This is a genomic window from Actinomadura sediminis, assembly GCF_042675525.1.
GTDB classification, from domain to species: domain Bacteria; phylum Actinomycetota; class Actinomycetes; order Streptosporangiales; family Streptosporangiaceae; genus Spirillospora; species Spirillospora sediminis.
The window spans coordinates 1-55,061 of the sequence record NZ_JBHTJA010000028.1 but is presented as its reverse complement, the minus strand read 5'-3'; the positions used below and the strand labels follow the sequence as shown (position 1 = coordinate 55,061).

The 55,061-nt window shown below is 74.0% G+C and carries 56 protein-coding genes (1 of these 56 running past the window's edge); 17 read left to right on the top strand and 39 right to left on the bottom strand.

The genetic code is table 11. The features are described from left to right. Nucleotides 1–344: the 3' end of an acyl-CoA thioesterase gene (locus ACFQ11_RS16390; RefSeq protein WP_378299312.1), read on the top strand. It extends 517 nt beyond the left edge of the window; 344 of the gene's 861 nt are visible here — the last part of the coding sequence; the start codon falls outside the window, past its left edge; the stop codon is at nt 342–344. Nucleotides 345–395: 51 nt separating this feature from the next. Here the strand turns inward: ACFQ11_RS16390 and meaB are convergent, their stop codons facing one another. From meaB to ACFQ11_RS16375, 3 genes are read right to left on the bottom strand one after another with little or no spacing between them, the layout of a single operon-like run. Beyond that, nucleotides 396–1,352: a methylmalonyl Co-A mutase-associated GTPase MeaB gene (gene meaB, locus ACFQ11_RS16385; protein WP_378299310.1), complete on the bottom strand. Its 957-nt coding sequence runs from the start codon at nt 1,350–1,352 to the stop codon at nt 396–398. Nucleotides 1,353–1,363: 11 nt separating this feature from the next. After that, nucleotides 1,364–2,527 carry a thiolase family protein gene (locus ACFQ11_RS16380; RefSeq protein ID WP_378299308.1) on the bottom strand — a complete coding sequence of 388 codons (1,164 nt, stop codon included), beginning with the start codon at nt 2,525–2,527 and terminating at the stop codon, nt 1,364–1,366. Continuing rightward, nucleotides 2,520–3,968, bottom strand: a complete 1,449-nt coding sequence (locus tag ACFQ11_RS16375; RefSeq protein WP_378299306.1) for a class I adenylate-forming enzyme family protein — start codon at nt 3,966–3,968, stop codon at nt 2,520–2,522. Before ACFQ11_RS16375 ends, ACFQ11_RS16380 begins: the two co-directional genes overlap by 8 nt. 53 nt (nt 3,969–4,021) lie before the next feature. Between ACFQ11_RS16375 and ACFQ11_RS16370 the strand changes: the two genes are divergently transcribed. Then, the gene (locus ACFQ11_RS16370; protein WP_378299304.1) at nt 4,022–4,783 is read left to right on the top strand and encodes an SDR family NAD(P)-dependent oxidoreductase; all 762 of its coding nucleotides are present in this window, start codon (nt 4,022–4,024) and stop codon (nt 4,781–4,783) included. A 56-nt stretch (nt 4,784–4,839) separates the two neighbouring features. On the opposite strand, the gene ACFQ11_RS16365 is transcribed toward ACFQ11_RS16370, so the two are convergent. The 11 genes from ACFQ11_RS16365 to ACFQ11_RS16315 all read right to left on the bottom strand — a co-directional run bounded on the left by ACFQ11_RS16365 (nt 4,840) and on the right by ACFQ11_RS16315 (nt 17,562). Then, nucleotides 4,840–5,598 carry an enoyl-CoA hydratase/isomerase family protein gene (locus tag ACFQ11_RS16365; protein WP_378299345.1) on the bottom strand — a complete coding sequence of 253 codons (759 nt, stop codon included), beginning with the start codon at nt 5,596–5,598 and terminating at the stop codon, nt 4,840–4,842. 26 nt (nt 5,599–5,624) lie between these two features. Continuing rightward, nucleotides 5,625–6,770, bottom strand: a complete 1,146-nt coding sequence (locus ACFQ11_RS16360) for an acyl-CoA dehydrogenase family protein (protein ID WP_378299302.1) — start codon at nt 6,768–6,770, stop codon at nt 5,625–5,627. Next, nucleotides 6,757–7,683: an acyl-CoA dehydrogenase family protein gene (locus ACFQ11_RS16355; RefSeq protein ID WP_378299300.1), complete on the bottom strand. Its 927-nt coding sequence runs from the start codon at nt 7,681–7,683 to the stop codon at nt 6,757–6,759. Before ACFQ11_RS16355 ends, ACFQ11_RS16360 begins: the two co-directional genes overlap by 14 nt. Then, the gene (locus tag ACFQ11_RS16350) at nt 7,661–9,127 is read right to left on the bottom strand and encodes a class I adenylate-forming enzyme family protein (protein WP_378299298.1); all 1,467 of its coding nucleotides are present in this window, start codon (nt 9,125–9,127) and stop codon (nt 7,661–7,663) included. The genes ACFQ11_RS16355 and ACFQ11_RS16350 overlap by 23 nt, the downstream gene beginning before the upstream one ends. Before the next feature lie 44 nt (nt 9,128–9,171). Continuing rightward, entirely contained in the window at nt 9,172–10,233 is a 1,062-nt protein-coding gene (locus ACFQ11_RS16345; RefSeq protein ID WP_378299296.1) for a CaiB/BaiF CoA transferase family protein, read from the bottom strand. After that, nucleotides 10,230–11,186: an LLM class F420-dependent oxidoreductase gene (locus tag ACFQ11_RS16340; protein ID WP_378299294.1), complete on the bottom strand. Its 957-nt coding sequence runs from the start codon at nt 11,184–11,186 to the stop codon at nt 10,230–10,232. The genes ACFQ11_RS16345 and ACFQ11_RS16340 overlap by 4 nt, the downstream gene beginning before the upstream one ends. Before the next feature lie 43 nt (nt 11,187–11,229). Continuing rightward, a complete protein-coding gene (locus ACFQ11_RS16335; RefSeq protein ID WP_378299292.1) occupies nt 11,230–11,625 on the bottom strand; it encodes a cobalamin B12-binding domain-containing protein in 396 nt (131 codons plus the stop codon). Next, on the bottom strand, nt 11,625–13,202 hold the full coding sequence (locus ACFQ11_RS16330; protein WP_378299290.1) for a methylmalonyl-CoA mutase family protein: 1,578 nt from the start codon (nt 13,200–13,202) through the stop codon (nt 11,625–11,627). The genes ACFQ11_RS16335 and ACFQ11_RS16330 overlap by 1 nt, the downstream gene beginning before the upstream one ends. Before the next feature lie 124 nt (nt 13,203–13,326). Beyond that, on the bottom strand, nt 13,327–14,754 hold the full coding sequence (locus ACFQ11_RS16325; RefSeq protein WP_378299288.1) for a FadD3 family acyl-CoA ligase: 1,428 nt from the start codon (nt 14,752–14,754) through the stop codon (nt 13,327–13,329). A 2-nt stretch (nt 14,755–14,756) separates the two neighbouring features. After that, complete coding sequence (locus tag ACFQ11_RS16320) at nt 14,757–15,941, bottom strand: amidohydrolase family protein (protein WP_378299285.1); 1,185 nt, start codon at nt 15,939–15,941, stop codon at nt 14,757–14,759. Nucleotides 15,942–15,981: 40 nt separating this feature from the next. Beyond that, nucleotides 15,982–17,562 (bottom strand): AMP-binding protein, encoded by a 1,581-nt coding sequence (locus tag ACFQ11_RS16315; RefSeq protein ID WP_378299283.1) that lies wholly within the window; start codon nt 17,560–17,562, stop codon nt 15,982–15,984. A 66-nt stretch (nt 17,563–17,628) separates the two neighbouring features. On the opposite strand from ACFQ11_RS16315, the gene ACFQ11_RS16310 reads away from it, so the two are divergent. The 3 genes from ACFQ11_RS16310 to ACFQ11_RS16300 are packed head-to-tail and all read left to right on the top strand — an operon-like array spanning nt 17,629 to nt 20,245. Further along, the gene (locus ACFQ11_RS16310) at nt 17,629–18,666 is read left to right on the top strand and encodes a 2Fe-2S iron-sulfur cluster-binding protein (protein WP_378299281.1); all 1,038 of its coding nucleotides are present in this window, start codon (nt 17,629–17,631) and stop codon (nt 18,664–18,666) included. 30 nt (nt 18,667–18,696) lie between these two features. After that, entirely contained in the window at nt 18,697–19,413 is a 717-nt protein-coding gene (locus tag ACFQ11_RS16305) for an enoyl-CoA hydratase/isomerase family protein (protein WP_378299279.1), read from the top strand. Beyond that, nucleotides 19,403–20,245, top strand: a complete 843-nt coding sequence (locus tag ACFQ11_RS16300; RefSeq protein WP_378299277.1) for an alpha/beta hydrolase fold domain-containing protein — start codon at nt 19,403–19,405, stop codon at nt 20,243–20,245. Before ACFQ11_RS16305 ends, ACFQ11_RS16300 begins: the two co-directional genes overlap by 11 nt. Here ACFQ11_RS16300 and ACFQ11_RS16295 read toward each other — a convergent pair. From ACFQ11_RS16295 to ACFQ11_RS16250, 10 genes are all read right to left on the bottom strand, one after another. Beyond that, nucleotides 20,154–21,035 carry an SDR family NAD(P)-dependent oxidoreductase gene (locus ACFQ11_RS16295; RefSeq protein ID WP_378299275.1) on the bottom strand — a complete coding sequence of 294 codons (882 nt, stop codon included), beginning with the start codon at nt 21,033–21,035 and terminating at the stop codon, nt 20,154–20,156. The two genes, ACFQ11_RS16300 and ACFQ11_RS16295, sit on opposite strands and share 92 nt — an antisense overlap. A gap of 5 nt (nt 21,036–21,040) precedes the next feature. Then, nucleotides 21,041–21,952: an LLM class F420-dependent oxidoreductase gene (locus ACFQ11_RS16290; protein WP_378299273.1), complete on the bottom strand. Its 912-nt coding sequence runs from the start codon at nt 21,950–21,952 to the stop codon at nt 21,041–21,043. A 118-nt stretch (nt 21,953–22,070) separates the two neighbouring features. Continuing rightward, the gene (locus ACFQ11_RS16285) at nt 22,071–23,372 is read right to left on the bottom strand and encodes an amidohydrolase family protein (RefSeq protein WP_378299271.1); all 1,302 of its coding nucleotides are present in this window, start codon (nt 23,370–23,372) and stop codon (nt 22,071–22,073) included. A 13-nt stretch (nt 23,373–23,385) separates the two neighbouring features. Further along, the gene (locus ACFQ11_RS16280; protein WP_378299269.1) at nt 23,386–23,829 is read right to left on the bottom strand and encodes a hypothetical protein; all 444 of its coding nucleotides are present in this window, start codon (nt 23,827–23,829) and stop codon (nt 23,386–23,388) included. Beyond that, on the bottom strand, nt 23,826–24,563 hold the full coding sequence (locus ACFQ11_RS16275) for an ABC transporter ATP-binding protein (RefSeq protein WP_378299267.1): 738 nt from the start codon (nt 24,561–24,563) through the stop codon (nt 23,826–23,828). Before ACFQ11_RS16275 ends, ACFQ11_RS16280 begins: the two co-directional genes overlap by 4 nt. After that, nucleotides 24,560–25,261 carry an ABC transporter ATP-binding protein gene (locus tag ACFQ11_RS16270; RefSeq protein ID WP_378299265.1) on the bottom strand — a complete coding sequence of 234 codons (702 nt, stop codon included), beginning with the start codon at nt 25,259–25,261 and terminating at the stop codon, nt 24,560–24,562. The genes ACFQ11_RS16275 and ACFQ11_RS16270 overlap by 4 nt, the downstream gene beginning before the upstream one ends. Continuing rightward, entirely contained in the window at nt 25,242–27,305 is a 2,064-nt protein-coding gene (locus tag ACFQ11_RS16265; protein ID WP_378299263.1) for a branched-chain amino acid ABC transporter permease, read from the bottom strand. The genes ACFQ11_RS16270 and ACFQ11_RS16265 overlap by 20 nt, the downstream gene beginning before the upstream one ends. Before the next feature lie 15 nt (nt 27,306–27,320). After that, nucleotides 27,321–28,700, bottom strand: coding sequence for an ABC transporter substrate-binding protein (locus ACFQ11_RS16260; RefSeq protein WP_378299261.1), 1,380 nt, complete (start codon nt 28,698–28,700; stop codon nt 27,321–27,323). Nucleotides 28,701–28,734: 34 nt separating this feature from the next. Then, nucleotides 28,735–29,943 carry a CaiB/BaiF CoA transferase family protein gene (locus ACFQ11_RS16255; protein ID WP_378299259.1) on the bottom strand — a complete coding sequence of 403 codons (1,209 nt, stop codon included), beginning with the start codon at nt 29,941–29,943 and terminating at the stop codon, nt 28,735–28,737. After that, nucleotides 29,940–31,376: an aldehyde dehydrogenase family protein gene (locus ACFQ11_RS16250; protein WP_378299257.1), complete on the bottom strand. Its 1,437-nt coding sequence runs from the start codon at nt 31,374–31,376 to the stop codon at nt 29,940–29,942. The genes ACFQ11_RS16255 and ACFQ11_RS16250 overlap by 4 nt, the downstream gene beginning before the upstream one ends. Nucleotides 31,377–31,602: 226 nt before the next feature. Between ACFQ11_RS16250 and ACFQ11_RS16245 the strand changes: the two genes are divergently transcribed. Genes ACFQ11_RS16245 through ACFQ11_RS16235 form a run of 3 tightly spaced genes read left to right on the top strand, consistent with a single transcriptional unit; the run spans nt 31,603 to nt 33,679 of the window. Continuing rightward, complete coding sequence (locus ACFQ11_RS16245; RefSeq protein ID WP_378299255.1) at nt 31,603–32,409, top strand: TauD/TfdA dioxygenase family protein; 807 nt, start codon at nt 31,603–31,605, stop codon at nt 32,407–32,409. Continuing rightward, nucleotides 32,406–33,134 (top strand): SDR family NAD(P)-dependent oxidoreductase, encoded by a 729-nt coding sequence (locus ACFQ11_RS16240; protein WP_378299253.1) that lies wholly within the window; start codon nt 32,406–32,408, stop codon nt 33,132–33,134. The genes ACFQ11_RS16245 and ACFQ11_RS16240 overlap by 4 nt, the downstream gene beginning before the upstream one ends. After that, the gene (locus ACFQ11_RS16235) at nt 33,131–33,679 is read left to right on the top strand and encodes a carboxymuconolactone decarboxylase family protein (RefSeq protein ID WP_378299251.1); all 549 of its coding nucleotides are present in this window, start codon (nt 33,131–33,133) and stop codon (nt 33,677–33,679) included. The genes ACFQ11_RS16240 and ACFQ11_RS16235 overlap by 4 nt, the downstream gene beginning before the upstream one ends. 69 nt (nt 33,680–33,748) lie before the next feature. On the opposite strand, the gene ACFQ11_RS16230 is transcribed toward ACFQ11_RS16235, so the two are convergent. Genes ACFQ11_RS16230 through ACFQ11_RS16220 form a run of 3 tightly spaced genes read right to left on the bottom strand, consistent with a single transcriptional unit; the run spans nt 33,749 to nt 36,558 of the window. Next, a complete protein-coding gene (locus tag ACFQ11_RS16230) occupies nt 33,749–34,540 on the bottom strand; it encodes an enoyl-CoA hydratase (RefSeq protein ID WP_378299249.1) in 792 nt (263 codons plus the stop codon). A gap of 9 nt (nt 34,541–34,549) precedes the next feature. Next, nucleotides 34,550–35,698 (bottom strand): acyl-CoA dehydrogenase family protein, encoded by a 1,149-nt coding sequence (locus ACFQ11_RS16225; RefSeq protein ID WP_378299247.1) that lies wholly within the window; start codon nt 35,696–35,698, stop codon nt 34,550–34,552. Then, nucleotides 35,695–36,558: an acyl-CoA dehydrogenase family protein gene (locus ACFQ11_RS16220; RefSeq protein ID WP_378299245.1), complete on the bottom strand. Its 864-nt coding sequence runs from the start codon at nt 36,556–36,558 to the stop codon at nt 35,695–35,697. Before ACFQ11_RS16220 ends, ACFQ11_RS16225 begins: the two co-directional genes overlap by 4 nt. A 75-nt stretch (nt 36,559–36,633) precedes the next feature. On the opposite strand from ACFQ11_RS16220, the gene ACFQ11_RS16215 reads away from it, so the two are divergent. Further along, nucleotides 36,634–37,287, top strand: coding sequence for a TetR/AcrR family transcriptional regulator (locus ACFQ11_RS16215; RefSeq protein ID WP_378299243.1), 654 nt, complete (start codon nt 36,634–36,636; stop codon nt 37,285–37,287). 40 nt (nt 37,288–37,327) lie between these two features. Here the strand turns inward: ACFQ11_RS16215 and ACFQ11_RS16210 are convergent, their stop codons facing one another. Genes ACFQ11_RS16210 through ACFQ11_RS16200 form a run of 3 tightly spaced genes read right to left on the bottom strand, consistent with a single transcriptional unit; the run spans nt 37,328 to nt 39,817 of the window. Beyond that, nucleotides 37,328–37,855, bottom strand: a complete 528-nt coding sequence (locus tag ACFQ11_RS16210) for a DoxX family protein (RefSeq protein ID WP_378299241.1) — start codon at nt 37,853–37,855, stop codon at nt 37,328–37,330. Nucleotide 37,856: 1 nt separating this feature from the next. Then, complete coding sequence (locus ACFQ11_RS16205; RefSeq protein ID WP_378299239.1) at nt 37,857–38,120, bottom strand: hypothetical protein; 264 nt, start codon at nt 38,118–38,120, stop codon at nt 37,857–37,859. Then, complete coding sequence (locus ACFQ11_RS16200) at nt 38,117–39,817, bottom strand: thiolase C-terminal domain-containing protein (protein WP_378299237.1); 1,701 nt, start codon at nt 39,815–39,817, stop codon at nt 38,117–38,119. Before ACFQ11_RS16200 ends, ACFQ11_RS16205 begins: the two co-directional genes overlap by 4 nt. Before the next feature lie 128 nt (nt 39,818–39,945). Between ACFQ11_RS16200 and ACFQ11_RS16195 the strand changes: the two genes are divergently transcribed. Then, entirely contained in the window at nt 39,946–41,121 is a 1,176-nt protein-coding gene (locus ACFQ11_RS16195) for an NAD(P)/FAD-dependent oxidoreductase (protein WP_378299235.1), read from the top strand. Between the two features lie 31 nt (nt 41,122–41,152). On the opposite strand, the gene ACFQ11_RS16190 is transcribed toward ACFQ11_RS16195, so the two are convergent. Continuing rightward, on the bottom strand, nt 41,153–42,613 hold the full coding sequence (locus tag ACFQ11_RS16190) for an MFS transporter (protein ID WP_378299233.1): 1,461 nt from the start codon (nt 42,611–42,613) through the stop codon (nt 41,153–41,155). Between the two features lie 160 nt (nt 42,614–42,773). Here ACFQ11_RS16190 and ACFQ11_RS16185 point away from each other — a divergent pair, with 160 nt between their 5' ends. Then, complete coding sequence (locus tag ACFQ11_RS16185; protein WP_378299231.1) at nt 42,774–43,229, top strand: MarR family winged helix-turn-helix transcriptional regulator; 456 nt, start codon at nt 42,774–42,776, stop codon at nt 43,227–43,229. 198 nt (nt 43,230–43,427) lie between these two features. On the opposite strand, the gene ACFQ11_RS16180 is transcribed toward ACFQ11_RS16185, so the two are convergent. The 4 genes from ACFQ11_RS16180 to ACFQ11_RS16165 form a co-directional block, all read right to left on the bottom strand. Next, nucleotides 43,428–44,795, bottom strand: a complete 1,368-nt coding sequence (locus tag ACFQ11_RS16180) for a cytochrome P450 (RefSeq protein WP_378299229.1) — start codon at nt 44,793–44,795, stop codon at nt 43,428–43,430. A 62-nt stretch (nt 44,796–44,857) separates the two neighbouring features. After that, the gene (locus ACFQ11_RS16175) at nt 44,858–45,049 is read right to left on the bottom strand and encodes a ferredoxin (RefSeq protein WP_378299227.1); all 192 of its coding nucleotides are present in this window, start codon (nt 45,047–45,049) and stop codon (nt 44,858–44,860) included. Nucleotides 45,050–45,083: 34 nt separating this feature from the next. Then, a complete protein-coding gene (locus ACFQ11_RS16170) occupies nt 45,084–45,944 on the bottom strand; it encodes a mycofactocin-coupled SDR family oxidoreductase (protein WP_378299225.1) in 861 nt (286 codons plus the stop codon). Nucleotides 45,945–45,981: 37 nt separating this feature from the next. Next, nucleotides 45,982–46,824: an NAD(P)-dependent oxidoreductase gene (locus tag ACFQ11_RS16165; protein WP_378299223.1), complete on the bottom strand. Its 843-nt coding sequence runs from the start codon at nt 46,822–46,824 to the stop codon at nt 45,982–45,984. A gap of 589 nt (nt 46,825–47,413) precedes the next feature. On the opposite strand from ACFQ11_RS16165, the gene ACFQ11_RS16160 reads away from it, so the two are divergent. The 5 genes from ACFQ11_RS16160 to ACFQ11_RS16140 all read left to right on the top strand — a co-directional run bounded on the left by ACFQ11_RS16160 (nt 47,414) and on the right by ACFQ11_RS16140 (nt 51,737). Next, nucleotides 47,414–48,307, top strand: coding sequence for an NAD(P)-dependent oxidoreductase (locus ACFQ11_RS16160; RefSeq protein WP_378299221.1), 894 nt, complete (start codon nt 47,414–47,416; stop codon nt 48,305–48,307). Between the two features lie 93 nt (nt 48,308–48,400). Next, nucleotides 48,401–49,459, top strand: coding sequence for an NAD(P)H-dependent amine dehydrogenase family protein (locus tag ACFQ11_RS16155; RefSeq protein ID WP_378299219.1), 1,059 nt, complete (start codon nt 48,401–48,403; stop codon nt 49,457–49,459). Between the two features lie 68 nt (nt 49,460–49,527). Continuing rightward, on the top strand, nt 49,528–49,959 hold the full coding sequence (gene pcaC / locus ACFQ11_RS16150) for a 4-carboxymuconolactone decarboxylase (RefSeq protein ID WP_378299217.1): 432 nt from the start codon (nt 49,528–49,530) through the stop codon (nt 49,957–49,959). Then, nucleotides 49,956–50,828 (top strand): NAD(P)-dependent oxidoreductase, encoded by an 873-nt coding sequence (locus ACFQ11_RS16145; RefSeq protein ID WP_378299215.1) that lies wholly within the window; start codon nt 49,956–49,958, stop codon nt 50,826–50,828. Before pcaC ends, ACFQ11_RS16145 begins: the two co-directional genes overlap by 4 nt. Nucleotides 50,829–50,885: 57 nt before the next feature. After that, entirely contained in the window at nt 50,886–51,737 is an 852-nt protein-coding gene (locus tag ACFQ11_RS16140; protein WP_378299213.1) for a DUF72 domain-containing protein, read from the top strand. Between the two features lie 19 nt (nt 51,738–51,756). Here ACFQ11_RS16140 and ACFQ11_RS16135 read toward each other — a convergent pair whose 3' ends face one another. Further along, nucleotides 51,757–52,236: an inorganic diphosphatase gene (locus ACFQ11_RS16135; RefSeq protein WP_378299211.1), complete on the bottom strand. Its 480-nt coding sequence runs from the start codon at nt 52,234–52,236 to the stop codon at nt 51,757–51,759. A 70-nt stretch (nt 52,237–52,306) separates the two neighbouring features. Next, complete coding sequence (locus ACFQ11_RS16130; protein ID WP_378299209.1) at nt 52,307–52,456, bottom strand: hypothetical protein; 150 nt, start codon at nt 52,454–52,456, stop codon at nt 52,307–52,309. On the opposite strand from ACFQ11_RS16130, the gene ACFQ11_RS16125 reads away from it, so the two are divergent. Further along, nucleotides 52,448–52,831: a hypothetical protein gene (locus ACFQ11_RS16125; RefSeq protein WP_378299207.1), complete on the top strand. Its 384-nt coding sequence runs from the start codon at nt 52,448–52,450 to the stop codon at nt 52,829–52,831. The two genes, ACFQ11_RS16130 and ACFQ11_RS16125, sit on opposite strands and share 9 nt — an antisense overlap. On the opposite strand, the gene ACFQ11_RS16120 is transcribed toward ACFQ11_RS16125, so the two are convergent. Together ACFQ11_RS16120 and ACFQ11_RS16115 are read right to left on the bottom strand one after the other, a co-directional pair. Beyond that, nucleotides 52,815–53,753 carry a PDR/VanB family oxidoreductase gene (locus tag ACFQ11_RS16120; protein ID WP_378299205.1) on the bottom strand — a complete coding sequence of 313 codons (939 nt, stop codon included), beginning with the start codon at nt 53,751–53,753 and terminating at the stop codon, nt 52,815–52,817. The genes ACFQ11_RS16125 and ACFQ11_RS16120 overlap by 17 nt on opposite strands. A 209-nt stretch (nt 53,754–53,962) precedes the next feature. After that, a partial coding sequence (locus tag ACFQ11_RS16115; RefSeq protein WP_378299203.1) for an ATP-dependent helicase C-terminal domain-containing protein occupies nt 53,963–55,061 on the bottom strand: 1,099 nt, incomplete at its 5' end.

Here is a 55,061-nt window from a genome sequence, read left to right as displayed (position 1 = left end):
CGCCCGAGTACGAGCTGTGGATGCGCACGCCCGCCGTCGCCGCGGAGCTCGCGCCGGCCCTGGCCGCCTACGCCACCGACCTCACGCTCATCGGCACGGCGCTGCGCCCGCTCGACGGCGTCTCGCAGAACGACGCGGGAACGGCCTTCACGTCGGCCGTCACCTCGCACACCGTCTGGTTCCACCGGCCGTTCCGCACCGACGACTGGCTGCTGCTGCGGCAGCACAGCCCGATCCTGGCGCACGGCCGCTGCTTCGGCCGCGGCGACGTCCTCACGGCGGACGGCTCCCTCGTCGCCTCCTACGCGCAGGAGGCCCTCCTGCGGCTGAAGGAGCGCACCTGAGGGAGCCCGACGGAGGGGCCGCTCGCGCGCGGCCGGGGCCGCGCCCGGCGGCTACCCGGGTTCCCGCTCCTCCGCCGTCCCGCCGGGCTCGCGGGAGCGGCGGAGGAGCAGGTCCGCCGCGGTGTAGGCGTCGTACCGCCCGGCGGCGACGGCGGTGGCGAGCCGGGCGAGCCCGGGATGGGCGCGCAGCCGCGTGTGGGCCAGCGAGAGGATCTGCGCGTGCGCGCGGGACGCCCGCCGCTCCGCGGTGTCGGCGCGGTGGTGGGCGTCGATCGCCTCGACCAGCTCGGGCAGGCCCGTCCCCTCGGACGCCACGAGGGTGAGCACCGGCGCGCCCGTCTCGGTCCGCAGGTCGCGGACGGTACGCGCGGCGCCGTCCCGGTCGGCCTTGTTGACGACCAGCAGGTCGGCGACCTCCAGCAGCCCCGCCTTCGCCGCCTGGACGGCGTCGCCCGCCCCCGGCGTCAGGACGACGACGGTGGGGTCGGCGACGGCGGCGACCTCGATCTCGGACTGCCCGACGCCGACCGTCTCCACCAGGACCAGGTCGAACGCCAGCGCGGTCAGCAGCCGGACGGCGGCGGGCACGGCGGCGGCGAGGCCGCCGAGGTGGCCGCGGGTCGCCAGGGAGCGGATGAGCACGCCCGGGTCGGTGGTGTGCGCGGCCATCCGGATCCGGTCGCCGAGCAGCGCGCCGCCGCTGTACGGAGAGGACGGGTCGACCGCGAGCACCGCGACCCGCAGCCCGCGCTCCCGGTAGGCGCCGACGAGCGCGGCGGCGGTCGTCGACTTGCCCGCGCCGGGCGGCCCGGTCAGCCCGACGACCCGGGCGGCCCCCGCTCCGGAGGCGGGAGCGGAGGCCGGGTCCGGCGCGGCGTCGAGGGCGGCGAGGACCTCGTCCCGGCGCTCCCCCTCGACGAGGCTCAGCAGCCGGCCCGCCGCGCGCGGCGACCCGCGGCGGGCCGCGGCGACCAGCCCGGGGACGTCCGTCACGGGGGTGTCCGTCACGGGGGTGTCCGTCACGGGGCGGGGACCTCGAGCACGGTGGCCGACCCCATCCCGCCGCCCGCGCACATCGCGGCGACGCCCACGCCGCCGCCCCGGCGGCGCAGCTCGTGCACCAGCGTGACGAGCATCCGGGCGCCGGTGGCGGCGACCGGGTGGCCGAGCGAGCAGCCGCTGCCGTTGACGTTGACCCGGTCCGGGTCGAGCCCGAGCCGGCCGACGGTCGCGACGCACATCGCCGCGAACGCCTCGTTGATCTCGAACACGTCGACGTCCGCGGGCTTCATCCCGGCGCGGGCCAGCGCCTTCGGGATCGCCTTCACCGGTGCGAGCCCGGTGATGCGGGGGTCGACGCCGACGGACGCCCACGACCGGACGGTAGCCAGCGCGGGCAGCCCGTGCTGGCGGGCGAACCGGCCGCCCGCGACGACGAGCGCGGCGGCGCCGTCGTTGGCGCCGCAGGCGTTCCCGGCGGTGATGCCGAACCCCTCGATCTCGGGGTGCAGCGGCTTCAGCGCGGCGAGCTTCTCGAGCGTGGTGTCGCGGCGCGGGTGCTCGTCGACGGCGAACGTCCCGTGCGGCGTCCCGATCGGGACGATCTCCGCGTCGAACCGTCCCTCGTCGATGGCGCGGACGGCGTTGCGGTGCGAGCGCAGCGCCCAGGCGTCCATCTCCTCCCGGGACACGCCCGCCTCGACGGCCGCGTTCCAGCCGACGGTGATCGACATGTCGCGGTTGGGGGCGTCCGGCCGGTCGGGGTGCGTGGGCGGGAACCAGTCGGTCCACTCGCCGTCCACCCGGAACGACGACTTCGGCGCGGTCGACGCCGAGTTCACGCCGCCCGCGATGATCAGGTCGTCCATGCCGGCGCGGACGCTCGCGGCGGCGCTCTGCACGGCGGCCTGCCCGGCGGCGCAGTGCCGGTTCTGGGCGAGTCCCGGGACGTCGGTCAGCCCGGCGGTCAGCGCGGCGTGCCGGGCGACGACGCCGCCGCCGTAGAGGCCCTCGGCGAGGATCACGTCGTCGATCAGGTCGGGGGCCAGGCCGGACGCCGCGTGGGAGACGACGTGGTGGGCCAGGTCGAAGGCGGTGGTGTCGCGCAGGGTCCCCTTGAAGGCGGTGCCGATGGGGGTGCGCAGCGCGGACACGATGACGGCTTCGGGGGCGGTCTCAGGCATGTGCGGACTCCAGGTCGGCCAGCAGGGTGCGGCGGAGGATCTTTCCGGTGTCGGTCTTCGGCAGTTCCGCGCGGAAGACGATCGCGTCGGGCGTCTTGGACGAGCGCAGCCGCTCCCTCGCCCACCGCCTGATCTCCGCGGGGTCGCCCTCGCCGACGACGACCGCGACGATCCGCTGCCCCCACTCGGGGTCGGGCGGGCCGACGACGGCGACCTCGGTGATCCCCGGGTGGCCGAGCAGGACGTCCTCGATCTCGGCGGGGGCGATGTTCTCGCCGCCCCGGATGATGGTGTCGTCGGCGCGGCCCTCGATGAACAGGTAGCCGCCCTCGTCGAGCCGCCCCCGGTCGCGGGTGGCGAACCAGCCGCCGGCGTCCAGCACCGTGCCGCCCCCGTACTCGCCGGAGATCTGGTCGCCGCGGACGAAGACCAGCCCGGTCTCGCCCGGCTCCGCGGGTGCGCCGTCGTCGCGGCGGATCTGGAACTCCACGCCCGGCACGGCCCGGCCGACCGACTCCAGCCGCGCCCGCACCGCGGGGTCGCCGGAGGCGAGCGCCTTGCGGTGGTCGTTCGGCCCGAGGACCGCGACCGACGACGCCGTCTCCGTCAGCCCGTAGGCGTTGACGAACCCGGTGCCGGAGAAGACCCGCAGCGCCCGTTCGAGGACGGGACGCGGCGTCCGCGCGCCCCCGTAGGCGAGGGTGCGCAGCGTCGGCGTCCCGGCGTCGTCGCCGTCCACCTCGGCGACGATCCGGGCGAGCATCGTCGGGACGACGAGGGCGTGCGTGACGCCCTCCCGCCGGACGGTCGCGAGCCACTCGGCCGCGTCGAACCGCGCCATGTAGACGACGCGGCGGCCGGTGTAGAGGTTCGTGAGCAGGTTGGCCAGCCCGGCGATGTGGTACGGCGGGACGGCGACGAGCGCCGCGTCGTCCTCCCCGGCGGACGCGAACTCGAGGGTGTTCATCACGTAGGCCAGCAGGTGCCGGTGCCGCAGCACCGCCGACTTCGGCGCCGAGGTGGTGCCGCTGGTGTAGAGCAGCACGGCGACCTCGTCGCCGTCCGGCATCTCCCCGGGTTCCGCGCCGGCGGGCGGGTCCGCCGCGTCGAGGAGGCCGTCGAGGTCGCCGGGGCGCAGCACGAGGGCGCCGGGGTGCCGGTCGCGCAGCCCGCGGAGCTGCTCCTCGCCGAGCCGGTAGTTGAGGGGGACGAACGGGACGCCCGCCAGCGCCGCGCCGAACAGCGCGACGGGGTAGGCGAGGTGGTTGGTGCCCAGGTACAGGACCGCCGGGTACTCCCGGAACCGATGCGCCGCGGAACGGGCGAGGCGCAGGAGCTCGGAGGCGGTGCAGGAGCGGCCGCCCGCCGCCCCGTCGCCCGCCGACACGGCCACCCGGTCACCCGCCGAGACCGCCATTTCGAGGATCATCGCAATGTTCATGAGAATGCTATTCTCGCTCAGGTAGATCCATATTAGCAAGAGAGGGGACACCGATGCAGATCAGCGGGAGCTCCGCGATCGTCGTCGGCGGCGCGGGCGGCCTCGGCGAGGCCACCGTGCGCCGCCTGCACGCGGCCGGCGCGAAGGTCGTCGTCGCCGACCTCGCCGACGAGAAGGGCAAGGCCCTCGAGGCCGAGCTGGGCGTCCGGTACGTGCGGACCGACGCCACCGAGGAGGCCGGCGTCGAGGCCGCGATCGCCGCCGCCGCGGACGCCGCCCCGCTGCGCGTCTCCGTCGACTGCCACGGCGGCCCGGCCACCGGCGGGCGGCTGGTGGGCAGGGACGGCTCCCCCCTCGACCTCGCGGGCTTCCGCAAGACCGTCGACGTGTACCTGACCGGCGTGTTCAACGTGATGCGCCTCGCCGCCGCCGCGATGGGCCGCCAGGACGACGTGGACGGCTCGCGCGGCGTCATCGTCAACACCGCGTCGATCGCCGCGTACGAGGGGCAGATCGGGCAGCTCCCGTACGCGGCCGCCAAGGGCGGGGTGGTCGGCATGACGCTCGTCGCGGCTCGCGACCTGTCCCCCCTCGGGATCCGCGTGGTCACCATCGCGCCCGGCACCTTCAACACCCCCGCCTACGGCGAGGCGGGCGACAGGCTCGAGGCGTACTGGGGACCGCAGGTCCCGCACCCGCGCCGCATGGGGCAGAGCCCGGAGTACGCGGCGCTCGTCGAGCACATCTGCGAGAACGACTACCTCAACGGCGAGGTCGTCAGGCTCGACGGCGCTCTGCGGTTCCCCCCGAAGTGAGACCGTCGTGAGGCCCCGGGAGCCGTGCGCGGCTCCCGGGGCCTTCTCATGTCACGTCACTCCGCGTTCTTGGCGAGCCGCGCCATGCTCGCCGCGAAGTCGTCCGTCTGGAACGACTGGTCCTCGGCGTTCAGCGCGAAGTCGAGGGTCGCGAGCACGGTCCGCTCGAGCTGGATGTTGAGGATGCGCTTGGTGCTCTCCACCGCCAGCCGCGGCAGGCCCGCGATGCGCTTCGCGCACGCCAGCGCATCGGTGAGCGGGTCGTCGACGACGTGGTTCGCGAGCCCCATCTCCAGCGCGCGGCGCGCGGGGATGCGCGCACCGGTGATCGCGTACTCCTTCGCGAACAGCAGGCTGGTGTGCAGCGGCCACGTCAGCGGGCCGCCGTCCGCCGCAACCAGGCCGACCTGCACGTGCGGGTCGGCGAGGTGGGCCGACTCCGCGAAGTAGGCGACGTCGCTGAGCGCGACCAGGCTGCACCCCAGCCCCACGGCGGGGCCGTTGACCGCGGCGACGACCGGCACCCGGCAGCGCGCCATGCCGAGCACGATGTCGCGGCCGTCCGCGAGCGACCTGGCGCGCAGCTCGGGATCGCCGCGCAGCTCCTCCAGGTAGGCGAAGTCCCCGCCCGCCGAGAACGCCTTGCCGCGCCCGGTCAGGACGGCCGCGCGGGCGTCGCGGTCCGCGGCGAGCCGCGGCCACAGCCGCGCGAGGCCCGCGTGCAGCGGGTCGTTGACGGCGTTGAGCGCGTCCGGGCGGTTCAGCGTGATGATCCGCACCGGGCCGTCCGCGGTGACGTCGATCTCGTCCGGCATGTCGTACACGGTGGGCTCCCTCGGCTTCAGACGGCGGGTCGGGCGGGCAGGCGCAGGATGCGCTGGGCGATGATGTTCTTCTGGATCTGCGAGGTGCCGCCCATGACGCTCTGGGCGCGGCTGTACAGGTAGGCGTGCAGCATCTCGGCGTCGCGGGTGCCGGCGACGGCCAGCGCCGCGTGCCCGACCGACTGCTCGGCCCACGTCATGAGCAGCTTGTCGAGAGACCCCTCGGGGCCGTGCGAGACGCCGTCGAGCCGTTCCGACAGCCGCCGCCGGACGTGCAGCCGCAGCATCTCCGTCTGGACGGCGGCCCACGCGAGCTCGTCCCGCGCCGTGCGGCCGAGTCCTCTCCCGTCCGGCCCCGTACCGTCCGGGGCGTCGCCGTCCGCGCGGGAGGCCAGCTCGCGGACGAGCTTGCCGTAGCGGGCGGAGAAGCCGAGCTCGGCGGGCTCGCGCTCGTGCCCGACGATCGTCATCGCCAGCGCCCAGCCCTCGCCGGGCGCCCCGACCATCCGGTCCGCGGGCACCCGCGCCCCGTCGAAGACGACCTGGCCGAACTCGGTGCTGACCCCGCTCATCATCGTCAGCGGCCGCTGCTCGATGCCCGGCTGCTTCATCGACACGATGAACCCCGACAGGCCCTTGTGGCGCGGGACGTCGCGCTCCGTGCGGGCCAGCAGCAGGCACCAGTCGGCGACGTCGGAGTAGCTCGTCCAGATCTTGTGCCCGTGGAGGACGTACTCGTCGCCGTCCCGGGTCGCGGTCGTGGTGAGGGACGCGAGGTCGGACCCGGCGCCGGGCTCGGAGAACCCCTGGCACCAGCGCTCGGTCCCGTCGATCATCCCCGGGAGGAACGCGCGCCGCAGTTCCTCGCTCCCGTGCCGGCCGAGGCCCTGCACGAGGTATCCGAGGCTCGGCCGGGGCGGGGCGCCCGCGCGGGCGAGCTCCTCGTCCAGGATCACGTCGTAGACGGGCGGCAGCTCGTGGCCGCCGTACTTCTTCGGCCACGACAGGCCGAAGAACCCGGCCGCGTACAGCGTCCGGTGCCATTCGCCCGCCCGCCGCCAGTACTCGTCCCCCGAGGTCGGGAACGTCCCGGCGCGTCCGGCCAGCCAGTCGCGCAGGCGGGCGCGGAACGCCGCCTCCTCCGGCGAGTCACGAAAGTCCAAGGTCGATCTCCTCCAGTCGCGCGGGGAACAGCTCGGCGGACGCCAGCGCCCGCCGCAGGTACACGTGGGCGAGGCAGTCCCAGGTGTTGCCGATGCCGCCGTGCACCTGCACCGCCGTCTCGCAGACCGTGCGCGCGGCCCGCGCGCAGTAGACCTTCGCGATCCGGGCGGCCCGCAGCGCCTCGTCCGCGGTCAGCTCGTCGACGGCCCAGGCCGCGTGCCGCAGGACGCTCACCGAGCCCTCGATCAGCGCGAGCCCCTCGGCGAGCGGGTGCGCGACCGCCTGGTAGGAGCCGATCGCCCTGCCGTACTGCTCGCGGACCCCGGCGTACTCGACGGCGAGCGCCAGCGCGCCGCGGGCCGTCCCGACGAGGTCGGCGGACGTGACGGCGAGCGCGAGCGCGAGCCGCCGCCCGGCGGCGTCCGGGTCCAGCCCGCCCGCGGGTTCGAGCGCGCCGACCTCCGCGGCGCGCCGGGTCAGGTCGGTCTCCGGGAGCGCCGCGCCGACGGGGCCGGCGAGGATCCGGCCGTCCCGGACGGCGAGGGCCCGTTCGGCGCCCGCCGCGTCCACGGCCTCGACCGTCCCGGCGGCCGTCCCGGCCGTGACGTCCACCGCGATCGTGCAGGCGTCGCCGACGTCGGCGTGCGGCCGCAGGTCGTCGGCCAGGACGGGCCCCGCGAAGGGGACGTCGACCAGCCCGCGGGCGAACTCCTCGGCGACGATCGCGACCTCCACGCCCGACGCGCCGTCGGAGCGCAGGGTCCGCCAGCCGGTCGCGGCGACCGCCTTCTCCAGCCGCGCGACGCGGCCGGCGTCGGCCAGGTCCTGGACGGACCGGGGGCCGAGGTCGTCCGCCAGCCGCGCGGCCGCGTCCCGCAGCTCGCGCTGTTCAGTGGTCAGTCGCGCGTCCATGACGCTCCTTGAGTACTCGGCGCAGCACCTTGCCGGAGGGCAGGCGGGGGATCTCGGGCACGACCACGACGCGGCGCGGCCGCTTGTAGCCGGCGAGCCGCTCGCCGACGTACGCGATCAGCTCCGCGGGGTCGGGCGGCGCGCCCTGCGCGGTGACGGCCGCGACGATCGCCTCGCCGTCGGCCTCGTCGGGCACGCCGAAGACGGCGCAGTCCGCGACGCCGGGGTGTCCGTGCAGGACGCCCTCGATCTCGGCGGGCGCGACCTGGAAACCCCGCACCTTGATCATTTCCTTGGACCGGTCGGTGAGCGTCAGCCAGCCGTCCGCGTCGATGCGCCCGACGTCGCCGGTGCGGTACCAGCCGTCGGCGAAAGCCTCGGCCGTCGCCTCGTCCGGCAGGTAGCCCGCCATCAGCGACTCCGCCCGCGCCTGGATCTCGCCGACCTCGCCGGGGCCGAGCGGTTCGCCGGTCTCCAGCGACACGGTCCGCAGCGTCACGCCGGGCACGGCGCGGCCCGCGCTGTCCAGCCGTGCGCCGTCGAGCGGGTTGCAGGTGATGACGGGCAGCTCGCTGGCCCCGTAGGCGGGCACCCAGCCGACGCCCGTCCGCCGGGTGACGGTCTCGGCGACGCTCGGCGTGACCGGCGTCGCGCCCCACATGATGAAGCGCAGCGAGGACAGGTCGTAGGACTCGAGGCCGGGATGGTTCGCGAGCGCCAGCGCGATGGGCGCGACGGCCATCTCGACGGTGATGCGGTCCGCCTGGATGTGGTGGAGCATCCGGTCGAGGTCGAAGCGGCGGTGCAGCCGCAGCCACGCCCCCGTGTCCAGGGCGGTGACGATGTTGAGCAGGCCGAGGATGTGCGAGGGCGGGGTCGTGATCTGGATGCGGTCGCGGGCGGTCAGCGCGAGGGCGTCCCGCCAGTGCCGGACGGCGGCGGCGAACGAGCCGTGCGTGTGCCGCACGGCCTTCGGCATGCCGGTCGTGCCGGAGCTGAACACCAGGACGGCGTCCGCGTCGGGGTCGGGGTCCTTGTAGTCGGCCGCGACGGGCTCGACGGGCTCGACGGGCTCGTCGAGGTGCAGCATCGGCATCAGCCCGGCGAGCACCGGGTGGTCGCCGACCGCGTGCGCGGGCTCGGTGATCTCCAGGGCGTGCGCGACCTCGGTGCGCTTCCACGCCGGGCTGAGCAGGACGACCGCCGCGCCGAGCTTCCACACGGCCCGGACCGCGACGACGAACTCGGGGCGGTTGGACGACATGAGCGCCACCCGCCGCCCGGCCCGCACGCCCCGCTCCGCGAGCGCGGCCGCGAGGCCGTTCGCCAGCGCGTCCAGCCGTTCCGCGCTGTACTCGCGGTCGCCCTCGCCGGACTCGGGGTCGGCGAAGACGAGCGCGATCCGCTCTCCGGCGTCCGGAGAGCGCGGATCAGGGGACGACATTGAGAGTCTCCCGTTCAGAAAAAGAGAATTTAATTCTCATCATGTTAGAGCGTCCCGCCGTGCTCGCCCAGCCGGGGCGGCGGCCGGTGCTCCGGCTCGTGGCCCGCGACGCGTACCGGGCAGCGGACGAGCCGGAACCCGCCGGCGTCCACGATCGCCTCGGGGGTCGCGGCGAGCGCCTCCGGGAGCGTGCGCACCGCCGCCGCCGGGACGCCCAGGGGGCGCAGCCGCGCCTCCCACCCGGCGGCGGTGTCGGCCGCCAGCGCCTCGGTGACGGCCTTCAGCACCTCCTCGCGCCGCACCGCCCGCTCCCCCATCGTCGCGAACCCCGCGATCCCGGCCTCCGCCGCGAACGACCGCCAGAACGCGTCGTGGGTGATGAACAGCGCCAGGTACCCCTCCGCCGTCGGGAAGAGCTGGGCCGGGACGTAGTAGGAGTGCGCGCCGTTCGCCAGCCGCCGGGGCTCGACGCCCTCGTTGAGGTACGCCGCGGCCCGGTAGTTGAGCTGCGACAGCATCACGTCGCGCAGCGACACCTCCACCTGCCCGCCGCGCCCCGAGACGATCTGGGCGAGCAGGCCGAGCGCCGCCGTCAGCCCCGCCGAGTTGTCGGCCGAGGAGTACCCGGGCAGCGTCGGCGGCCCGTCCGGGTCGCCGGTCAGCGCCGCGATGCCGGTGGCCGCCTGGATCACGTAGTCGAAGGCCGGGTCGTCCCCGGCGTCCAGGCCGAACCCGGTGACGGCGACGCAGACGATCCGCTCGTTCCACCGCCGCAGCGCCTCGTAGGTCAGCCCGTACTTGTGGATCGCCGACGGCTTCAGGTTGACCAGCAGCGCGTGCGCGTCCGCCGCCAGCTCGCCCAGCCGCGCCCGCCCCGCCTCGGTGCCGAGGTCCAGCCGGACGCTGCGCTTGCCCCGGTTGAGGCTCGCGAAGTAGGCGTCGCTCACCTGCCGGGAGATGTCGCCGCCCGGCGGTTCGAGCTTGACGACGTCGGCGCCGAGGTCGGCGAGCATCATCGTCGCGTACGGGCCGGCCAGCATGTGGCCGACCTCCAGGACGCGGATCCCCGCCAGCGGCCCGGCGCCGGCCCCGGGGGCCGCGGTCATCGCAGGTCCGCCGCGATCCCGGCGAGCACCTCGCGGGTCCGGCGCTTGGACGCGACGAGCCGCTCGCGGCCCTCGCCGATCGGCAGCAGGCGCACCGACAGGTCGGTGACGCCCGCGTCGGCGAACCGCCGGAACCGCGCCGCGATGGCCTCCTCGTCGCCCGCCGCGCACAGGTCCCCGACGTCCTTCGCGTCGCCGTAGTCCAGGAGCCGCTGGTAGTTGGGGGATATCTCCGCCTCCCCGAGGATCCGGTTGGCGCGCTCGCGGGCCGCATCGACCTCGGACGGCCCGCACAGGCACACCGGGATGCCCGCGACGATGCGCGGCGCGGGCCGTCCCGCGTCCTCGGCCGCCTTGGTGATGCGGGGCGCGACGTGCTCGGCCACCGCGCGCTCGTCGGCCATCCACAGGACGGTTCCGTCGGCGCGCTCGCCCGCGATCCGCAGCATGACCGGGCCGAGCGCCGCGAGCATGACCGGCATCCGCGCGACGGGCCCGATGCCGAGCGGGTTGTGCACGGCGAACGTGTCGTTCTCGACGTCGACGTCCCCGGGGCCCCGCAGGGCCACGTCCAGGACGTCCAGGTAGTCGCGGGTGTACGCGGCGGGCCTCTCGTACGGCAGCCCGAGCATGTCCTTGATGATCCAGTGGTGCGACGGGCCGACGCCGAGGGTGAGCCGCCCGCCCGCGGCGGCCTGCGCCGACAGCGCCTGCCGCGCCAGCGCGATCGGGTGCTGCGCCTGCAGCGGGACGACCGCGGTCCCGAGCTCGATCCGCCGGGTGCGCGCGCCCATCAGGGACGCCGCCACCAGGGCGTCGAAGTCCGTCGGGACCTGCGGGACCCAGGCGGTGTCGAGCCCGGCCTCCTCGGCCCACAGCACGTCGTCGATCATCCGCCCGACCTTCTTGGCCGAGTCGCCCCGCTCCGGCCCGATCATCACGCCGACCCGCACAATGCCTCCTACGTCAGTGAAAGTTGGTCGTTCGGACCGGGAACTAGGCCGGCGTCCCGGTGAGCGCGCGGACCTCCGCCACGATGGCGTCGAGGGCGGTGCCGGTCGGGAAGACGGCGGCGGCGCCCGCGTCGGTCAGCTTGGGGACGTCGGCCGCCGGGATCGTCCCGCCGACGATGACGGCGATGTCGCCCGCGTCGGCCTCCCGCAGCGCCGCGACGGTGCGGCCGGTCAGCGCGACGTGCGCCCCCGACAGGATGCTCAGCCCGACGACGGCGACGTCCTCCTGCACGGCGATCGCCGCGATGTCCTCGACGCGCTGCCGGATGCCGGTGAAGACGACCTCGAAGCCGGCGTCGCGCAGCGCCCGCGCGACGATCTTGGCGCCCCGGTCGTGGCCGTCCAGGCCGGGCTTCGCCACCAGTACTCTCGCGGGCATCAGAACACCACCGGTTGCCGGAATTCGCCCCAGACCGCCTTGAGCGCGGCGACCATCTCGCCGACCGTGCAGTACGCGGCGGCGCAGTCGATCAGGGGATGCATGAGGTTGGCGTCGCCCTCCGCCGCGCGGGACAGGTCGGCGAGCCGGGCGCGGACGGCCGCGTCGTCGCGGTCGGCCTTGACCTTCGCGAGCCGTTCGAGCTGCCGCTCGCGGCCCGCCCGGTCCAGTTCGTAGGTCGCGAGCTCGGGCGGGGGTTCGGCGGAGACGAACCGGTTCACCCCCACGATCGGCTTCGTGCCCGCCTCGATCTCCCGGTGCAGGGCGTACGCCTCGTCGGCGATGAGGCCCTGCAGGTAGCCGTCCTCGATGGCCCGGACCATGCCGCCGTGCCGTTCGAGGTCGTCCATGATCTCGACGATCCGCGCCTCGGTCTCGTCGGTGAGCGCCTCGACGAAGTAGGAGCCGCCGAGCGGGTCGGCGACGCGGGTGACGCCGGTCTCGTGCGCGAGGATCTGCTGGGTGCGCAGCGCGAGCGTCGCCGACTCCTCGCTGGGCAGCGCGAACGGCTCGTCCCAGGCGGCGGTGAACATCGACTGGACGCCGCCGAGCACCGAGGCCATCGCCTCGTAGGCGACCCGGACGACGTTGTTGCGGGCCTGCGGCGCGTACAGGGACGCGCCGCCCGCGACGCAGCCGAAGCGGAACATCGACGCCTTGTCGGTGGTGGCGCCGTACCGTTCCCGGACGATCGTCGCCCAGCGCCGCCGTCCCGCCCGGTACTTCGCGATCTCCTCGAAGAAGTCGCCGTGGGTGTAGAAGAAGAACGAGATCTGCGGGGCGAACTCCTCGATCGACATGCGGCCGCGCTCGAGCACGGCGTCGCAGTAGGCGACCCCGTCGGCGAGCGTGAACGCCATCTCCTGGACGGCGTTCGCGCCGGCGTCGCGGAAGTGCGCGCCCGCGACCGAGATCGCGTTGAACTTCGGCACCTCCGCCGCGCAGAACTCGATCGTGTCGGCGATCAGCCGCAGCGACGGCTCCGGCGGCCAGATCCAGGTGCCGCGGGACGCGTACTCCTTGAGGATGTCGTTCTGGATCGTCCCGGTGAGCTTCTCCCGGGGGACGCCCTTGCGCTCGGCGGCGGCCACGTAGAACGCCAGCAGGATCGCGGCGGTCCCGTTGATGGTGAAGCTGGTGCTGATCTTGTCGAGCGGGATGCCGTCGAACAGGATCTCGGCGTCGGCCAGGGTGTCGACGGCGACGCCGACCCGGCCGACCTCCTCGCTCACCTCGGGGTCGTCGGAGTCGTGGCCGCACTGCGTCGGCAGGTCGAGCGCCACCGACAGCCCGGTGCCGCCCTGGTCCAGCAGGTACCGGTAGCGGCGGTTGGACTCCTCGGCCGTCCCGAAGCCCGAGTACTGCCGGAACGTCCACAGCCGCCCGCGGTACCCGGACGGGTAGTTGCCGCGCGTGAAGGGGAACTTCCCCGGGTCGGGCGGATCGGCGCCCCGGTCCGCCGGTCCGTAGACCGGGCGGAGCGGGATGCCGGACGAGGTCTGCACGATGTCGTTCATCGACGGATACGCTACTTCCAGAAAATGAGAATGCCAATACCGCCAGCGAGAGTCCGCAGATCACGCGTGGGCCGCGTGCTCGACGCACCCGCCGAGGGCTCTCTCCCGGGCCCCCGCGGGCGCGTCATCGCAGCCGGTCCTTCATGACCTTCCCGGTGGCGTTGAGCGGGAGCCCGTCGCGGAACACCACGTGCTTCGGCACCTTGTAGCCGGCCATCCGCTCGCGGCTCCACGCGATCAGCTCGTCCTCGGTGAGGTCGCCGCGCCGGACGACGAACGCCTTGCCGACCTGCCCCAGCCGCGCGTCGGGCACGCCGATCACCGCGGCCTGCGCCACCGCCGGATGCTCCAGCAGGAAGCCCTCGATCTCGGCCGGGTAGGCGTTGAAGCCGCCGACGATGAACATGTCCTTCTTGCGGCCGGCGATCCGCACGTACCCGCGGTCGTCGATCGTGCCGAGATCGCCGGTGTGCAGCCAGCCGCCGGCGTCGATCGCCGCGGCCGTCGCCTCCGGGTCGTCGAGATAGCCGCGCATGACGCTGTATCCGCGGACGAGCACCTCGCCGTCGTCGGCGATGCGGACCTCGACGCCGTCGCAGGGGGTGCCGACGGTCGTCGCGATGTCCTCGAACGAGTCGCCGGGCCTGGACGCGGTGACCGTCCCGGCCTCGGTGAGCCCGTACCCGGTCATGATCGACCGGAAGGGCAGCTCGCCGCGGACCCGGCGGATCAGCTCCACCGGGATGTCGGCGGCGCCGGTCACGGCGGCGCGCAGGGACGACAGGTCGCGGCCGTCCTTCGCCTCCAGCAGCGAGTGGTAGAGCGTGGGCGGGCCGGGCAGCATCGTGACCCGCTCGCGCTCGACCAGCTCGAGGACCCGGTCCACGTCGAACACCGGGACGGGCAGGATCGTCGCGCCGCGGATCATCGACGCGACGCAGCCCGCCTTGTACCCGAACGTGTGGAAGAACGGGTTGACGATCAGGTACCGGTCGCCTTCCCGCAGGTCGGCGAGGTCGCACCATTCGGCGTACAGCCGGAGCGTCTGGCCGTGGTCCATCATGACGCCCTTGGGCCGGCCGGTCGTGCCCGAGGTGTAGACGATGTCGGCGATGTCGTCGCGGCGGACGTCCGCCTCGAACGGCGACCCGCTCGCGAGGAAGCCCGACGTCAGGTCGATCACCGGGACGCCGTCCGGCGCCGCGTACTCCCGCCCGAGGAAGCCCTGCCGGACGAGGACGGCCTTGGCGCCGCTCCGCCGGATGATGTCGGCGGCCTCCTCCGTCTTGAACCGGGTGTTGACCGGGACCAGCACGCCGCCCGCGGTCACCAGGCCGAACGCCGCGATGATCCACTCGGCGGAGTTCGGCGCCCAGACCGCGACCCGGTCGCCCTTGCCGACGCCCTGCGCCCGGAAGGCGCCCGCGGCCGTGCGGACCCGCTCGGCCAGCTCGGCGAACGTGAGCCGCAGCGGCCCGTCGACGACCGCCTCGGCGTCACCGAAGCGGTCGCCCGCACTCTGCACGAGCCGCGGGATCGTCTCCCACGCCATGATCAGACCGACAGCAGGCGGGCGAGGTTGCCGCCCATGATCTTGGCCTGGTCGGCCTCCGACAGCCGGTCCTTGTCCAGCGCGTCGACGTAGGTGACCGGGTCGGCCAGGCCCTCGGGATGCGGGTAGTCCGAGCCGAACAGCACCTTCTCGACGCCGATCAGGTCGGCGAGCGCGGCCATGTCCTCCTCCCAGAAGGGGCTGACGTGGACGTTGCGCTTGACGGCCTCGACCGGGTCCTCGGTGAACGCCTCCGGGGCCTTCTTGTGGACGTCGGCCAGGTTGTTCAGCAGCGGCTCCACCCAGGACGAGCCGTTCTCGATGACGGCGATCTTCAGCTCGGGGAACCGCGACAGCAGCCCGTGGCAGGCCATCGAGCCGACCGCGTCGGTGACCGGGCGCCACTCGTTGAGCATCCGGAACGCGTTCGTCTTGAAGGGCAGCATCTCCGCGCCGTGGCCCTCCCAGTCGTTGGCGTACCGGCTGTAGCCGCTGTCGGACGAGTGCATGCCGACGAGCACGCCCTCCTCCTGCACCCGCTTCCAGAACGGGTCGAACTCCGGCAGGGCGAACGAGCGCGGGCCCCGGAAGCCGGGCACCGGCGCGGGCCGGATCAGGACCGTCTTCGCGCCGCGCTCCAGGCACCACTCCAGCTCCTCGATCGCCTTCTCGACGATCGGCAGGCTGATGACGGGCGTGGTGAAGATGCGGTCCTTGTAGTTGAACGACCAGGTCTCGTGCAGCCACCGGTTCAGCGAGTGGACGACCACGTGGATGAGCTCCGGGTCGTCGCGCATGCGCTCCTCGATGAGGCTGGCGAGCGTCGGGAACATCAGCGTGCGCTGGATGCCCAGCTCGTCCATGAGCTCCAGGCGCGGCGCCGGCTCCCGGAAGGCGGGGATGGAGCGCATCGGCTCGCCGAAGATCTCGCGCTTGCTCTTGCCGTCGGGGTTCCCGTTGCGGAAGTAGTCCTCCATCGCCCCGGGGCGCGCGACCACGTCGAACGTGGGATTGGGGATGTAGTCGCTGATCTGGCCGCGGACGGCGATCTTGGTGCGTCCGCGGACGTCGACGTATTCGATCACGCCCTTGTACGGCTCCGGGAGGAACTTGGTGAGGGCCTCCTTGGTCTCGTACAGGTGGTTGTCCGCGTCGAAGAGGGGATAGGGCAGCTCGCGAGACGGCATGAGAGATCCTCCTTTGCGATTCCTGAGAATAGTATTCTCACTACTCATGCGCCGCAATGTCTCTGCGGAGAACGAACTTCTGGATCTTGCCGCTGGCGGTCCGCGGGAAGTCGGCGACCTCGCGCATCTCCTCCGGCCACTTCTGCCTGGCCAGCCCGGCCTTCTCCAGGTGCGCCCCGATCTCCTCCAGTGTCGGCGCGCGCTCCCCCGGCCGCGGCCGGACGACCGCCGCGGCGTGCTCGCCGAGCCGCGCGTCCGGCGCGGACACGACGGCGACCTCGGCGACGCCCGGCATGCCGAGCAGCAGGTCCTCGACCTCGGGCGCGCTGATGTTCTCGCCGCCGCGGATGATGACGTCGGCCTTGCGGTCGGTGATCGTGAGGTAGCCGTCGTCGTCGAGCTCGCCGATGTCGCCCGTCCGGTACCAGCCCTCGCCGTCGAAGGCCGCCTCGGTGAGCGCCGGATCGGTGTAGCCGACGCACAGGTCGGGCCCGCGGCTGAGGATCTCGCCGTCGCCGTCCAGCCGGACCTCCACGCCGGGCAGGGGGTCGCCGTCGGTGAACAGCCGCTTGGCCTCCGGCGCGGTGTGCCGGGACCCGGTGATCGACGGGTGCTCGGTGCTGCCGTAGGAGCGGAACACCGTGATGCCGAGGTCCGCGAGCCGGGTGGTGACGGCCGCCGGGACCGACGAGCCGCCGAGCCCCGCGTACCTCATGTGCGCCAGGTGCCCGGGCGTGAAGTCCGGGTGGTCGAGGAGGCTCGTCACGAAGTACGTCGCGCCGCCCCCGACGGTCAGCCCGTCGTCCTTCATCAGGCGCAGCGCCTCGGCCGGGTCCCACACGTCGGCGAGGTTCACGGGCGTGCCGTCCAGCACGGGGATCAGGACGGCGTTCACCATGCCGATGAAGTGGCCGACGGGGGCGGCGGTGAGCTGCCGCCCGCGATCCGGCGGGTAGAGGTCCCGGGCGAGCTGGCGCGCTTCGCAGCCGAGCGTCCGGTGGCTGTGCACGACGCCCTTCGGGTCGCGCGTGGTGCCGGAGGTGAAGGCGATCAGCGCGGGGGCGTCCGGGTCGGTGCGGGCGGTCCCCGGCAGCGGGTCCGGCAGCGGCTCGGCGGCCAGCAGGTCCTCGAAGTCCCGGCCGACGACCCCGACGATCGGGACGTCCGCGCACAGGTCGTCGCGGAACTCCGTGCGCCCGAACCGCTCGGCCCCGACGAACACGCGCGGCCGGACGGAATCGAGGATGTAGCCGACCTCCTTGCGGCCGTAGAAGTGCACGATCGGCACCACGGCCGCGCCGAGGAACGCCGATGCCCAGAAGACCGCGGCGGCCTCCATCCAGTTGGGCAACTGGAACGCGACGACGTCGCCCGGGCCCACGCCGCGCGCGCGGAGCCCGCCGGCGAGCCTGCGGGCGACCAGCTCGACGTCGCGGAAGGCGCCCGACCAGGGACGGACGGACGAGTGGACGCGGAACTCGGCGTCCGGTGCGGCCCGCAGGCCGCGCACCAGGAGGTCGCCGATGGTGTCGCGGGTCCACCAGCCCGCCGCCTCATAGCGCTCGGCGAGTTCTGCGGGGATCGGGCGGGCGCGGAACCCGCTGAGGGCGTGGTCGGGCATGGCGGCAGCTCCTGGATCTCGAATCGAGAATTGCACTCTCCCAGATCGAGAAGATAGATTCCATACATGGCACGAGACCATGGCTTCCATCCGGTCCGGATCACGCGGGTCGTGGACGAGACGGCCGACGCGCGCACCTTCGTGCTCGACGCGCCGTGGCCGTACCGGGCAGGGCAGTTCGTGACGTTCCGGGCGTGCGGGGTGCTGCGCAGCTACTCGATGTCCAGCTCCCCCGACACCGACGGCGAGCTGATGACGACGGTGAAGCGGGTCCCGGGCGGCCTGGTGTCCAACTGGATGCTCGACAACCTGGCGGCGGGCGACGTCGTCGAGGTGACGCGCCCGGCCGGGGTCTTCTGCCTGCGGGAGACGTCCGCGCCGCTGGTGGCGTTCTGCGGCGGGAGCGGCGTCACGCCCGTCCTCTCCCTGGTCAAGAGCGCACTCGCGACGACCCGGCGGCGGGTCCGGGTGCTGCTCGCCAACCGGGACGCCGACGCGATCATCTTCCGGTCCGCGCTGGCCGGGCTCGCCGGGCGGCACCCCGACCGCCTCGAGGTCCACCACCACCTGGACGTCCTGAACGGCTTCGTCACCGAGACGCAGGTCCGCAACTTCGTGAACGTCGACACGCACGCCGACTTCTACGTGTGCGGGCCCCCGCCGTTCATGGACCTGACGGAGCGCGCGCTCCGCGCCCACGGCGCGGGCGCCGACCAGATCTTCGTCGAGCGCTTCGGCACGGCGGGCGCGTCCTCCGCCGAGCGTGCGGCCCCGGCGCGGGCCGCACGCGCCGAGCCCGCCGCCGAGGCGGCGGAGGAGCCGCGCGAGGACGGGACGGTCACGATCGTCCTCAACGGCAAGAAGCGCACGGTCCCCCGGCACCCGGGCGAGACGCTGCTGGAGAGCGCGCGCCGCGCGGGTCTCGCCCCGCCGTTCTCCTGCGAAGCCGGGAACTGCGCCACCTGCATCGCCCAGATCACCGCGGGCGAGGCGAAGATGCGGGTCAACAACGCCCTGGACGACGACGAGGTGGCCGGCGGGCTCGTCCTCACCTGCCAGGGCGAGCCCGTGTCCGCCGATGTCACCGTCGTCTACGAGGACTGAGCCCGGTCTCGGGCGGTTGGAGCACCCTGAATGGTCGATCTCGAACTGGACGCGGGGCTGGCGGTCATCACCATCGACCGCCCGGAGGCGCGCAACGCCATCGCGCCCGCCACCATGGACGAACTGGACAAGGCCATCGACGCGGCCGCGGGTGCGCACGCGCTCGTCGTCCGCGGGGCCGGCGACCGCGTGTTCGTCTCGGGCGGCGACCTGAAACAGCTCGCCGCGATCCGCACCGAGGAGGACGCGACGGCGATGGCGCTGCGGATGCGCGGCGTCTGCGACCGGCTCGCCGCGTTCCCCGCCCCGGTGATCGCCGCGTTGAACGGCCACGCGCTGGGCGGCGGCGCCGAAGTCGCGGTCGCCGCCGACATCCGGATCGCGGCCGACGACGTCACCATCGGTTTCACCCAGTCGAAACTGGCGATCATGCCGGCCTGGGGCGGCGCCGAACGGCTCGCCGCGCTGGTCGGCCGCGGCCGGGCGCTGCTGCTCGCCGGAGCCGGTGAGACGCTGGACGCGGCCGAGGCGGAGCGCGTCGGGCTGGTGGACCGGGTCGTCCCGCGGGCGACCTTCGAGCAGGACTGGCGTGCCCTGGCCCGCTCGCTCGCGCACCCGCCCGCCCGCGAGATCAAGCGGGTCGCGGCGGGCGCGGGCGCGGACGAGGCCGCGCGCGCGTTCGCGCGGCTGTGGGTGGCCGACGAACACTGGCAGGCGGTGGAAAGGATGACGCGACGTGGCAAGTGACCGGCTGACCGACGGCGGCGCGCCGGCCGGCGGCGCGCTCGACGGTGCGCTCGGCGAGGCGGCGGGCGGCCTGCGGCTCCAGGAGAGCTCGATGGGCCCCGTCCTGCGTCCCCCGGGCCGCGCCGACAAGATCGTCCTATACCTGCGCGGGGACCGGCCGCACCCGGCGGCGCCGGCGTCGGTCCCCGAACCGTACGGGCGCCTCGCGCTGCGGGCGAACGCCGTGGTGGCGTTCCCCCGCCACCGCGCCGAGTTCCCCGCCGCGCTCGACGACGTGCACGACGCCTACGAGCGGGCCCGCGCGGAGGGCCCGGTCATGCTGGCCGGCGACCGGCTCGGCGGGGGGCTCGCGGCGGCGCTGCTGGTCCGGCTGCGCGACACCGGGGCCCCTCCGCCCGCCTGCGCGGTGCTGGTCTCGGCGCTGCTCGACCTCACGCTGGAGGCGCCGAGCCTGCTGCTCAACGCCGCCGCCGACCCGTCGTTCGACCTGGACGTCCTGCGGGAGCGGGTGGCGCGGCACGCCGGGGACACGCCCCGCACCGACCCGCTGCTGAGCCCGCTGCACGCCAACCTGCACGGCTTCCCGCCGCTGCGGCTGCTCACCGCCGGGACCGACCCCCTGCTGGACGACTCCCTGTCGTTCGCCGCCCGCGCGGCCCGCTCCGGCGTCACGGTCGACCTGCGGGTCCTCCAGGACGCCGTGGACCTGCGTACCGCGTTCGTCCCCGCCGTGGCCGACTTCATGGACGTGTGGGGCCCGCGGGCCGATCCGTCCGATCCGTCAGAAGACGCGCGGGAACGTGGTTGGCCCACCCGGATCCGGGCCAGTTGAACCAGCCCGACGACGCGGACGTCCCGCCGTCGGGGTGCAGCGTCGCCCCCGTCACGTAGGCCGACAGGCCCGACGCCAGGAACACCACGCACCCCGACACGTCCGTGACCTCGCCCGCCCGGCCCATCGGGATGGCGGCGCGCAGCCCGCCCTCGGTCGACAGCGCCCCGTCCCCGTGGGTGAAGCGCGCCATGTTCGGCGTCGGCGTGAAGTCCGGGGCGACGTTGTTGACGCGGATGCCGTCCGGGGCCAGCTCGACGGCGAGCGTCCGCGCGAACTGCTCCACGGCCGCCTTGGCCGCCGCGTAGACGGCGAAGCCGGGCGCCGCCCGGTGCGCCTCGATCGTCGTCATGTTCACGATGCTGCCGCCGCGCCCGCCCGCCCGCATCCGCGGGATCGCGAGCGAGCAGGCGTCCAGCACGTGCAGCAGATTGGCGCGCAGCAGCGCGTTCCAGCCCTTCTCGTCCGTGTCGGTGAACGGGGCGCGGAAGGTGCCGCCGGCGACGTTGACGAGGGTGTCGAGCCGTCCCCAGCGCGCGTCGGCGGCGGCGAACAGCGCCTCCAGCGCCGCGTGGTCGCGGGCGTCGCCGTGGTGGACGATCGCGTCGCGGCCCCGCTCGGCGAGCGCGCCCCGCAGCCGCTCCGCCGCCTCCCCGTCACGGTCGAGCACGGCGGGGCGGACGCCGTTGGCCGCGAGGTCGGCGACGACCGCCTCCCCGAGCCCGCCCGCCCCGCCGGTGACCACGGCGACGGTCCCGTCCAGTCCCGCGCGTTCCTCGAACCACCCCACGGCCGTCACCGTCCCGCCGGCAGGTACGTCGCGCCGAACGCCTCGAGCCAGTCGAGGGTGGCCCGCGCGGAGCCCGTCCGGCTCGACACCAGCAGCCAGGTCACGCCCGCCTTCTCGATCTCGGCGAACGCCTCCCGGTGCCGGTCCGCGTCGGCGTCCGGGTTCGCGATGCCCTCGCCCCGGTAGGAGTGCAGGACGTCGATGGGCTCGTCGCGTCCCGCCTCGGCGGCGGCCGTGCGCAGCGCGGTGACGGCGTCGGCCAGCTCGCCCAGCGTGCCCAGGGCGGGCGTGCGGGCGGTGGCGCTGAGCCGCGCGCCGCCGGACATCGGCATCCAGCCCTGGGCGCGCCGCGCGACGCGGCGGCGGCTCAGTTCGGAGTTGCCGCCGATCCAGATCGGGATCGGGTCCTGCGCGGGACGCGGGCGCGCGACCACGTCGCGGGCGCTGAAGTGCCTGCCCTCGTAGGAGAACGGTTCGCCGCTCCAGTGCATCGGGAGCACGTCGAGGGCCTCGTCGAACAGGGCGTTGCGCTCGTCCATGTCGACGCCGAGCGCGTGGAACTCGCTCTTCTGGTAGCCGGCGCCGAGCCCGAGGATCAGCCGCCCGTCCGACAGCCTGTCGAGCGTCGCCGCGGCCTTGGCCAGCAGGAACGGGTTGCGGTAGGGGGCGACCGCCAGGTGGGTGAGCAGCCGCAGCCGGACGGTCGCCGCGGCGACGTGCCCGAGCGCGACGAACGGGTCGAGCGTCTGGTGCCCGCCCGAGTGCAGCCAGCGGGCGCCCGGCACCGGATGCTCGCTGAGCGAGAACCCGTCGAATCCGGCCTTCTCCGCCGCGGCCGCCACCTTGTGCAGCGGCCCGGCGTCCAGGACGTCGCCGTCGGGGCCGCCCGCCTCCGGGTAGTGAAAGACGAAGCGCATTCTCTCTCCTCACGCGGGCTTCTGACGCGGGCTTCTCATGCGGCCGCCAGCGCGGTCCCGCGCGTCCCGCCTCCGGGGAGGACGGTGCGCGCGACCGGCCGGCGGCCGACGGCGGCGGTCAGGCCTTCGCGGCGGCGGCCACGGCCGCGCGGGCCCGGCTGCGGTAGCCCTCCAGCTTCTCGGACGGGTCGATGACGCGGTGGCTGCGCGACCGGATCGACACGTCGTGGCCGGCGGCCGCGGCGCGCAGCGCCCCGACCGTGGCACGCTCCTTCGGGACGTGCGCGAACGGGTCGAACGAGTACCAGCGCATGGCGTTCTCGTGCGTCATCTTGTCGATGTCGTCGTCGGGGACGTGGCAGTCCGTGAGGACCTTGTGGAGCTCCTCGGGCGCGTCCGGCCACATCGAGTCGCTGTGCGGGTAGTCGGCCTCCCAGCAGATGTTGTCGATGCCGATGTCGTGCCGCAGCCGCACGCCGAGCGGGTCGCTGATGAAGCAGGTCAGGAAGTGCTCGCGGAACACCTCGCTGGGCAGCCTGCCGCCGAAGTCCTGCAGCGTCCACGTCGCGTGCATCTCGAACGTCCGGTCGACGCGCTCCATGAAGTACGGGATCCAGCCGGTGCCGCCCTCCGACAGCGCGATGCGGATGCCGGGGAACTCCTTGATCACCCGGGACCACAGCAGGTCCGCCGCCGCCTGCACGATGTTCATCGGCTGGAGCGTGATCATGACGTCCGGCGGCGAGTCGGCCGCGGGGATCGACAGGCGCCCGGACGAGCCGATGTGCACGTTCAGGACCGTGCCGGTGTCGACCAGCGCGCGCCACAGCGGGTCCCAGTGGTCGCTGTGGAAGCTCGGGTACCCCATCGCCGCCGGGTTCTCGCTGAACGTCAGCGAGCGGCAGCCCTTCTCGGCGACCCGCCGCACCTCCGCCGCGCACGCCTCCGGGTCCCAGATGACCGGCAGCGCCATCGGGATGAAGCGGCCCGGGTGGGCGGCGCACCACTCGTCGATGTGCCAGTCGTTGTACGCGCGCACCAGCGACAGCGAGAAGTCGGCGTCCTCGGTCGCGAACAGGCGGGCCGCGAACCCCGGGAACGACGGGAAGTTCATCGACGCCAGGATGCCGCCCGCGTTCATGTCCTTGACGCGCTCGTCCACGTCGTAGCAGCCGGGCCGGATCTCGTCGAGTCCCTGCGGCTCCAGCCCGTACTCCTCCTTGGGGCGGCCCGCCACCGCGTTCAGCGCCGCGTTCGGGATCACCGTGTCGCGGAACTTCCACACGTCCGTGCCGTCCTCCCGGTGGACGAGCTGCGGCGCGTCCTTCTTGTACTTCTCCGGGAGGTGGTTCACGAACATGTCCGGCGGTTCGATGATGTGGTCGTCCACGCTGATCAGGATCAGATCGTCCTTGTTCACGGGAGCACTCCGTTCAGTCGTTGTCTTCTCGGGTCGGTTCGGCCGTCTCCGGCCCGCCCGGCCGCGCCTCCCCCGGTCCCGCCTCGACCGACAGGGTCAGGCGGGCGAACCAGAAGCGGAGGACGTTGGCGAGCGTGTACCGCAGGTAGAGGGCGCTGCCGACGATGCAGCCGCAGACGCCCGCGATCCCCACGGCCTGCGCGTCCCGCTGGGCCAGTGAGTCGGCGGTGCCCCGGGACAGGAAGAAGGACGCGACGCCCGCCGCGAGACCCGCCGCCATGAGGACGACGCCGACCTGGAGCCAGAGCCGGGCGCGTCCCGCCGACGGGTCGGGGATCCTCATCTCGGCGAGCTGGCGGACGAACCGGTCGGCGCGGGTCTCCCCCGCCGTCGCCGGATCGGCCGGCCCGGTCGCCCGCGGCGCGGACGCCGCGGCCGTCGTGGATGTCTCGGTCATGTCGCACTTCCCAGGTAGAGGGCCGAGAGATCGGCCAGGAGGTCGTCGCCGGGCGCGTCCACGCGCTCGATCCGGCCGTTCACCATCACCGCGGCCAGGTCGCAGATCTCCATCACGGTGCTGGCGAACTGCTCGACGACCAGGACGGCGACGCCCGTCCGCGCGATCTCGACGACCAGTTCGTACAGTTCGGCGACCACCAGCGGCGCGAGGCCCATGGACAGCTCGTCGATCAGCAGGACGGCCGGGTCGGTGGCCAGCCCGCGGGCCAGCGCGAGCATCTGCTGCTCGCCGCCGGACATGGTCCCCGCGGTCTGCCGCCGCCGCTCGGCCAGCTTGGGGAACCGGGCGTAGGCGATCTCCTCCACCGCGGCGCGGTCGGCGCCGGTGAAGGTCATCATCCGCAGGTTCTCCCGGACGGTCAGGTTCGGGAAGATCCCCCGCCCCTCGGGGATCAGGCACACCCCGCGGCGCGCCAGCTCCACGGGGTCGGCGCCCGCGAGGGCCCGGCCGCCGACGCGGACGTCGCCGCGGTCGGCCGGGTGCAGCCCCGCCGCGACGTTCAGGGTCGTGGTCTTGCCCGCGCCGTTCGGGCCGAGCAGGGCCACGATGCGTCCCGCGCCCACGGCCAGGTCCACGCCGTGCAGCACCGATATGCGGCCGTAGGACGCGTGGACACCGGACATTTCGAGCAGGCCGGGCGCGGCGCCGGCGCGCGGAGCGGGTGCGGTCATGACGGGGCCCCCAGATAGGCGTCCAGTACGGCCGCGTCGGCGCGGATCCGGTCGGGCGGGCCGCTGGCGATCAGCCGGCCGAGGTCCAGGACGTGCACGACGTCGCACGCCTCCATCACCAGCCGCATGTCGTGCTCGACGAGGACGACCGCGAGGCCGTCCGCGGCGAGTTCGGTCAGCAGCTCCCCGAACCGCCCGGTCTCGTGCTCGTCCTGGCCGGAGGCGGGCTCGTCCAGCAGCAGGGCCTTGGGCCGGACGGCGAGCGCCCGGCCCAGCTCGACGAGGCGGGCCCGGCCGGTCGGGACGGAGTCGGCGCGGACGTCGGCGATGTCCGCCAGCCCGAGCCGCTCGAGGATCCCGTCGGCGGGCAGGCCGTCGCGGTGGAACTCGGCGGCGACCCGCAGGTTGTCCCGCACGGACAGATGGCCGAAGATCTCCAGCCGCTGGAAGGTGCGGCCCAGACCGCGGCGGGCCCGGGCCGCCGGGCCGAGCCGCGTGACGTCCCGGCCGTCGAGCAGGACCCGTCCCGCCTTGGGCCGGATCAGCCCGGACACCACGTTGAACAGCGTGGTCTTCCCGGCGCCGTTGGGCCCGATCAGGCCGGTGACCTGGCCGGCCTCCGCCGTGAGGTCGACGTCCGCCAGGGCGACGTTCCCGCCGAACCGGACGGTCACCGCCCTAGCTTCGAGCAAGGCCATCGAGCACCTCCTCCCGGTCCGCGGGCAGCCAGGGCCGCCGTACGCCGCGCCATTCCAGCGGGACGTCCGCCGCGCCCTTCGGCGTCCGCGGCCTGGCCAGTCCGCGCAGCGCGAGGGCCGCGGCGGCCGTCCCGAACGTGAGCACCCAGCCGTTGACGGCGTCGAGCAGGCGCAGCCCCCACAGCGTCCCGGCGATCGCGGCGAGCGGCACCCAGAACCGGCGCAGCGGGTTCCACGACTCCCGGAAGTGCGGGACGACGCCCTCGGGGTGGCGCCCCATGCCGATCCCCGCGAGCCCGACCAGCAGCGACGACACGTGGTGCGCGCCGGGCCACAGGGCGGTGATCGCGTGCATGATCCCGGCGAGGTTCACGCCGGCGAAGAAGCCGGACCCGACCGCGGCCATCCCGCCGATGATCACCAGCAGGAAGATCGGCAGGCCGGTGACCAGGGTGAAGTGGTCCGGGGTGATGGAGCGGGCCTGCATGCCGAACAGTGCGCCGCCGAGCCCCGCGATCCCCGCCGACAGCGCGAACACCGCGACCTTGGTGACCAGCAGCCGCCCGCCCAGGGTGGCGCAGGCGGCCTCGCTGTCGCGCATCGCGATGAGCCGGCGGCCGAAGAAGCCGCGGCGCAGCGCCACGACCAGCAGGCACAGCGCCGCGAGCACGGCCGCCGCGAACATCGTCTGGACGCGCTGCCCGGCGAAGATCGGCGTCACCTCGGCGCTGCCGCCGCTGAACAGCCAGTCCACCGGCATCGTGAAGATCCAGCCGTCCAGGATCAGCGCGAACGCGGCGGTGGCGAGCGCCAGGTAGATGCCCGACAGCCGCAGCGCGGGGATCGCGATCACCGCGCCGACCACGGCGGAGGCCGCCACCACGGCGAGCAGCGCGAGGGGGTTGCCGCTCGCGCCGACGCCCGCCCAGACGACCGCTCCGATCCCGGCCAGGCCGAGCTGGGCGAGCGAGATCTGCCCGGAGAAGCCGGTCAGCACGACGATGGACAGCCCGATGATCGACATCGGGAAGATCTGCCCGTAGGTGATCACGTCGGGGTCGCTGAGCGTGGTGGCGAGAATCGCCGCGAACACCAGCAGGCAGGCGCCGAACACCAGCGTGCCGCCGATCGTCGGGGTGGGCAGCGAGCGGGTGATCCGGACGCTCCCCCGCACCCGCGGGTTCGGGAACAGCAGCAGGACGACGAACAACAGCAGCGCGGGCGCCGCGATCCGCAGCCCCGGCAGGTACTCGTTCTGCGGGAGGTACCCGGTGAGGTAGCTCTCGGTGCAGCCGACCACCAGGGCGCCGGCGAACGCCATCGGGAGGCTGCGCAGCCGCCCGAAGATCGCGGCGGCGTACGCGCTGACGATGAGCAGGGACAGGTTGGCGGCGTCGAGCGGGATGCTCGGCGCGATGAGGACGCCGCCGAGGGCCGCCAGCATCGTGCCGAGCACCCACGCCGCCTTCGCGGCGACGACGGGGTCGGCGCCGTTGAGCCGGGCGAGCGTCGGGTCGTCGACCGTCGCGCGCATCCCGACGCCGAGGCGCGAGCCGTACAGGAAGGCGTACAGCCCGAGCGCGACGGCGGCGGCGACCAGCAGCGTCACGAGCTGGTGCCACGTCATCGTCGCCGGCCCGAGCCGGATCGCCTCCCGGTCGGCGAAGAACGGGGAGAGCGGACGGGCGACGTTCGGGTCCCAGATCCACCGGGCCATCGCGATCAGCCCGGTGAGCAGGGCGATCGTCACGACCAGCCGCTCGACCTCGCCCACGCCCTGGACCGGGCGCATGATCAGCCGCTCGACGAGCAGGCCGAACAGCGGGGCGAGGACGAGCAGCACGAGGGCGAGCGCGATCGGGACCGGCAGGCCCCACCCCCCGGTCAGCTGCCAGTAGGCGAACGCCGCCATCATCCCCGCCGCGCCGTGGGCGAAGTTGAAGATGCCGGTGGTCGTGTAGGTGAGGACCAGCCCGCTGCTGATGACGGCGTAGACGCCGCCGGTGCTGAGACCGACGATCCCGAAGGTGAGGAACTTGTCCATGATCGCTGCCGGGCCCTACCGCAGGTCCGCCATGGTCTTGCCGACGTCCTCGAGCCTCAGCGGGGCCGGGTAGTCGCCCGTGTACCTGTGCGCGACGTCCCCGCACCGGTAGGAGCCCTCATCGGCGCCGAAGTCGGCGGGCTGCCAGCCGCCCGGCGTCGCCTGGACGGCGTTCCAGCAGCGGGGCGGCGAGGCGGGGTCGGACAGGTTCAGCGGCGCCCGCAGGCCGCCCGCCGTCCACTCGGTCTCCTTCCGGGCGTTCTCCAGGACGCACTTGCGGGTCAGCTCGCCGCACGCGCGGGCCGACTTGGCGAACAGCAGCCAGGCGGAGAAGGAGCGCAGCACCGGCAGGTTGACCTCGGCGTCCGGCGCGTACCGCTCGAACATGTCGAGCACCTGCCGCGTGGCGGCGTTGTCGCCGGCCTTCTCCAGCGGGTGCATGCCGCTGAGGTCGGCGTAGGAGGGCTGGCTCTCCAGCGCCGCGCCGGCCAGCTCGGCGAACTGGGGGCCGTAGGCGTTGTTCGTGGTGTCGACCCAGTCGAGCTTGTGGCCGATCCCGGTGAGCGACTGGAGCAGCTTGGCGAGCTGGTTCCAGTCCCCGAGGAACATCAGCGCCTTGACGTTCTTGTCCTTCATGGCCTGCGCGTACGGCGTCCAGTCGGACACTCCGCGTGCCGGGTACAGCCCGGTGTAGGCGATCTTCCCGCCGAGTCCCGTGATCGTCTCCGAGTGCTGGGAGACCATGATCTTGGTGACCGGGGAGTCCCCGGCGATGACGCCCACGGCGTCCTTCGACGACGGGTACTTCTCCTTGAGCAGCCAGTTGTAGAAGCCCGCGTAGTCGTTGTAGCCGAGCGAGGCCCCGTTCGCCATCACCTGGAGGTCGGCGCCGCGCGCCTGCACCTGGCTCGACTGGGCGGGGAACTCGGGCAGCATGCACGTCAGGCGGGTCTCGACGCCCTGGCCGTCCAGCGCCGCGGAGCCGCCGACGACCGCGAAGTCGCCCGCGCACGCCTCGGTCATCCGCTGCCGGACCTCCATCAGCTTGGCGTCGCGGGTGACGGGGACGAGCTTGCGCCCGTTGATGCCGCCGGCGGCGTTGCACCACTCGGTGAACACCTCGGCGGCGTCCACCATGTCGGGCTTCTTGGTGAAGCCGACGTCGGTGAAGACGCCGACCTTGATCTCGGTGTCGGTGACGCCCTGGGCGTCGGACGGCTTCGCCTCGCCGGGACCGCACACGTCCTCGAGCGTGCCGAAGTCCGTCTTCGGGACGGAGGCGGACGCGCCGCCGCCGTCCCGGGTCCCGCCGTCGTCGTCCGCCGCGGTGGTGCCGCCTCGGGCGGCGCACCCCGTCAGCGCGACGAGCAGCAGGCCAATGATCAAGGGTCTCAACGTTCCTCCTCGGAGCCGAACCCCCGAATGATGGTCAGGTGACCGCGCCCGCCGCCTTCAGGGCGAGGATGCGGTCCCAGTCGAGACCGAGTTCCATGAGGATCTCCTCGGTCTGCGCGGCGAATTCGGGAGCGGGGCCGAGCCGCGGAGCGGTGACGTCGAACTGCACCGGGTTGGCGACCAGTTCGAGCTCACCGGCCCGCACGAGGTACTCGTTGTCGCGGATCTGCGCGTCGTCGCCCACCTGCAGGGAGTCCTGGACGGGGGCCCAGGGCCCCGCGAGGGTGGCGAAACGCTCGGTCCATTCGCCCAGCGTGCGGGTGGCGAGAACCTCCCGCAGTGTCTCGACGGCCGCCGAGGTGTTCTCGGCGATCAGCTCCGCGGTGGCGAAGCGGGGATCGTCGGCCAGGTCGGGACGGTCGATGTGCCGGCACACGTCGGCCCAGAAGCGGGCGGGCTGCAGCATCACGAAGGCCAGGTGGCGGCCGTCGGCGGTGCGGTACAGGCCGGTCAGCGGGTTCGTGGGCGAGCCGTGCGCGCCCGCCGGCGGCGCCTCCAGCGGCTTGCCGAGGTGCCGGGACAGCGCGATGCCGTGGCCCATCGCCCACAGGCCGCTGCCCAGCAGGGAGACGTCCACGACGGGCGCCTCGCCGGTCCGCTCGCGGCGGAACAGCGCCGCGGCGATGCCGCCGGCGAGGTTGGTGCCGGAGATGGTGTCGCCGTAGGCGGGTCCGGGCGGGGGGATCATCCCCTCCACGCCGGGCGGGGTGAGGCTGGCGGCGGTGGCGGCCCGCGCCCAGAAGGCGGTCATGTCGTAGCCGCCCTTCTCGGCCTCCCGGCCGCGCGGGCCGAGGGCGCTGCCCCGGGCGTAGACGATCCCGGGGTTGACCGCGCGGACGTCGTCCACGTCGATGCCGAGCTTGCGGCGGGCCGCGGGCAGGAAGCTGGTCAGGAAGACGTCCGCGCGGCGGATCAGCTCGTGCAGGATCTCCATGCCTTCGGGATCGGCCATGTCCAGCCCGAGGCTGCGCTTGCCGCGGTTGGCGTGCTCGATGTTGGGGTTGGGGTCGCCCTCGACCTTCATCGTGCCGGTCTGCCGGAGCCCGCGCTGCGGGTCGCCGTTGACGGCGTGCTCGATCTTGACGACCTCGGCGCCCCAGTCGGCGAGCACGGCGCCCGCCGACGGGACGAACCCGTACATCGCGACCTCGACGACGCGGACGCCGTCCAGCGGCGCGCTCACGACGCCACCACGGCGAAGGTCTTGCGCTCCAGGAACTCCTCGAGCCCGGCGACGCCCATCTCACGGCCGATTCCGGACTGCTTGTAGCCGCCGAAGGGCGCGTCGGGCCCGAAGTAGTTGCCGCCGTTGATGCTGAACGTCCCGCTGCGGACGCGGCGCGCGATCGCGATCGCCCGGTCCTGGTCGGCGCTCTGCACGCCGCCGGAGAGCCCGTAGATCGAGTCGTTGGCGATGCGGACGGCGTCGTCATCGTCGTCGTAGGGGATCACGACGAGGACGGGGCCGAAGATCTCCTCCTGCGCGATCTCGCTCGCCGGGTCGACGCCGGCGAGCAGCGTCGGCGTGTAGAAGAAGCCGGGGTCGACGCGCTCGCCGCCGGTGATCAGCTTCGCGCCGGCCTCGACGGCGCGCCTGACCATGCCGTCGACCTTGTCGCGCTGCGCCTCGCTGATGAGCGGGCCCATGTAGGTCTTGGGGTCGCGCGGGTCCCCGTAGGTGACGCGGGCGAGGTTGGCGGCGACCTTCTCGACGATCTCGTCGTGCCGGTCGCGCGGCACCAGGAGGCGGCTGGTGAGCGCGCAGCCCTGCCCGGCGTGCGAGCAGATCATGAAGGCCGAGAACATGGCCGCGGTGTCGAAGTCGGCGTCGTCCAGCAGGATCATCGCGGACTTGCCGCCGAGTTCCAGGAAGACGCGCTTCACGGTGCGGCTCGCGGCCTCCATGACCCGGCGGCCGGTGGCGGTCGAGCCGGTGAAGGTGACGACGTCCACGTCCGGGCTGGTGGTGAGCACCTCGCCGACCGCGGCACCGGACGAGCTGAGGACGTTGACGACTCCGGGCGGGATGTCGGTGTGCTCGGCGATCAGCTCGCCGAGCGCCAGCGTGACGAGCGGGGTGTCCGGCGCCGCCTTGAGCACCACGGTGCAGCCGGCGGCGAGGGACGGCGCCAGCTTCGCGAACCCGATCTGGTTCGGGTAGTTGTACGGGATGATCGCGGCGACGACGCCCGCGGCCTCCTTCTCGACCCAGCGCCGGTGCCGCCGCCCCCGCTCCTCGATCTCGCCGAGTTCCTCGGTCATCGGGTACTCGCGGAGCAGGTCGGCGTAGTAGCGGAACATCTCGATCGGCACGTCGAGCTGGTTGGCGTGGGTGAGCATGCGGGGCGCGCCGACCTCGGTGATCGTCAGCTCGCGCAGTTCCTCCCGGTGCTCGACCAGCGCCGCGTGGAGCTGGTCGAGGCACCGGATGCGGAACTCCCGGTCGGTCGCCCAGTCGGTGGTGTCGAACGCGCGCCGCGCGGCCGCGACGGCCCGCTCGGCGTCGGCGGCCGTGGCGTCCGGGGCCCGGTCGAACTCCTCGCCGGTCGCGGGATCGACCGAGGGGTAGGTCCGTTCGGCCTCGACGAGCCTCCCGTCGATGAGCAGGTGTTTCACGCTCGCCCCGCCTCCTGAAGTCGCATCCTGCCTCCTTGATGGCTGGAAACTACATTCTCGCAGCACGCAAATCAACCATCCAGATTCGAGAATGAAGGACCGGGACGCACTTCGCCCGACACTCCCGGCACCGCCGCCCGGCGGTGCGGCACCCCGAGCGCGACCATGGGGCTTTCCTGGTCTCGACCTTGAGAGTACTGTTCTCATATTCGGAAGGGAGATTTTCATGACCGAGACGAGGGCGCTCAGCCCGCACCTCGGCGTGCAGGTCACGGGCGTCGGCGACCTGTTCGACGACGCGCTGATCGGCCGTTGCGACGAGGCGCTCAAGTGGCGCGGCGTGCTGCTCATCCGCGGCCTGCATCTGGACGACGAGGCCCAGCTCGCGTTCTGCCGGAGGCTGGGGCGGGTCGTGTCGCTGCGCGGCCGGGAGATCTTCACGGTGTCCCTCGACCCGTCCAAGAACCCCACCGCCGAGTACCTCAAGGGCACCTTCCACTGGCACCTGGACGGGACGACCGACCCGACGCCCGTCAAGGCGACGACGCTGACCGCCCGGCACGTGGCCATGGTCGGCGGCGGGACGGAGTTCGCCAGCACCTACGCGGCCTACGAGAACCTCCCCGAGAAGGAGCGGGAGCGCTACGACGGCCTGCGCGTGGTGCACAGCTTCGAGGCGGCGCAGCGGAAGGCGAACCCCGAGCCCACCGAGAAGGAGCTCGCGGCCTGGCGCCGGGTCCCCGCGCAGGAGACGCCGCTGGTCTGGAAACGCCGGGACGGCCGCCGCTCGCTCGTCATCGGCGCGACGGCCGACCACGTCGTCGGCATGGACCCGGACGAGAGCAGGGACCTGCTCGACGAGCTGCTCGACTGGTCCACCCGGGAACGGTTCCGTTACACGCACGAGTGGGAGGTCGGCGACTTCGTCATGTGGGACAACACCGGCATGCTGCACCGTGCGCTGCCCTACGACCCGTCCTCGGAGCGGACGCTGCACCGCACCACCATCGTCGGCGACGAGGCGTTCGCGTGAGCGCCCCCGGGAAGGGCGCCGGGCGGACCGCCGTCGTCACCGGCGGCGGGTCCGGCATCGGCAAGGCCGTCTGCGAGCGCCTGAGCGCCGACGGCTACCGGGTCGCCGCGCTGGACCTGAACCCGGCCGCCGCCGCCTTCGGGCAGGCCGCCGACGTGACCGACCGGGCGCAGGTGGACAAGGCGCTCGAAACCGTCCGGGAGCACTTCGGCCCGGTGACCGTCCTCGTCAACGCCGCCGGGATGGACGGCTTCAAACGGTTCGCCGACCTGTCGTTCGAGTCGTGGCAGCGGGTCATCGACGTGAACCTCAACGGGGTCTTCCACTGCGTGCAGGCCGTCCTGCCCGACATGACGGCGGCCGGCTGGGGACGGATCGTCAACATCTCGTCGTCCAGCGCCCACTCCGGCCAGCAGTACATGGCGCACTACGTGTCGGCGAAGTCGGCCGTCAACGGCCTCACCAAGGCCCTCGCGCTGGAACTGGGCCCGGCCGGCATCACCGTCAACGCGGTGCCGCCCGGCTTCATCGACACCCCGATGCTGCGCAAGGCCGAGGGCCGCGGCCTGCTCGGCGGGACGGTCGACGACCACATCGCGCGCACGCCCGTCCGCCGCGTCGGGCGCCCGGAGGACATCGCCGCGACCTGCGCGTTCCTCGTCTCCGAGGAGGCCGGCTACATCACCGGGCAGATCGTGGGCGTGAACGGGGGGCGGAACACGTGACGCGCCTGCCGCCGCTCCCCCGCGACGAGTGGGACGCCGAGACCGTGGCGGCGTTCTCACCGCGCGAGGGCCGGTTCCCGCCGCCCAACAACGCGCTCGACCTGCTGGCCCGGCATCCCCCGCTCGCGAAGGCGTTCATGCGGTACAACGCGTACACGCTGAACCGCTCGTCGCTGCCGGCCGCCGTCCGGGAGCTGGCCGTCCTGCGGGTCGCGTGGCGGCGCCGCTGCCGCTACGAGTGGGCGCAGCACGTGGTGATCGCCCGGGAGGCCGGCGTCACCGAGGCGGAGATCGAGGAGGTGCGCTCGGGCGCGCCCACGCTCCTGAACCGGGTCGTGGACGAGCTGGACGAGCGGTCGGACCTGTCCGACGAGACGTACCGGGAGATCGCGGCCGAGCTGGGCGACGACCGGCGGCTGATGGACCTGGTGTTCACGGTGGGCACCTACGGGCTCCTCGCCCTGGCCTTCAACACCTTCCGGCTGCCCCTCGACGAGGGCATGTCCGACGAGGGCTTCGACGCGGCGTTCGGCGCGGGCGCCTGACCCCGGGCCCGGACGCGGCGGCGGCCGTCCCTCCCCGGGACGGCCGCCGCCGCGTCGCGGCACGGGGCCTCACTGCGGCTTGAGCTTCTCCTTCATGCCGTCGAGCTTCATCAGGACCGGGTACCCGTCGACGCTGAGGGCGTTGCCGTGCCCGGTCTCGTGGATGTCGAACACCGACTGGATCGCGGCGTAGAAGCCCTGCACGTCCAGGGTCTGGTTGACGGCGCGCTTGGCCTGGCGCAGCGCGAACGGGTGCATCCGCGCGATCTGCCCGGCCAGCTCCATCGCCGACGGCTCCAGGTCGTCGAGCGGCACGACCTTGTTGACCATGCCGACCTTCTCGGCCTCCTCGGCGGTGACGCCCCGGCCGGTGAACAGGATCTCCTTGGCCTTGCGCGGCCCGAGCTCCCAGGTGTGACCGTGGTACTCCACGCCGCCGATGCCCATGTGCACGACCGGGTCGGAGAACTCGGCGTTCTCGGCCGCGACGATCAGGTCGCACGGCCAGCACAGCATCAGCCCGCCCGCGATGCACTTGCCCTGCACCGCCGCGATCGACGGCTTCGGAATGTTGCGCCACCGCAGCGTGTACTCCAGATACCGGCGCGACTCGACCGAGTAGATCCACTCCAGGGTGAGCTTCTCCGGGGCCCACTCGCGGTCCTTCAGGTCGTGCCCGGCGGAGAAGTGCCTCCCGTTCGCCTTCAGCACGATGACCCGGACGTCGTCGTCGGCCGCGGCCCGCGCCCACGCCGCGTCCAGGTCGTCCAGCAGCGCCCCGGTCTGCGCGTTGGCGGCCTCGGGGCGGTTCAGCGTGATAACGGCGACCTTGTCGGCGACCTCGTAAAGGATCTGGTCCATGGCGTCTCCTTATCTGGGCAGGCCGAGGACGCGCTCGGCGATGATGTTGCGCTGGATCTCGGACGTGCCGCCGGCGATCGTCCCGGCGAAGCTGCGGGCGTACCGTTCGAACCAGCTGCAGGAGAACGCCTCGTTGTTCATGTGGTTGGGCGGCGCCGTCCGGGCGGGATGCGCGAGCCCCTCGGCGCCCCGCTCCTCCAGGGCGTGCAGGGACGCCGCCTGCACGGCCTCGGAGCCGAGCAGCTTGAGCACCGACAGCTCCGCCGGGTCGGCCCCGTCGCCGAGGGCGCGGTACCCGAGCAGCCGCAGCGCCTGCAGGTCCATCTGCAGCGTCGCGTACCACTCCTGGTCGCTGGGCGCGTCCCGTACCAGGTCCTCGAGCCGCTCGGCGAAGCTCAGCCACAGCAGGGTCCGCTCGTGGCCGAGGGAACCGTGGGCGACGCCCCAGCCCTTGTTCAGCTCCCCGATCAGGTTCTCCTTCGGCACCCGCACGTCGGTGAAGAAGACCTCGTTGAAGTCCAGGTCGGCGGGGTCGGCGATGGACCCGAAGGGCCTGCGCACCACGCCCGGGGCGTCGGTGGGGACGAGCAGCACGCTGATCCCCTTGTGCTTGGGGGCGTCCGGGTCGGTCCGGACGAACGTCAGCAGCACGTCGGCGTCGTGCGCGCCCGACGTCCACACCTTCTGCCCGTTGACGACGAACGCGTCGCCGTCGAGGACCGCGCGGGTCCGCAGGCCCGCGAGGTCCGATCCGGCGCCCGGCTCGCTCATCCCGAGCGCCGCGGTGATCTCGGCGCGCAGGATGGGCACGGCCCACCGGCGCTTCTGCTCGTCGGTCCCGAACGTCAGGATCGACGCGGCGATGATGCCGACGCCCTGCGGGTTGAAGCTGTGGTAGATCCGCCGCCGCGACAGCTCCTCCAGGTGCGCGAGCTGCTGCGGGAGCGTCGCGTTCCGCCCGCCGAACTCGGGCGGGTTGCCCGGCAGGAGCCACCCGGCGTCGAACAGCGTCCGCTGCCACCGCCGCGCCCACTCCGGGACGTCCGCGCTCGACCTCGACCGCGGCACGGCCTCGGCGGCCGTCGGCAGGTGCGCGTCGAGGAACGCGGAGAACTCGGCGCGGAACGCCTCGACCTCCGGATCGGAACCCAGCCTCATCGCAGCAACGCCCTCCTGTGCTCGGCCGCCGTTCCCAGCAGCAGGTCGCAGGCCTTCGCCCGCTTGAGATGGATCTGCAGCTCGTTCTCCCAGGTGAATCCCATGGCCCCATAGAGCTGGAGACCGTTGCGGAAGACGACCCGCTGGCATTCGCCGGCGGCGGCCTTGGCCATCGCGGCGGCCCGGCCGCGGCGGGGGTCGTCCTCGGCGATGGTCAGGGCGGCGTAGTAGGCGAGCGCCCGGGCCCGCTCGATGGCGACGTGCATGTCGGCCGCCTTGTGCTTGACGGCCTGGAACGAGCCGATGGGCACGCCGAACTGGTGCCGGTCGCGGACGTGCGCGACGACCATGTCGAGGATGCGGCGGCAGCTGCCGACCGCGGTGATCGCCAGGCCCGTCAGCGCGAGGTCGGGGACCCCGGCGACGAGGCCCGGCCCGTCCGGCCGCACCGGCACGTGGGCGAGGTGGAGGGTGGGGTCGAAGGTGTCGACGCGCTCGGCGCCCGCGTCGGCGCCGTCCACGACGACGACGCCGTCCGCGGTCACCAGCGCGATCTCGTCCGCCCGGTCGGCGTCCAGGACGAACCGGCCGGTCCCGTCGCACACCGCCGTCCCCGCGCCCCGCGGCGGCCGCCCGGCGAGCGGGACGAACCACGTCGCGGTGGCGAGGAAGGGCGTCGGGTCGGCGACGTACCCGAGTTCCTCCAGCACGATCGCCAGCTCCACGGGCGGGGCGTCCAGCCAGCCCAGCTCGCGGTAGGCGGCCCACAGCTCGTCCTCGGGGCGCGACCGCGACTTGGCGACCGTTTCGCGGACCATCTGCCGCAGCAGCCGCTGGTCCTCATCGAACTCGAACTCCATGCGCGCGAGAATAGCATTCTCGCTGTTTGTAAGTAAGAGTCTCACATTTTGCTTTACCCGAGTATCATCAGCGAGGTGTCCGAGGTCGTGGAAGAACCCGCCTGGCGCCGACGCGCGGTCGAGCGCTCCACCCGAGCCGCCAAGCTCCGCGCCGAGCAGCGCGTCCAGCGCTTCCTCGACGCCGCGCAGGACCTGATGGCGGAGAAGGGGACGACCGACTTCACCGTGCAGGAGGTCGTGGACCGCTCCCGCCAGTCGCTGCGCAGCTTCTACCAGCATTTCGACGGCAAGCACGAGCTGCTGCTCGCCCTGTTCGAGGACGCCCTCGCCGCCGGGGCGGCCCAGGTCCGGGAGGCCGCCGGGCGCCATCGCGAGCCCCTGCCGCGGCTGCGGGCCGCGGTCGAGACCCTCTACGGGCAGTGCCGCCCGACGCCCGGGGAGAACCGACCGCTGTTCAGCGACTTCGCCCTGCGACTGCTCGTCAGGCACCCGCCGCAGGTGGCGGCCGCGCACCGCCCCATGCTGGACGTCTTCACCGAGCTCGTCGAGGAGGCCGCCGCGGCGGGCGCGGTCCGCCCGGGCCGGCCGCGCCGCCGGGCGGCCATGGTGATGCAGACGGTGATCTTCACCGCGCACAGCAGCGGCGGCGACGACGGCTCCGCCGCCCCGGTGACCGCGCCGGAGATCTGGCGGTTCTGCCTGCGCGGCATCGCCGTCGGCGGGGAGTAGCCGGGCCCGCCGTGACGGGCGGGCCCGGCTGCTCCCCCGCTCAGGCGGCCTCCTCTTCCGCCTGCGCGGCGGGCCGGCGGTCCGGACGCCAGAACGCGGCGAGGAGTCCCGCGGTCGCGGCGACCCCCACGCCGAGCGCGATGCCGCCGCCCGCCCAGCCGGCGAGCTCGATGCCCGCGGCGGCGTCCACCGAGATCGTCCCGGGGCCGAGCGCGGCGAGCGCGACGCAGACGACCGCGAGGACGAGGACGTACTCGTAGCCGTCCTTGAACACGAAGAACCCGTTCGACCGGTGCGCGAGCAGCCCGGCGACGAGCATCACCGACACGATCGCCGCGCAGGCCAGCGGCGTCAGCAGGCCGAGGACGAGCAGCGCGCCCGCGCCGATCTCGGTGAGCACGCTCAGCCACGCCTGCAGCGTCCCGTACCGCAGCCCGAGGCCGCCGAACCAGCCCGCGGTGCCCGCGATGCGGCCGCCGCCGCGCCAGTGGTTGTACCCGTGGACGATCATCGTGACGCCCACGACCAGCCGCACGGCCAGCAGGGCGACGGCTTCGGCTTCCGGCATCTCATTCTCCCGTCGGGTCGGTGAAGGCTCCGGTTCCGGAGCCGTCGTCGGCGTGGACGCGCGGCCGGGTGCGCGCCGACGCGCGGACCTCGGCGCACGCCGGCGCCTTCCGGTCATGGGCCGCGGCGGCGTGCCCGAGCCTCAGATTGTGGCCGCCGCCGGACCGCTCGTCGACGGTCGCGCGCGGTGATCCGCTGAACGGCGCGGTTCCGCGGGCCCGTCCCGGTCGCGGGTGCGCCGCGCGGGCGCGTTCGCCGCGCGTCACGCGTCCGTCCTCAGGAGCATCGCTCCGCCGGGGGTGAGACCGCCGCTGCTCACGACGGCGACCCGGGCGCCCGGCACCTGGCGCGCCCCGCCCTCGCCGCGGAGCTGGACGACCGCCTCGTGGACCAGCCCCATCCCGTGCGTCCGGCCGTGGGAGAGCTGCCCGCCGTGCGTGTTCAGCGGGAGGACGCCGTCCCGGGCGATGTTCCCGCCGCCGTCGAGGAAGTCCTTCGCCTCGCCGATGCCGCAGAACCCCAGCGCCTCGATCCACGAGAGGCAGTTGAGCGTGAACCCGTCGTAGAGCTGCGCGACGTCCACGTCGGACGGCCGCAGCGACGTGCGCGTCCACAGGTGGGCGGCGGGGCCGAGCACCTGCGGCTCGTGCGTCAGGGTGCTCTGGTCCCAGTCGATCCGCTCGGTGATCTGCGTGCCGACCGCCTCGACCAGGACGGGGGGCCTGGCGAGGTCCCGCGCGGCGTCCACGGCCGACACGATCACGGCGACGGCGCCGTCGCAGGGCACGTCGCAGTCGTAGAGGCCGAACGGCGTGGTGATCGGCCGGGCCTCCATGTAGTCGTCCATCGTCATCGGGGACCGGTAGATCGCCGTCGGGTTGAGGGCGGCGTTCGCGCGCTGGTTGAGGGCGATCCAGCCGAGGGTCTCGCGGGTCGTGCTGTACCGGTGGAAGTGCCGCTGGGCGTTCTGCGCGAGGGTGTGCGCCGCCGACGTCGCCCCGAACGGCGTCCGCCAGCTCGCGGCCCCCTCGACGCGGCCGCCGCCCGCGCCCGCGCCCGCGCCGCCGCGCCGCGTCAGCTCTCCGTGCGTGGTCTCCCACAGCGTCCGGAAGCAGAGGACGTGCCGGGCGAGCCCGCCCGCGACCGCCAGCATCGCCGCGATCAGCGAGCCGCCGGGCCCGAACGTCTCGGCGCCGCCGTTGTACCAGGCCGGCCGGAGGCCCAGCGCGGCCTCCAGGGCGGTCACGCCGCCCTCGCCGAACCCGCCGAACGCGCCCGCGCCGGGGTAGGTCGCCAGGCCGTCGATGTCGTCGAGCGTCAGGCCCGCGTCGGCGACCGCGCGCTCGCACGCCTGCACGGTGAGCGACAGCGGGTCCACCATCAGCCGGCGGCCGAGCTCGGAGGCGCCGATGCCGGTGAGGGCGGCCCTGTCCTCGAACTTGTCGGTGGTGGGCATCGGGCGGACGCGGGTCGCCATCCGCTCGGGTTCGACCTCGTCGGCGGGGAGCCCGGCGGGCGGGCCCTGCTCGGCGGCGGGCCGGAACAGCGGCAGCCACACGTCCTCGGCCCGTTCGAAGACGACCTCCATCCGCATGCCGAGCGCCAGGTCGGCGGGGTCGCACCCGACCGCGTTGGTCGTGAGCCGCACGCGGGCGTCGTCCTCGAGCGCGACCTGCGCCACGACGTACGGCGCCGGGAGGCCCGGCAGGCTGAACCGGTGGTTGACGGTGAACCCGATGAGGGTCGCGTACCCGGAGACCGCCCGCACGCCCAGCTTCGTCCCGCGGCAGTACCGGCACACCGGCTGCGGAGGGTGGATCAGGGCCGAGCACGCCCCGCACTCCTGCACGCGGAGGCGCCCGTCCGCGCCGGACGTCCAGAAGAACTCGTTCTCCGGGGTGAGCCGGGGCAGGGGCCGCCCCGCTCCGCCGCCCGCCTCGCCCCCGGTCCCGCTGCCGCCCACCGTGCCTCCTCGCTCCATGGCGCCTGGCGTCATGACCCTATAGTGCATTGAATTACAGTTCATTTTCTTGGATCATCGTTGATCCTACTGATGGGAGGCTCGCCTGTGAACAGCGAGGTGCACGCGCCGTGAGGTCACCGCGAAGCGTCGTCGTGGCGGGCGCGGGCGCGGCGGGCGTCGCCGCCGCCGAGACGCTCCGGCGCGAGGGGTACGCGGGTTCGCTCGTCCTGCTCGGTGCGGAACCGGCCCTGCCCTACGACCGTCCCCCGCTGTCGAAACAGGTGCTGACCGGCGCGTGGGAGCCCGGACGCACCGTGCTGCGCGACGCGGACCACTACGCCGGTCTGGACGTGCGGCTGGTGCGCGGCCGCGCGGCGGGACTCGACGTCGGGCGCGCGCTCGTCCGCGTCGAGGGCGCGCCGGACCTGCCGTTCGACGCCCTGGTGATCGCCACCGGCCTGCGACCGCGGCGGCTGCCGGAAGGCCGGGACCTCGCCGGCGTGCACGTGCTGCGCGACCGCCCGGACGCGCTGGCGCTGCGGGCCGACCTGGAGACCGCCCGGGCGGCCGGGCTCCGGGCGGTCGTCGTCGGCGCGGGCTTCCTCGGCCTGGAGGTCGCGGCGTCGGCGCGGAGCATGGGCCTGGAGGTGACCGTCGCCGACCCGCTTCCGGTGCCGATGATGCGCCAGGTCGGCCCGCGCGTCGGCGCCGCGGTCGCGGCGCTGCACCGCGACCGCGGCGTGGACCTGCGCATGGGCGCGGGCGTGCAGGAGATGGTGGCCGCGGACGGCCGGGTCACCGCCGTGACGCTGTCGGACGGGACGACCGTGCCCGCCGGGGTCGTGCTCGTCGCCGTCGGGGCCGAGCCCGCGGTGGAGTGGCTGCGCGGGTCCGGCGTGCCGCTCGGGGACGGCGTCGAGTGCGACGAGCACTGCCGCGCGGCGCCCGGGATCTACGCGGCGGGCGACGTCGCCTCGTGGCTCAACCCCCGGTACGGGCGGCGCATGCGGCTCGAGCACCGGATGAACGCCACCGACCAGGGCGCCGCCGCGGCGCACAACCTGCTGCACGGCGACGTCAGGCCGTTCGCTCCGCTCCCCTACTTCTGGAGCGACCAGTACGACGTGAAGATCCAGGCGCACGGCGTCTTCCCGGAGGAGAGCGACGTGACGATCGAGGAGGGGTCGGTCGAGGACGGGAGGTTCGTGGCCCTGTACCGGTCCGGGGGCGAGCTCACGGGCGTCCTCGGCTGGAACCTGCCCGCGCGCGTCCTGCCCTACCGGAAGCGGCTGCTGGAGCGGTGACCGCGCCCGGCGGGGCATCGCGGACGGGGCGTCAGCTCTTCGAGGCGGGCCCGGTCCCGGCCGGGACGGCGCCCCCGGCGGCCCGTTCGCCGGCGCCGCCGGGCGCCGGGCGGCCCGGGATCGTCAGCGCGACCAGCGCGGCGACCAGCGCGGCGCCGCAGCCGATCAGCAGGCCGGCGCGGAAGCCGTTCTCCGACGGCAGCGCGTGCCCGCCCAGCGTGACGGTCATCTCGGCCAGGACGACGCCGACCACCGCCGCCGCGACCGAGGTGCCGATGGAGCGCATCAGCGTGTTGAAGCTGTTGGCCGAGGCGGTCTCCGAGTGCGGCACCGCGCCCATGATCAGCGCGGGCATGGCCCCGTAGGCGAAGCCGACGCCGATGCTGATGATGCAGGTGAAGGCCACCACGCCCCAGGGCGATCCCATCATCGCCACGGAGCCGCCGTAACCGGCCGCGATGATCAGAGCGCCGGTGCAGAGGGTGACCTTGGGGCCGCGCGCGGCCGACAGCCGGGCGCCGAGCGGGGAGATCAGCATCATCATCAGGCCGGCGGGGGCCATCCACAGCCCGGCGGCCAGCATCGACTGGCCGAGCCCGTACCCGGCCGCCTCCGGGATCTGCAGCAGCTGCGGCCCGATCAGCGCCTGCGCGTACATCGCGAAGCCGATCATGATGGAGGCCAGATTCGTCAGCAGCACCGGGCGGCGCGCGGTGACCCGCAGGTCGACGAGGGGTTCGCGGGTCCGCAGCTCCCAGGCGCCCCACAGCGCGAAGAGGACGGCCGCGGCCGCGAGGAGCCCGACGGTGGTGCCGCTCGCCCACCCCCAGTCGCCGCCCTTGGAGACGCCGAGCAGGAAGCACACCAGCCCCGCGCCCAGGCCGACGGCGCCGACGAGGTCGATGCGCCCGCCGCCGCGCGCGGGGACGTCCGGCACCAGGAACCAGATCGTCACGGCCACCAGGAGGCTCAGCGCGGCCGAACCCCAGAACAGCGCGCGCCAGCTGGTGTTCTCGATCACCGCGGCGGAGAGCGGCAGCCCGAAGGCGCCGCCGATGCCCATCGACGAGCTCATCAGCGCGATCGCCGAGCCCAGCCGCTCGGGCGGCAGCAGGTCGCGCAGCGCGCTGATGCCGAGCGGGATCATGCCCATGCCGACGCCCTGCAGCCCCCGCCCGACGATCATCGGGACCACGGACCCGGAGACCGCGCAGACGACCGACCCGGCGATGAGCGGGATCATCAGGATCAGCAGCATCCGCCGCTTGCCGTACAGGTCGCCGAGCTTCCCCGTCACCGGCATCGCGACCGCGCTCGCCAGCAGCGTCGCGGTGACCACCCACGCGGCGTTGGACGCGCTGGTGCCGAGCAGCCGCGGCAGCTCGCCGATCAGCGGCACCACCAGCGTCTGCATGAGCGACGCGACGATACCGGCCACGGCGAGCACGCCGACGATTCCCCCGGAGCGCCCCCGGGCCGTGGAGTCCTCCACGTTGCACACACCCCTCGTTGTCCGAACGATTCAGCGTGTGCAACATACATACAATGTGTCATATGCACAACTTATGCAGCATGCACATCCCTGTGATAAGCATGCTGACGTGCGGGGACGGACTCCCGGCGAGCGCGCAGTGATCGAGAGAAGGACCGGCGTGGACAAGCCCATAGAACGGGTCGAGTTCGAGACGATGCTGCTCACGCGGCACACCCTCACGACGGTCCGGCGGGCCGGCCAGGAGACGGGCGGGCTGGAGCGCAGCGCCTACATCCTGCTGAGCCGGATCCGGCTGGAGGGGCCGATGTCCATCCGGGAGCTCAGCGACGTCTTCCGGCTCGACCAGTCCACGCTGAACCGGCAGACGTCCGCCATGCTGCGCGCCGGGCTCGTCGAGCGCATCGCCGACCCCGGTGCCGGCATCGCCCGGAAGTTCCGCGTCACCGAGGAGGGCGCCCGCCGCCTCGACGACGAACGGGAGCGGATCGTCCGGGGCCTGGAGAGGGTCCTGCACGACTGGACGGCCGAGGAGGTCGAGACGTTCGCCGGGTACCTCGAACGCTTCAACACCGACATCGAGCGCCTGTCCGGAGGGGCCTGGCCCCGCCCCTGAACCGCGCGCCCCTCACCGGGCGCACGCCGCCGGACGGAACCCGCGCCGGACGAGGCCGCGCGCGGGCCGTCCGGTGCGCGGCGGCACCCGCGCGGGAGGCCGCCCCGGGCATGCCGGGGGCCGGTGCGATCGCCGCGCCGACGATCGCACCGGCCCCGGTGCCCCGCTCCCGGAGGGGTCGCCGGGAGCGGACGCGCCTCAGTCGATCTCGGCCCGTGCCTTCCGGACCGTCACCGGCTCGGCGAGCCGCTGCTCGTCACAGATCCGCTGCATCCGCTCGATGGTCTCGTCGAGGCCCGCCCCCAGCCGCTCGCCCGGGGTGAAGGCGGCCGGGAGCTTGCGCATCCCGTTGATGACGCCGATCGTGTCGTAGTGCACCGCGCCTTCGGGGTCGCAGCGGTAGTCGGGCATCCGGTCGAGCACCTGCAGCAGCATCCGCTTGAACACCGTGCGCGCGACGTTCGAGCCGATGCACCGGTGGATGCCGATCCCGAAGCTGCTGTGCCGGTTGTTCTTGCGGGCGAGGTCGATCGTGTTCGGCTCGGGGAAGACCTTGGCGTCCCGGTTGGCCATGGCCCACGACAGCCAGAGCCGCTCGCCCTCCTTGAAGGCGGTCCCGGCGATCTCGCAGTCGGCGGAGATCGTGCGCCCGTCGCCCGGCGCGGGCGTGTAGTAGCGCAGGAACTCCTCGGTCGCCGAGTTCAGCAGGGTGTCGCGCTCGCGGCTGAGCCGGTCGCGCTCCTCCGGGTGCTCCGAGAGCCACTCCAGCGCGTGCGCGGTGAGGGCCGTCGTGGTGTCGAACCCGCCGCCGATGATGAGCCCGAGCGTCCCGACCTGGTCCTCGAACGGCGGCGGCGCACCGTCGATCTCGAGCCGGGCGATCTCGTCGATCAGCCCCGGCCGCGGGTTCCGCTGGATCTCGAAGAACTGGCCGACGAGATGGCGGCCCATCTCCTTGTGCAGCTCGGCGACCCGCTCCGCCTCCGGCGTGTTCGGCCGCGTGTACACGGCGGCGTGCACCGGCTCGTTGTAGACGACCCAGTCCTTCATCGGAATCCCCATCATCCCGAGCGTGAGGACCGCCGGGACGACGTTGGCCAGATCGTCGACGAAGTCGATGCGGCCGCTCTCGATCCTCTCGTCCAGGCAGGCGCGCACCAGCTCGTCGATCACCGGGATCCACCGGTTGATCGCGGCCGGGGACAGGTACGGGTTCAGCGCCTGCCGGTAGTACCGCTGCGCGGGCGGGTCCATCTCCAGGAAGCCGCCGGTGCTGCCCTTCCCACGTTCGGGCGCCGGGATGGAGATGCCCTGGTATCCGCGCCGCTCCCCCTTCACGTCGTGGTCGTTCGACACGCGGTCGGCCGACCGGGCGAGCTCGAACACCTCGCGGTTGCCCGCGGCGACCCAGTGGCCGCCGTAGGTCTCGGTCCAGGCGATCGGGCACTTCTCGTGCATTTCCTCGGTGATCGCCTCGAACTGTCCGCGGTACTCCGGCGCGTGCCGGTCGAAGTGGTACCGATTCTGCTTACGGTCGTCGTCGGTGACGACGTCATCCGCACCCATATTGCCCTTCTCCAAACTGGCTCTAGGTCGGGGTCATCGCGGTGGGAGCCGGACGCGGGCCGTCAGTCGACGGAGATCGCGCGCTCGGGACACGAGTTGACCGCCTCGACGACCTGCGCTTCCCGGTCCGGCGGAACGTCCTCCCGCACCACGCGCGAGTGGCCGTCGACATCGCGGAGCTCGAAGACCTCCGGAGCGATCATCGCGCAGAGCGTGTGGCCCTGGCACCGTTCCGAATCGACGCGCACCTTCACGCTCGTTCCTCCTGCCTGATCGTCGCCGTCGCTTTCAGACGTGGTAGTCGTGCCACTTCAGATATCCGCCCGCGTCCACCCGCATCTGCATCCCGGTCACGAACTTCGACTCGTCCGACGCGAGGAAGAGGACCGTGTCGCTGATGTCGCCCGGCTCCACGTAGGAGACGGGGAACGCCTGCTGCACCGCGAACGCCGGCTCGGCGTCCTCACGGGTCGGGTTCTCCAGGTCGGGGCGGAACGAGCGGTACATCGGCGGGCTCTGCAGCATCGGCGTGTTGCAGTTCGTCGGGTGGACCACGTTGATCCGGATCCGCTGCGGCGCGAGGTTGCGCGCCAGCTCGTGCGCGTACTCCGACAGCGCCCGCTTGGTGAACGCGTAGCCCGCCCCGCCGGGGTTCGACCCGGGCGTCTGGACGATGCCGTGGTTCATCAGCGCCGCCGCGGAACCGGTCGCGATGATCGAGGCGCCCTCGCCGAGGTGCGGCAGCGCCACCTGGATCGCGTTGATCGTGCCGACCAGGTTCACGTTGACGACGTCGGTCCACGCCTGCAGCGGCGGCTCGCCGTGCAGCGGCGCGATGCCGGCCTGCGCGACGACGACGTCCAGCCGGCCGAGCTCGCGCACGCCCCGCTCCACCGCGTCGGCGAGCCGCGCGGCGTCCCGCACGTCCGCCTGCACCGCCACGACGCGGCGTCCCGCGGCCTCGATCAGCCGCGCCGTCTCCTTGAGGTCGTCCGGACCGGCCAGTTCGTAGCCGACCGACTCGATGTCCCGGCAGATGTCGACCGCGATGACGTCCGCGCCCTCTTCGGCCAGCCGCACCGCGTGGCTGCGCCCCTGCCCGCGGCCCGCGCCCGTGACGAACGCGACCTTCCCCTCCACACGTCCCATTGGTGCCGTCCCTTTCCTGTTCTGCCGCCCGTTCCGGTCAACCGGCGGTGGATGTTCTCGTCCGCTCGCCCGCGGCGGCGTCCAGTGCCGCGGTCAGCGCGTCCAGGCCGCCGCCCAGCGCGCCGAGATCCGCGCCGTGCCCGGCGGTGACCCGCCGCACGACGTCCATGTCCTTGCCGAGGAACCCGCCCACCGCTTCGGCGAACCGCGCGACCGAGCCGCGCGCCGCGACGCCCGCCAGAGCCCGGCTCGACGCGCTGCCGTGCCCGAGTGCCTCGAGCAGCACGGGCTCCGCGACGCCGAACGCCGCGCCCAGCCGGACCGCCTCGGCCAGCAACCCGATCTGCGCGGCGAACAGCGCGTTGTTGAGCAGCTTGACCCGCCGGCCCGCGCCCAGCGGCCCGACGTGCAGGACGGGGTCGCCGTAGCAGCCCAGCGCGGGCCGGACCCGCGCCACGGCGTCGTCGGCGCCGCCCGCGAAGAGGGAGATCCGCCCGGCCGCGATGTCGTGCGGGCCGCCGCTGACGGGCGCGTCGACGACCTCCACGCCCCGCGCGGCGGCGCGCCGGGCGACGGCCTCGGCCGTGTCCGGGTCCCCGGTGGTGTGGAGGACGACGACCGACCCGCGCGGCATCCGGTCCGTCAGCGGGCCGTCGAGGCACACGTCCCTGACCTGGGCGTCGTCGAAGACGCACACCAGGACGGCGGCCGCGTCCTCCCCGGCGGCCGCGACGTCGGCGACGGGGCGGGCGCCGTCCGCGGCGAGGGCCGCGCGCGCCTCGGCCGTCCGGCCCAGCACGCGGACCTCGTGACCGGCCCGGACGAGGCGGCCCACCATCGGGCGGCCCATCCGGCCCGCTCCGACGAATCCGAGGCGCATCGGCGGCTCCTGTTCGCGCGTGGTCGCCGTGCGGGTCGCGGCGCGGTGGCCGGCCCGGACGACGTCGATCCCCGGTGGGGCTCTCAGGTGACCGCGACACTAGCCAGGCTCAACGTTTTGAGCAATAGGTCACGCAGGTGAACAACAATTCAAAGTGTTGATTCAGCCTTTCCGGACGACCTCCGGCCGGGACGTCGCCACCCCTCTCGCGCGTCGCATCGACGCTGGTCAGCGCACCCTCCGGGCGTCACGTGGAGCGTTCGTCCGCAGGCCGTGCCGATGCGGCGCCAAGACGTCGCGAGACGTGACCGCACGCCCCGGCGGTGCGGCCGTGCACTGTTGACGCCCCGGCGCCCGGCTGCTTTTCTTCGCCGTGGGCGGCCGGCCGGCGCGAGGAGCACCGGGTTCCCGGTCGTCCCGGCGCCGGGCGGCGGCCCGGCGACCGGGCCCGTGCACGGGCCCGCCCGTCTACCCGGACGGCGGCGCGCCGCGGAAGCCCTCGCGCCCGCGCCGCCCGCGGCGCCGCGGCCCGTGCCGCCGACGCCGGCACCGCAGAACCGTCCGAGAGACGCCGTCCGAAGGAGCGCCGATGAGCGGACCGACAGCGACCCCACCGACGGGGACACCGACCGGGACACCGACCGCGAGCACGTCCGCGGCGAAGGCGCGCGTCGGCTTCGTCGGGCTGGGCGGCCAGGGCGGGCCCATGGCCCGCCGGATCGTCGAGGCCGGGCACCCGACGACGCTGTGGGCCCGCCGCCCGGGCTCCCTCGAACCGTTCGCCGACACCGCCGCGAGGACCGCCGCCTCCCCCGCGGCGATGGCGGCCGACTGCGACGTCGCCTGCGTCTGCGTGGTCGACGACGCCGACGTCGAGCAGGTCGTCGCCGGGGAGGACGGGATCCTGGCAGGACTCCCCGAGGGCGGGGTGGTCGTCGTGCACAGCACGGTGCACCCCGACACTTGCCTGCGTCTCGCCGACCTGGCCGCCGCGCGGAACGTGTCCGTGGTGGACGCGCCGGTCAGCGGGGGCGGGCACGCGGCCGCGGAGGGACGGCTGCTGGTGATGGCGGGCGGCGAGGACGCGGCCGTCGAGCGCTGCCGCCCGGTGTTCGCGACCTACGCCGACCCGGTCGTCCACCTCGGCCCGCTCGGGTCCGGGCAGCTCACCAAGCTGCTCAACAATGTGCTGTTCACCGCGAACCTCGCGACGGCCGCGGGCGCCCTCGCCCTGGGCCGGTCGCTCGACGTCGACCCGGCCCGCCTCGCAGAGGTGATCGCGCACGGCAGCGGGGCCAGCTTCGCGCTCGGCCGGGTCGCGGCGGCGGGCGGCACGCTCGACCCGATGGCGGCCCGCGCGGGGGCGCTGCTGCGCAAGGACGCGCGGCTGCTGGCCGCCGTCGCGGAAGCGGCGGGCGTGCCCCCGGGCCCGGTCCTGCGCGCCGCGGACGACGCCCTGGACCTCATGGACCACCGCAGGTGAGAGGGCCGCACGGAGCCCCTCGACTGGTCCGGCATTGACCATCTCCCCTAGTGAGATTAGCGTTCTCGTCATTGGAGAGCGAGGTGGCTGCACATGCCGGAGACCCCCCATGCGGACGAGCGATCGCGGCACCGGGTCGTCCAATGGGCCACCGGGAACATCGGCGCGCGGGCGCTGCGGGCGGTGATCGAGCACCCGGCCCTGTCCCTGGCCGGAGCGTACGTGCACTCGCCCGCCAAGGCCGGGAAGGACGCCGGTGACCTGTGCGGTGCCGGGCCGACGGGCGTCACCGCCACCCGTGACGTCGGCGAGATCCTGACGCTGCGCCCCGACTGCGTCCTCTACATGCCGGCGGCCTGCGACCTCGACACGGTCTGCCGGCTGCTCGAGGCGGGCGCGAACGTCGTCACGACGCGGGGCGAGTTCCACCGTCCCGGCAGCATGGACCCCGACGTCCGCCGGCGGGTCGAGGCGGCGTGCGAGCGCGGCGGCGCCTCGATCCACAGCACCGGCAGCAGTCCCGGGTTCATCACCGAGGCGGTGCCGCTGGTGCTCACGTCGGTCCAGCGGCGCCTCGACCGGCTGACGATCAGCGAGTTCGCCGACCTCTCGCGGCGCGACTCCCCCGGACTGCTGTTCGACGTCATGGGCTTCGGCCGTCCTCCCGCCGACATGGACGAGCGCCGCCTGTCCCATGGGCGCGTCAGCTTCGGCCCGTCCCTGGCGCTCGTCGCCGACGCGCTCGGCCTGCCGCTGGACTCCCTCGAGGCGTCCGGGGAGGTCGCGACCGCGCCGCGCACGGTCCGCATCGCCGCGGGCGAGATCGCGGCCGGGACCGTCGCCGCGCAGCGCGTCACGGTCTCCGGCGTCCGCGCGGGGCGGGCCCTGCTGCGCTTCCGCGCGACCTGGTACTGCACCACCGAACTCGACGCCGACTGGGACGTCCGCGCCACCGGCTGGCACATCGCGGTGGAGGGCGACGCCCCGCTGGACGTCGACCTGCGGTTCCCCGTCCCGCTCGACCGGATGGCCGCGACCACCCCCGGCTACACCGCCCACCGGGCGGTCAACGCCGTCCCGTTCGTCTGCGCCGCCGCGCCCGGCATCCGCACGACCGCCGACCTGCCGCAGATCGTCGCCGCGCTCGGCTGAGCGCGCCCGCCTTCACCACCGAGCACGAGCCACCGACGCACGAGCCACCGACGCACGAGGAGCAGCCGTTGAGCGCCGCCGACGCGAACCCGTCCCTTTTCGACCGGGGCCTGGCGACCCGCCGGGAGGTGCTCGGCCGCGCGCACGTGGAGCGCTCCATGGCCGGGGTGAGCGGGTTCTCCCGCCCCGTCCAGGAACTGGTCACCGAGTTCTGCTGGGGCGCCGTGTGGACCCGCGACGGCCTCGACCGGCGCACCCGCAGCCTGATCAACCTCGGGATGCTGACGGCGCTGGGCCGCGACCACGAACTCGCGGTGCACGTTCGCGCGGCGGTCACCAACGGCTGCACGGTCGCCGAGATCCGCGAGGCACTGCTCCAGACGACGGTGTACTGCGGCGTCCCGGCGGCGACGCACGCGTTCCGCATCGCCGAGCGGGTGCTCCGGGAACTGGACGAGCTCGCGGACGAGCCCGCCGGCGACGGGACGGCGGAACGATGAGCGGGCGCGCACCGATCCGGACGGTCGGGTTCGTCGGCCTCGGCAACATGGGGCGGCCGATGTCCCGGCGGCTCGCGGAGGCCGGGCTGCGGGTCCGGGCCCACGACCCCGTGCCGCCCTCCGGGGACCTCCCGGACGGCCTCGTGCTCGCGGCGTCGCCCGCCGACGCCGCGCGGGGCGCCGGCGCCGTCGTGCTCATGCTGCCGGACAGCGACATCGTGGAGGGCGTCGTCGACGGCCTGCTCGACGCGCTGGACCCCGGCTCGGCGCTGATCGACATGGGGTCCAGCCGTCCCCTGTCCACGCGGAAGCTCGCGGCCCGGGCCGCGGAACGGGGCGTCGCGTTCGTGGACGCCCCCGTGTCCGGCGGGGTGAAGGGCGCCGGGGGCGGTACGCTCACCGTCATGGCCGGCGGCGCCGCCGCGGACGTCGAGCACGTCCGCCCGCTCCTGGACGTGCTGGGCCGCACCGTCGTGCACGCCGGGGGCGTCGGGGCCGGGCACGCGCTGAAGGCGTTCAACAACCTGCTGTCGGCCTCCCACCTGCTGGCGACCGCCGAGGTGGTGCGGGCGGGGAGCCGCTTCGGGCTCGACCCGGCGGTCATGATCGAGGCGATCAACGCGTCGAGCGGCCGCTGCGCCTCCACCGAGGTCAAGTGGCCGGACTTCGTCCTCACCGGCCGCCACGACTCCGGTTTCGGCCTGTCGCTGATGCTCAAGGACATGCGGATCGCGGCCGAGCTGGCGGAGGCGCAGGGCGAGCCGCTGGCGTTCGGGCGGGCCGCCGTGGACCTGTGGGCTGCGGCCGCCGAGGACCTCGGCCCGGACGCCGACCAGACCGACATCGCCCGGTGGCGGGGCCGCGCCTGACCGCCCGGCCGAGGCGGCGGACGCCCGGTGGCGGGCTCGCACGATAACGTCGGGGCCGTGCGGCTTCATGTGGGATGCGCGATGTGGAACCTCGCCCCGTGGCAGGGGCGCTACCTGCCCCGCGCGCTGCCCGCCGGCGAGCGCCTGCGCGCCTACGCGTCGTGGTGCAACGCGGTCGAGGGCAACACGACCTTCTACGCGACCCCGTCGAGGGACGCGGTCGAGTCGTGGGCGCGGCAGACGCCCCCCGACTTCAGGTTCGTGCTGAAGCTGCCCAAACCGGTCACGCACGGGAGCCGGCTGGCGGGCGCCGACGACGAGCTGCGCGCGTTCCTCCACGCGGTCGAGCCGCTCGGGCCGCGCGCCCACGCCCTGTGGGTGCAGTTGCCCGGGTCGTTCGGGCCGGGTGACGTCGGGACGCTCGCGCGGTTCCTGCGGCGGCTGCCCGCGTCGCACCGGTACGCGGTCGAGGTGCGGCACCGCGCGTTCTTCGAGGAGCCCCGGGCGGCGGCGCTCCTGGAGCGCGCGCTCGCCGAGACCGGCACCGAATGGGTGCCGTTCGACACCACGACGCTGTTCCGGAGCCCGCCGACCAGCGACGCCGAACGCGACGCGTGGACGAAGAAGCCGCGGATGCCGCGGCGCGCGGCGGCGCTCACCGGGCGCCCGATCGTCCGCTACCTCGGCCGCGACGACGCGGGCCGCACCGTCGAGGGCTGGCAGGGGTGGGTCGCGACGGTCGCCGGGTGGCTGCGCGAGGGCCGCACGCCGACCGTGTTCGTCCACACGCCGGACAACGCCGAGGCCCCCGAGCTCGCCCGGCGCTTCCACGACGAGGTGCGGGCGCTGGTGCCGGGGCTCGAGCCGCTGCCGGAGCCGGAGCCCGCCGGTCCGCCGACCCTCTTCTGACGGCCCGCCCCGCCGCGGGTCAGCCCTTCGCGCGCGCGGCCGAGTCGGCGATCTCCCGGTCGGCGACCTCCCGGCCCTGCCAGCCCCGGACGTCGGCGCTCTTGCCCGGCTCGAGGCTCTTGTAGATGTCGAAGAAGTGGCCGATCTCGTCGAGGATGTACGCGTGGACGTCCCGCAGGTCGCGGATGCCCTCGTAGCGGACGTCCCGTGCCGGGACACCGAGGATCTTCGCGTCCGGGCCGTGCTCGTCCAGCATCCAGAAGACCCCGACGCTGCGGACGGTCACCTGGCAGCCGGGGAAGGTCGGCTCCTCCAGCAGGACCATCGCGTCGAGGGGGTCGCCGTCCTCGGCGACGGTGCCCGGGATGTAGCCGTAGTCCACCGGGTACTGCGTCGAGGTGAACAGCATGCGGTCCAGCCGGATCCGCCCGAGCCGGTGATCCATCTCGTACTTGTTCCGCGATCCCCGCGGGATCTCGACGATCATCTCGGTCTCCATCGGTTCCCCCCTCGCAACGCGCGTCCCTCCCCGGGAGTTCGCCGCTGAGAACGTCCCGAAACCGGTTCGGTCACGCCGATCCGCCGCCGGACGCGGCGCCCGTCCGGGCGGCGACCTCGCGCAGCCAGGTGTGCGCGGCGCCGTGCGCGTGCACGGCATGCCACCAGAACGCCTCCTGCACCGGCACCGCCTCGGACGGGCACGGCACGCCGTGCGGCATGAGCACTCCGTCCACCGCGCTCAGCAGCGCGCCGGCGCGGCGCCGAACACCGCCACCGCGCAGTCGGACGCCATGATCGTGAACTCGCACGAGCCCGAGGGCGGGCGCCCGCCCGAACGGGTCCGCGCGGAGACCGCCGCGATGCTGGACCGGCGCGCCGCCGAGGACGAACCGTACGCGTTCATCGGGCTGCCGTCGTCCGTCACCGGGCCATCTCCCGCACTGATCCGCCGCCCCGCCCGACGGCACTGGGCCGCCGGGCATTACGCCGCCGGGCGGGTACGGGGCCGCGCTCGGGTGCCGCACGGGCGTTCGTGCGAGGCGCCCGCGGCACCGCGCGTCGAGGCCCCGCCTCCCCTCAGAGTTCGAGGGTGAGGCGGGGGCCCCGGGAGCGGGACACGCAGATCATCATGAAGCCGCCGTCCGCGCGTTCGGCGTCGGTCAGGACCGCGTCGCGGTGGTCGGGCTCGCCTTCCAGGACGGGCGTCTCGCAGGTGCCGCAGGTCCCTTCGCGGCACGACGAGAGGACGTCGACGCCCGCCTTCTCGACGGCCTCCAGGATCGAGCACCCCGCCGGGACCTCGACCGTCTTGCCGCTCAGGGCGAGCTCCACCTCGAACGCCTCGCGCGGGCCGGTGTCGGGCCGGGCGGCGAACCGCTCGGTGCGCAGGGCGCCGGGCGCCCGCTCCGCGCAGCGCTCCTCCACGGCCGCGATCATCGGTTCCGGGCCGCAGCAGTACACGAGCGTGCCCGGTTCGACCGAGGCGAGCGCGGCGTCCAGATCGAGCGGCCCGGACTCGTCCTGCGGCCGCACCTCGACGCGGTCCCCGTAGCGGGACAGCTCGTCGAGGAAGGCCATCGCGGAGAGCCGCCGCCCGCCGTACAGCAGCCGCCAGTCCGCGCCCGCCGCCTCGGCCGCCGCCGCCATCGGCAGGATCGGCGTGATGCCGATGCCGCCGGCGAGGAAGAGGTAGCGCGGCGCGTCCTCGAGCGCGAAGTTGTTGCGGGGCCCGCGCGTCCGCAGCCGGTCCCCGGGGCGGATCCGCTCGTGCACGATCGTCGAGCCGGGCCCCTCCTTGAGCACGCCCAGCCGCCACGTCCCGTCCTCCGGGTCGCCGCACAGCGAGTACTGCCGCACGACGTCGTCCCCGAGCAGCACGTCGATGTGCGCGCCGGGCCGCCACGGCGGCAGCGCGCCCCCGTCCGCGGCCCGCAGGGTCAGTCCCACGATGCCGTCGGCCAGATCCGTCCTCTCGGCGACGACGACCTCGGTCTCGATGGCGTTGTCCCCGGCCACTCGGCCCCTCCGGCGTTCTACGGCGTCTGGTCACGACGACCATGTCGGGAGGCGCCCGCGCACGTCAGCCGAGGTTCCGTCAAACGGAAGAACTCGACGGCCGCCGGGCCTACGGAGGTCCGGCCCGCCCGGACGGTTCACCCGGGCGTTCGCCACCGCACGCGGGTCCGGGGCCGTCCGCCCGGCTCGCGGGACGGTCCGGCGGCGCGTCAGCGGCGGCGGCCGGTTCGTCTCGTCGGGACGGCCGATGCCGGATCGTCGGGCCACGGATGGCGGGGGTACCGGCCGCGCAGCTCGGCGCGGACCGCCCGGTACCCCTCCCGCCAGAACGACGCGAGGTCGGCGGTGACGGCGGCGGGACGCCCCGCCGGGGACAGCAGATGCACCACCACCTGCACGCGACCGCCCGCGAGGCGGGGCGCGGCGTCCCACCCGAACAGCTCCTGCAGCTTCACGGCCAGGACCGGCTGCTCCGGCGCGTAGTCCACGCGGATCCGGGAGCCCGACGGCACCTCGATCCGCTCGGGCGCCAGCTCGTCCAGGCGCGCCGCGAGGTCCCACGGGAGCAGGCCGCGCAGGGCCGCCGCCACGTCGATGCGGGCGAGGCCGGCGCGGTCGCGGGCGCCCGCGGCCGCCGCCCAGTCCGGGACGTGCCCGAGCAGCGCGTCGTCGTCCACCGCGGGCCACGGCTCCCCCAGCGTCCGGTGCAGGAACGCGAGGCGTTCGCGGAGCGACCGCGCGGCGGGCGTCCAGGTCAGCGCGCTCGTGCCCAGCGCGCGGACCCCGTCGCGCAGCGCCGCCCGCACCCGCTCGGGATCGGGGTCGCGCAGCGGGCGCGCGCCCAGCTCGATCGCGCCGAGCCGCTCGACCCGCCGCGCCACCACGTCCCCGTCCCGCCAGGCGACCTCCTCGCCGGACGCCGCGAGGGGCGCGGCCGCGAACCGGGCGACGTCCTCGTCGATCACCACGGCCTGCCGGATCCGCGCCGACGCCGCGCCCGCGGGACGGTCGGCCGCCGCGATCGCGAGCCACCGGGGCCGCGCCCCGGCGAGCGCCGACCCGTCGGCGAGGGCCGCGCCCGTCCCGGACGCCATCAGGTAGTCGCGCCCGCCGTCCGCGCGGACCCGCGCGACCCGCTCCGGAAACGCGAGCGCGACCACCGCCCCCGCCACCGCGTCGTCCCCCGCGAACGGGCCCGCCGAGACGTCCTCCTCGGGCGCCGCGGGCGGCGCCTCCGGCCCGGCGAGGGCGGCCCGGAGGCGGCGGGACTCGTCGCGCCAGCGGGCGGCGACGGCGTCGGCGGACAGG

Coding starts and splice junctions, on each gene's coding strand:
- ACFQ11_RS16350 (WP_378299298.1), bottom strand. CDS start 9,127: ATGTCGTCCCCTGATCCGCGCTCTCCGGACGCCGGAGAGCGGATCGCG.
- ACFQ11_RS16230 (WP_378299249.1), bottom strand. CDS start 34,540: ATGGACCAGATCCTTTACGAGGTCGCCGACAAGGTCGCCGTTATCACG.
- ACFQ11_RS16310 (WP_378299281.1), top strand. CDS start 17,629: ATGGCACGAGACCATGGCTTCCATCCGGTCCGGATCACGCGGGTCGTG.
- ACFQ11_RS16355 (WP_378299300.1), bottom strand. CDS start 7,683: ATGGACGCGCGACTGACCACTGAACAGCGCGAGCTGCGGGACGCGGCC.
- ACFQ11_RS16130 (WP_378299209.1), bottom strand. CDS start 52,456: ATGCCGCACGGCGTGCCGTGCCCGTCCGAGGCGGTGCCGGTGCAGGAG.
- ACFQ11_RS16245 (WP_378299255.1), top strand. CDS start 31,603: ATGACCGAGACGAGGGCGCTCAGCCCGCACCTCGGCGTGCAGGTCACG.
- ACFQ11_RS16345 (WP_378299296.1), bottom strand. CDS start 10,233: ATGACCGCGGCCCCCGGGGCCGGCGCCGGGCCGCTGGCGGGGATCCGC.
- ACFQ11_RS16330 (WP_378299290.1), bottom strand. CDS start 13,202: ATGAACGACATCGTGCAGACCTCGTCCGGCATCCCGCTCCGCCCGGTC.
- ACFQ11_RS16375 (WP_378299306.1), bottom strand. CDS start 3,968: ATGAACATTGCGATGATCCTCGAAATGGCGGTCTCGGCGGGTGACCGG.
- ACFQ11_RS16225 (WP_378299247.1), bottom strand. CDS start 35,698: ATGAGGCTGGGTTCCGATCCGGAGGTCGAGGCGTTCCGCGCCGAGTTC.
- ACFQ11_RS16270 (WP_378299265.1), bottom strand. CDS start 25,261: ATGGCCTTGCTCGAAGCTAGGGCGGTGACCGTCCGGTTCGGCGGGAAC.
- ACFQ11_RS16135 (WP_378299211.1), bottom strand. CDS start 52,236: ATGGAGACCGAGATGATCGTCGAGATCCCGCGGGGATCGCGGAACAAG.
- ACFQ11_RS16380 (WP_378299308.1), bottom strand. CDS start 2,527: ATGCCTGAGACCGCCCCCGAAGCCGTCATCGTGTCCGCGCTGCGCACC.
- ACFQ11_RS16210 (WP_378299241.1), bottom strand. CDS start 37,855: ATGCCGGAAGCCGAAGCCGTCGCCCTGCTGGCCGTGCGGCTGGTCGTG.
- ACFQ11_RS16320 (WP_378299285.1), bottom strand. CDS start 15,941: ATGCCGTCTCGCGAGCTGCCCTATCCCCTCTTCGACGCGGACAACCAC.
- ACFQ11_RS16145 (WP_378299215.1), top strand. CDS start 49,956: ATGAGCGGGCGCGCACCGATCCGGACGGTCGGGTTCGTCGGCCTCGGC.
- ACFQ11_RS16165 (WP_378299223.1), bottom strand. CDS start 46,824: ATGCGCCTCGGATTCGTCGGAGCGGGCCGGATGGGCCGCCCGATGGTG.
- ACFQ11_RS16290 (WP_378299273.1), bottom strand. CDS start 21,952: ATGCGCTTCGTCTTTCACTACCCGGAGGCGGGCGGCCCCGACGGCGAC.
- ACFQ11_RS16170 (WP_378299225.1), bottom strand. CDS start 45,944: ATGGGACGTGTGGAGGGGAAGGTCGCGTTCGTCACGGGCGCGGGCCGC.
- ACFQ11_RS16280 (WP_378299269.1), bottom strand. CDS start 23,829: ATGACCGAGACATCCACGACGGCCGCGGCGTCCGCGCCGCGGGCGACC.
- ACFQ11_RS16265 (WP_378299263.1), bottom strand. CDS start 27,305: ATGGACAAGTTCCTCACCTTCGGGATCGTCGGTCTCAGCACCGGCGGC.
- ACFQ11_RS16155 (WP_378299219.1), top strand. CDS start 48,401: ATGCCGGAGACCCCCCATGCGGACGAGCGATCGCGGCACCGGGTCGTC.
- ACFQ11_RS16305 (WP_378299279.1), top strand. CDS start 18,697: ATGGTCGATCTCGAACTGGACGCGGGGCTGGCGGTCATCACCATCGAC.
- ACFQ11_RS16370 (WP_378299304.1), top strand. CDS start 4,022: ATGCAGATCAGCGGGAGCTCCGCGATCGTCGTCGGCGGCGCGGGCGGC.
- ACFQ11_RS16335 (WP_378299292.1), bottom strand. CDS start 11,625: ATGCCCGCGAGAGTACTGGTGGCGAAGCCCGGCCTGGACGGCCACGAC.
- ACFQ11_RS16275 (WP_378299267.1), bottom strand. CDS start 24,563: ATGACCGCACCCGCTCCGCGCGCCGGCGCCGCGCCCGGCCTGCTCGAA.
- ACFQ11_RS16160 (WP_378299221.1), top strand. CDS start 47,414: ATGAGCGGACCGACAGCGACCCCACCGACGGGGACACCGACCGGGACA.
- ACFQ11_RS16315 (WP_378299283.1), bottom strand. CDS start 17,562: ATGCCCGACCACGCCCTCAGCGGGTTCCGCGCCCGCCCGATCCCCGCA.
- ACFQ11_RS16180 (WP_378299229.1), bottom strand. CDS start 44,795: ATGGGTGCGGATGACGTCGTCACCGACGACGACCGTAAGCAGAATCGG.
- ACFQ11_RS16325 (WP_378299288.1), bottom strand. CDS start 14,754: ATGGCGTGGGAGACGATCCCGCGGCTCGTGCAGAGTGCGGGCGACCGC.
- ACFQ11_RS16365 (WP_378299345.1), bottom strand. CDS start 5,598: ATGCCGGACGAGATCGACGTCACCGCGGACGGCCCGGTGCGGATCATC.
- ACFQ11_RS16220 (WP_378299245.1), bottom strand. CDS start 36,558: ATGGAGTTCGAGTTCGATGAGGACCAGCGGCTGCTGCGGCAGATGGTC.